At 64.6% G+C, this 57230-nt stretch carries 51 protein-coding genes (1 of these 51 running past the window's edge); 31 read left to right on the top strand and 20 right to left on the bottom strand.

Annotated features, from left to right (window positions below):
- On the bottom strand, positions 1–1348 hold the 5' portion of the coding sequence (locus DY926_RS14475) for a carbohydrate porin (protein WP_116704010.1). Its footprint begins 377 nt before the window's first position; the window shows 1348 of its 1725 coding nt (coding positions 1–1348); it begins with the start codon at positions 1346–1348; its stop codon lies off the left edge, out of view.
- 370 nt (positions 1349–1718) lie between these two features.
- On the opposite strand from DY926_RS14475, the gene DY926_RS14470 reads away from it, so the two are divergent.
- The 3 genes from DY926_RS14470 to DY926_RS14460 all read left to right on the top strand — a co-directional run bounded on the left by DY926_RS14470 (position 1719) and on the right by DY926_RS14460 (position 5526).
- On the top strand, positions 1719–2858 hold the full coding sequence (locus DY926_RS14470; protein WP_241503245.1) for a sensor histidine kinase: 1140 nt from the start codon (positions 1719–1721) through the stop codon (positions 2856–2858).
- A gap of 247 nt (positions 2859–3105) precedes the next feature.
- Positions 3106–4116, top strand: coding sequence for an isopenicillin N synthase family dioxygenase (locus tag DY926_RS14465; protein ID WP_408886072.1), 1011 nt, complete (start codon positions 3106–3108; stop codon positions 4114–4116).
- 39 nt (positions 4117–4155) lie between these two features.
- Complete coding sequence (locus DY926_RS14460) at positions 4156–5526, top strand: amidohydrolase family protein (protein ID WP_116704022.1); 1371 nt, start codon at positions 4156–4158, stop codon at positions 5524–5526.
- A 13-nt stretch (positions 5527–5539) separates the two neighbouring features.
- On the opposite strand, the gene DY926_RS14455 is transcribed toward DY926_RS14460, so the two are convergent.
- Positions 5540–6445 carry a LysR family transcriptional regulator gene (locus tag DY926_RS14455; protein ID WP_116704009.1) on the bottom strand — a complete coding sequence of 302 codons (906 nt, stop codon included), beginning with the start codon at positions 6443–6445 and terminating at the stop codon, positions 5540–5542.
- 118 nt (positions 6446–6563) lie between these two features.
- Between DY926_RS14455 and DY926_RS14450 the strand changes: the two genes are divergently transcribed.
- Together DY926_RS14450 and DY926_RS14445 are read left to right on the top strand one after the other, a co-directional pair.
- Positions 6564–8288 (top strand): NAD-dependent malic enzyme, encoded by a 1725-nt coding sequence (locus DY926_RS14450; RefSeq protein WP_116704008.1) that lies wholly within the window; start codon positions 6564–6566, stop codon positions 8286–8288.
- 88 nt (positions 8289–8376) lie between these two features.
- A complete protein-coding gene (locus tag DY926_RS14445) occupies positions 8377–10446 on the top strand; it encodes an FUSC family protein (RefSeq protein ID WP_116704007.1) in 2070 nt (689 codons plus the stop codon).
- A gap of 14 nt (positions 10447–10460) precedes the next feature.
- Here DY926_RS14445 and DY926_RS14440 read toward each other — a convergent pair whose 3' ends face one another.
- Genes DY926_RS14440 through DY926_RS14430 form a run of 3 tightly spaced genes read right to left on the bottom strand, consistent with a single transcriptional unit; the run spans position 10461 to position 14704 of the window.
- Positions 10461–12020, bottom strand: coding sequence for an efflux transporter outer membrane subunit (locus DY926_RS14440; RefSeq protein ID WP_116704006.1), 1560 nt, complete (start codon positions 12018–12020; stop codon positions 10461–10463).
- Complete coding sequence (locus tag DY926_RS14435; protein WP_116704005.1) at positions 12007–13083, bottom strand: HlyD family secretion protein; 1077 nt, start codon at positions 13081–13083, stop codon at positions 12007–12009. The genes DY926_RS14440 and DY926_RS14435 overlap by 14 nt, the downstream gene beginning before the upstream one ends.
- 19 nt (positions 13084–13102) lie before the next feature.
- Entirely contained in the window at positions 13103–14704 is a 1602-nt protein-coding gene (locus tag DY926_RS14430) for an MFS transporter (protein WP_116704004.1), read from the bottom strand.
- Between the two features lie 166 nt (positions 14705–14870).
- Between DY926_RS14430 and DY926_RS14425 the strand changes: the two genes are divergently transcribed.
- Positions 14871–15866 carry a LysR family transcriptional regulator gene (locus tag DY926_RS14425; RefSeq protein ID WP_116704003.1) on the top strand — a complete coding sequence of 332 codons (996 nt, stop codon included), beginning with the start codon at positions 14871–14873 and terminating at the stop codon, positions 15864–15866.
- Here the strand turns inward: DY926_RS14425 and DY926_RS14420 are convergent.
- Positions 15854–17110 (bottom strand): D-amino acid dehydrogenase, encoded by a 1257-nt coding sequence (locus DY926_RS14420; protein ID WP_116704002.1) that lies wholly within the window; start codon positions 17108–17110, stop codon positions 15854–15856. The genes DY926_RS14425 and DY926_RS14420 overlap by 13 nt on opposite strands.
- A 34-nt stretch (positions 17111–17144) precedes the next feature.
- Positions 17145–18287, bottom strand: a complete 1143-nt coding sequence (gene alr / locus DY926_RS14415) for an alanine racemase (protein WP_116704001.1) — start codon at positions 18285–18287, stop codon at positions 17145–17147.
- Positions 18288–18428: 141 nt separating this feature from the next.
- On the opposite strand from alr, the gene DY926_RS14410 reads away from it, so the two are divergent.
- Positions 18429–18872 (top strand): Lrp/AsnC family transcriptional regulator, encoded by a 444-nt coding sequence (locus DY926_RS14410; RefSeq protein ID WP_116704000.1) that lies wholly within the window; start codon positions 18429–18431, stop codon positions 18870–18872.
- Positions 18873–18958: 86 nt separating this feature from the next.
- On the opposite strand, the gene DY926_RS14405 is transcribed toward DY926_RS14410, so the two are convergent.
- Positions 18959–19771: an MIP/aquaporin family protein gene (locus DY926_RS14405; protein WP_116703999.1), complete on the bottom strand. Its 813-nt coding sequence runs from the start codon at positions 19769–19771 to the stop codon at positions 18959–18961.
- 448 nt (positions 19772–20219) lie between these two features.
- Here DY926_RS14405 and glpD point away from each other — a divergent pair, with 448 nt between their 5' ends.
- The 9 genes from glpD to DY926_RS17595 all read left to right on the top strand — a co-directional run bounded on the left by glpD (position 20220) and on the right by DY926_RS17595 (position 28894).
- Entirely contained in the window at positions 20220–21782 is a 1563-nt protein-coding gene (gene glpD, locus DY926_RS14400; RefSeq protein ID WP_116703998.1) for a glycerol-3-phosphate dehydrogenase, read from the top strand.
- 72 nt (positions 21783–21854) lie between these two features.
- The gene (glpK, locus tag DY926_RS14395; RefSeq protein WP_116703997.1) at positions 21855–23354 is read left to right on the top strand and encodes a glycerol kinase GlpK; all 1500 of its coding nucleotides are present in this window, start codon (positions 21855–21857) and stop codon (positions 23352–23354) included.
- Positions 23355–23387: 33 nt separating this feature from the next.
- A complete protein-coding gene (glpX, locus tag DY926_RS14390) occupies positions 23388–24377 on the top strand; it encodes a class II fructose-bisphosphatase (protein WP_116703996.1) in 990 nt (329 codons plus the stop codon).
- A gap of 52 nt (positions 24378–24429) precedes the next feature.
- Positions 24430–25542, top strand: coding sequence for a class II fructose-bisphosphate aldolase (gene fbaA, locus DY926_RS14385; RefSeq protein WP_116703995.1), 1113 nt, complete (start codon positions 24430–24432; stop codon positions 25540–25542).
- 8 nt (positions 25543–25550) lie between these two features.
- Positions 25551–26309 carry a DeoR/GlpR family DNA-binding transcription regulator gene (locus tag DY926_RS14380; protein WP_116703994.1) on the top strand — a complete coding sequence of 253 codons (759 nt, stop codon included), beginning with the start codon at positions 25551–25553 and terminating at the stop codon, positions 26307–26309.
- 267 nt (positions 26310–26576) lie between these two features.
- Positions 26577–27365, top strand: coding sequence for an SDR family NAD(P)-dependent oxidoreductase (locus DY926_RS14375; protein WP_116704021.1), 789 nt, complete (start codon positions 26577–26579; stop codon positions 27363–27365).
- Between the two features lie 5 nt (positions 27366–27370).
- On the top strand, positions 27371–28192 hold the full coding sequence (locus DY926_RS14370; RefSeq protein WP_116703993.1) for a universal stress protein: 822 nt from the start codon (positions 27371–27373) through the stop codon (positions 28190–28192).
- Positions 28193–28229: 37 nt separating this feature from the next.
- Positions 28230–28643, top strand: a complete 414-nt coding sequence (crcB, locus tag DY926_RS14365; protein ID WP_116703992.1) for a fluoride efflux transporter CrcB — start codon at positions 28230–28232, stop codon at positions 28641–28643.
- Positions 28644–28720: 77 nt separating this feature from the next.
- Complete coding sequence (locus DY926_RS17595) at positions 28721–28894, top strand: hypothetical protein (RefSeq protein ID WP_186336185.1); 174 nt, start codon at positions 28721–28723, stop codon at positions 28892–28894.
- Positions 28895–29446: 552 nt separating this feature from the next.
- On the opposite strand, the gene nhaA is transcribed toward DY926_RS17595, so the two are convergent.
- The 3 genes from nhaA to DY926_RS14345 all read right to left on the bottom strand — a co-directional run bounded on the left by nhaA (position 29447) and on the right by DY926_RS14345 (position 31791).
- Complete coding sequence (nhaA, locus tag DY926_RS14355; RefSeq protein WP_116703990.1) at positions 29447–30646, bottom strand: Na+/H+ antiporter NhaA; 1200 nt, start codon at positions 30644–30646, stop codon at positions 29447–29449.
- A 113-nt stretch (positions 30647–30759) separates the two neighbouring features.
- A complete protein-coding gene (locus DY926_RS14350) occupies positions 30760–31215 on the bottom strand; it encodes a DUF1493 family protein (RefSeq protein WP_116703989.1) in 456 nt (151 codons plus the stop codon).
- Positions 31216–31356: 141 nt separating this feature from the next.
- Positions 31357–31791 (bottom strand): RrF2 family transcriptional regulator, encoded by a 435-nt coding sequence (locus DY926_RS14345; protein WP_116703988.1) that lies wholly within the window; start codon positions 31789–31791, stop codon positions 31357–31359.
- Positions 31792–31871: 80 nt separating this feature from the next.
- Here DY926_RS14345 and hmpA point away from each other — a divergent pair, with 80 nt between their 5' ends.
- Complete coding sequence (hmpA, locus tag DY926_RS14340) at positions 31872–33083, top strand: NO-inducible flavohemoprotein (protein WP_116703987.1); 1212 nt, start codon at positions 31872–31874, stop codon at positions 33081–33083.
- 162 nt (positions 33084–33245) lie between these two features.
- Here the strand turns inward: hmpA and DY926_RS17390 are convergent, their stop codons facing one another.
- Entirely contained in the window at positions 33246–33410 is a 165-nt protein-coding gene (locus DY926_RS17390; protein WP_158552030.1) for a hypothetical protein, read from the bottom strand.
- A gap of 157 nt (positions 33411–33567) precedes the next feature.
- Here DY926_RS17390 and DY926_RS14335 point away from each other — a divergent pair, with 157 nt between their 5' ends.
- The 6 genes from DY926_RS14335 (at position 33568) to cowN (ending at position 37948) form a co-directional block, all read left to right on the top strand.
- Complete coding sequence (locus DY926_RS14335; protein WP_116703986.1) at positions 33568–33909, top strand: cupredoxin domain-containing protein; 342 nt, start codon at positions 33568–33570, stop codon at positions 33907–33909.
- 1 nt (position 33910) lies between these two features.
- Entirely contained in the window at positions 33911–34741 is an 831-nt protein-coding gene (locus tag DY926_RS14330) for an FTR1 family iron permease (protein WP_116703985.1), read from the top strand.
- Positions 34742–35103: 362 nt separating this feature from the next.
- A complete protein-coding gene (locus tag DY926_RS14325) occupies positions 35104–35961 on the top strand; it encodes an AraC family transcriptional regulator (protein ID WP_116703984.1) in 858 nt (285 codons plus the stop codon).
- Entirely contained in the window at positions 35951–36856 is a 906-nt protein-coding gene (locus DY926_RS14320) for an isopenicillin N synthase family dioxygenase (protein WP_116703983.1), read from the top strand. The genes DY926_RS14325 and DY926_RS14320 overlap by 11 nt, the downstream gene beginning before the upstream one ends.
- 50 nt (positions 36857–36906) lie before the next feature.
- Complete coding sequence (locus DY926_RS14315) at positions 36907–37584, top strand: Crp/Fnr family transcriptional regulator (RefSeq protein ID WP_241503244.1); 678 nt, start codon at positions 36907–36909, stop codon at positions 37582–37584.
- A gap of 88 nt (positions 37585–37672) precedes the next feature.
- The gene (gene cowN, locus DY926_RS14310; RefSeq protein ID WP_116703982.1) at positions 37673–37948 is read left to right on the top strand and encodes a N(2)-fixation sustaining protein CowN; all 276 of its coding nucleotides are present in this window, start codon (positions 37673–37675) and stop codon (positions 37946–37948) included.
- Positions 37949–38122: 174 nt separating this feature from the next.
- Here cowN and DY926_RS17385 read toward each other — a convergent pair whose 3' ends face one another.
- Entirely contained in the window at positions 38123–38284 is a 162-nt protein-coding gene (locus tag DY926_RS17385) for a hypothetical protein (protein WP_158552027.1), read from the bottom strand.
- A 378-nt stretch (positions 38285–38662) separates the two neighbouring features.
- Between DY926_RS17385 and DY926_RS14305 the strand changes: the two genes are divergently transcribed.
- Positions 38663–40606, top strand: coding sequence for a tetratricopeptide repeat-containing sulfotransferase family protein (locus DY926_RS14305; RefSeq protein WP_158552024.1), 1944 nt, complete (start codon positions 38663–38665; stop codon positions 40604–40606).
- A gap of 145 nt (positions 40607–40751) precedes the next feature.
- Positions 40752–41348 carry an NAD(P)H:quinone oxidoreductase gene (gene wrbA / locus DY926_RS14300; protein WP_116703980.1) on the top strand — a complete coding sequence of 199 codons (597 nt, stop codon included), beginning with the start codon at positions 40752–40754 and terminating at the stop codon, positions 41346–41348.
- A gap of 58 nt (positions 41349–41406) precedes the next feature.
- Here wrbA and DY926_RS14295 read toward each other — a convergent pair whose 3' ends face one another.
- Positions 41407–42327 carry a LysR family transcriptional regulator gene (locus DY926_RS14295; RefSeq protein WP_116703979.1) on the bottom strand — a complete coding sequence of 307 codons (921 nt, stop codon included), beginning with the start codon at positions 42325–42327 and terminating at the stop codon, positions 41407–41409.
- A gap of 192 nt (positions 42328–42519) precedes the next feature.
- On the opposite strand from DY926_RS14295, the gene DY926_RS14290 reads away from it, so the two are divergent.
- Complete coding sequence (locus tag DY926_RS14290) at positions 42520–43221, top strand: pirin family protein (RefSeq protein ID WP_116703978.1); 702 nt, start codon at positions 42520–42522, stop codon at positions 43219–43221.
- Positions 43222–43244: 23 nt separating this feature from the next.
- Here the strand turns inward: DY926_RS14290 and qhpR are convergent, their stop codons facing one another.
- Entirely contained in the window at positions 43245–44252 is a 1008-nt protein-coding gene (qhpR, locus tag DY926_RS14285) for an AraC-like transcriptional regulator QhpR (protein WP_186336184.1), read from the bottom strand.
- Positions 44253–44475: 223 nt separating this feature from the next.
- On the opposite strand from qhpR, the gene DY926_RS14280 reads away from it, so the two are divergent.
- The 4 genes from DY926_RS14280 to DY926_RS14265 all read left to right on the top strand — a co-directional run bounded on the left by DY926_RS14280 (position 44476) and on the right by DY926_RS14265 (position 49497).
- The gene (locus DY926_RS14280) at positions 44476–45858 is read left to right on the top strand and encodes an ethanolamine ammonia-lyase subunit EutB (protein WP_116703976.1); all 1383 of its coding nucleotides are present in this window, start codon (positions 44476–44478) and stop codon (positions 45856–45858) included.
- Position 45859: 1 nt separating this feature from the next.
- Positions 45860–46654 (top strand): ethanolamine ammonia-lyase subunit EutC, encoded by a 795-nt coding sequence (gene eutC, locus DY926_RS14275; RefSeq protein ID WP_116703975.1) that lies wholly within the window; start codon positions 45860–45862, stop codon positions 46652–46654.
- Positions 46651–48000, top strand: coding sequence for an ethanolamine permease (gene eat, locus DY926_RS14270; RefSeq protein WP_116703974.1), 1350 nt, complete (start codon positions 46651–46653; stop codon positions 47998–48000). The genes eutC and eat overlap by 4 nt, the downstream gene beginning before the upstream one ends.
- A 129-nt stretch (positions 48001–48129) precedes the next feature.
- A complete protein-coding gene (locus DY926_RS14265; protein WP_408886073.1) occupies positions 48130–49497 on the top strand; it encodes an outer membrane beta-barrel protein in 1368 nt (455 codons plus the stop codon).
- Between the two features lie 4 nt (positions 49498–49501).
- Here the strand turns inward: DY926_RS14265 and DY926_RS14260 are convergent, their stop codons facing one another.
- Together DY926_RS14260 and DY926_RS14255 are read right to left on the bottom strand one after the other, a co-directional pair.
- Positions 49502–50770 carry an AGE family epimerase/isomerase gene (locus tag DY926_RS14260; RefSeq protein ID WP_116703972.1) on the bottom strand — a complete coding sequence of 423 codons (1269 nt, stop codon included), beginning with the start codon at positions 50768–50770 and terminating at the stop codon, positions 49502–49504.
- Complete coding sequence (locus tag DY926_RS14255; protein ID WP_116703971.1) at positions 50763–51623, bottom strand: glucose 1-dehydrogenase; 861 nt, start codon at positions 51621–51623, stop codon at positions 50763–50765. Before DY926_RS14255 ends, DY926_RS14260 begins: the two co-directional genes overlap by 8 nt.
- A gap of 239 nt (positions 51624–51862) precedes the next feature.
- Here DY926_RS14255 and DY926_RS14250 point away from each other — a divergent pair, with 239 nt between their 5' ends.
- The gene (locus tag DY926_RS14250; RefSeq protein WP_116703970.1) at positions 51863–52588 is read left to right on the top strand and encodes an MgtC/SapB family protein; all 726 of its coding nucleotides are present in this window, start codon (positions 51863–51865) and stop codon (positions 52586–52588) included.
- Positions 52589–52615: 27 nt separating this feature from the next.
- Here DY926_RS14250 and DY926_RS17380 read toward each other — a convergent pair whose 3' ends face one another.
- The 3 genes from DY926_RS17380 to DY926_RS14240 form a co-directional block, all read right to left on the bottom strand.
- Positions 52616–52777, bottom strand: coding sequence for a hypothetical protein (locus DY926_RS17380; RefSeq protein ID WP_158552021.1), 162 nt, complete (start codon positions 52775–52777; stop codon positions 52616–52618).
- A gap of 73 nt (positions 52778–52850) precedes the next feature.
- A complete protein-coding gene (locus tag DY926_RS14245; protein WP_241503243.1) occupies positions 52851–54443 on the bottom strand; it encodes a carbohydrate porin in 1593 nt (530 codons plus the stop codon).
- Positions 54444–55059: 616 nt separating this feature from the next.
- A partial coding sequence (locus DY926_RS14240) for a TonB-dependent receptor (RefSeq protein ID WP_116703969.1) occupies positions 55060–57230 on the bottom strand: 2171 nt, incomplete at its 5' end.

Below are 57230 nucleotides of genomic sequence, written 5' to 3'. Positions count from 1 at the left end.
CCGCCATCTGGTTACGTCCGCCCCGGCGATAGACCATCTGGTCGCCTTCAAACCAGAACATGTCCATCGGCGCCGAGCGCTGCCGCCCCGCTGCGGGCACCAGGGCTGCGGGCAGGCCAATGCCGATCTGGTCGGGGTAGCGCGTGGTGTCATGCGCGTAGCCCACAACATAGTGCCCCGGCAGGCGGTTACGGGTCAGGAAGGGCTGCCATGTGAACTCGATCGGCAGCATGAGTCCGGTCGCCTTCTCGCTGCCCCATGCCCAGCCGCTGGGGTTGTCGGACAGGGCGCTGACCGAATAGGCACCGAACTGGATGGCCGTGTCACGTGTCGGGCGCATGCGGATACGGCTGCCCCATGTGGCCTTTGGGTACACGCTGAAACCGGGGTCCAGCTTCAGCGCCACGGGGGCCGAGCACGTGACCATGAACGAGCACAGCAGGGGCGATGTGGCGAACACATGCGTCAGCGCCATGCGGCCGAAGGTCACATCCATCTGGTTGCCCAGCAGTTTCTTTTCCGCATAGAAATCAACCAGATGCGCGACCACGTTGCCCGACAGGCCGTACACTTCCTGCAGGTTGACGTAATATTCGCCCACCCGGTCGTGGCTGACCGCGTGGCCCGCGCGTTCCATGACCAGCGTATGGACCGACCAGCCAGTAATCCCCGCCATTTTCTCCAGGTCGAAGTTCACCTGCGCCGTCAGTTCATGCACGTAGCTCATGCCGCGTTCCACGCCGCCATTGATCACGCCCATGGCCTCGCCCTTGTAGGTGAAGGCAAAGCTCACGCCGTGGTCGAGCAGCTTCTTACGCAGCGGCATGAGCTGCGGGACCAGGTGGCCGCTGCCTGCGGTGGGCACGTAATACGGGTCCTCAAGGTCACTGTCATGCAGGGCGTCGATCCATGCGGGCAGCAGGGCGGACGGGCCTTCATGCGTGGTGAGCGCATCGAGTTCGATCTTGTGGAACGCCTTGCTGTTACCGGGGCTGCTGACCGGGGCGATACTCTGCGTCGCCAGCCCGGCGGACGGGTAAACCGGCACCCCGCTTGGCGGGATGGGCGTGTTGGGGGGGCGGCGGATGGCCTGCGGCGTGGGGCCGAGACGTTCCGCATCCAGCTGCACGAGCAGCTGCGGCCGCTGCGGCATGCTGGCCGACGGCATGGCCGGGACCGCGCCATCCGATACGAGGGAGGGCACGGCATTCCCGCCGGGTTCCACGGTCTGGGCCGATGTCTGGCCCACGGGCAGCGCAGCCGCGCCCATGAGCAGCAGCCAGCCATAGGTATGAGGAAACGAATAGCGCATGCGCCTGATGCAGGCGTGCCGGGTCTGTCTTTTCATGTCGGTTGGTTTTCTTGCGGCCCGGTCCGGTAAGGGCGGGCGTGAAGACACGGCGGGAATGCCAGCGAGAAGGGGGCGGGACCTAGCTGCGAAGCTGGCCCGCGACACTGCCGGTAACGACAGGTGCCATGATGTGCGCTGGAATAGGAAAGACAGGATGGGTCATGATTTTGGCCGCCATTGTTTTTTTTATTATGTCTTGGCGTTTAGGTTAAAATTATTGAATTGTCAAACAATACATAATTATATTAATTTTGCGGCGCACAAATTATAATTATATTTCAAAATAGCGATCTTTCCTCCGCGCCTGTAGCCTCCCGGCACGGGGCGTGCCATCCCGTGGGGCAGGCCGCTATGGGGGAGGTTGGGCGTGTCGGCGCTGGTTCTGTTGGGTATCGGTTTTGTGGTGGGTGTGAGCGGGACCGGCCTGTTCATGCGCCGGAGCGGGGCGGGCGGTCTCCTGCCTCCATCCCCCGCGCGCGTGCAGGCCGACCCGGCCAGCGCCGAGGATGAGAACACCATGCTGGTGGATGACCTGCCCGTGGCGCTGGTGGTGCTGGGCCGCAGCGGGCGGCTGCTGCATGTCAACGCCGGCGCGCAGGCCCAGTTTGCCGAGGGGCTGGGCACCATGATCCGCCAGCCCAGCCTGCAGCGCGCCGTGGCCGAACTCCCGCCCGGCAAGGTGGGGGAGGTCAGGATCGAGACCGACGTGCCGGTGCGCCGCGTGGTGCAGGCTTTTGTCCGGGTGGGGCAGTGGCAGGGGCGGCCTGCCTGTGGCGTCGTACTGTTTGACGCCACCGACCGCGAGATGCTGGACCGCACCCGCAGCGACTTCGTGGCCCATGCCAGCCACGAACTGCGCACGCCACTGGCGGCCCTGAGCGGCTTTATCGAGACATTGCAGGGCCCGGCGGCGAATGACGCGGCGGCGCGGCAGAAATTCCTCGGCATCATGTCCCGGCAGGCCGCGCGCATGCAGCGCCTGATTGACCGGCTGCTCTACCTGTCGCGCGTGCAGATGCTCGAACACCAGCGCCCGCAGGGCCAGATACGGGTGGCCGACCTGTTCGCCCGCCTGCATGATGAACTGCAGGGCCGACCGGCGGAGGACCGGGCCGACATCATCATCCATCCCGCCCCGCCCGGCATCCTGCGTGGCGATGCCGACCAGATACTGCAGGTGCTGGTCAACCTGTGCGAGAACGCCTGCCGTTACGGCCGCCCCCTGCCGCCCGCCACCGCGCGGATCGAGATCGGGGCGGCGTGGGAAGACACGGGCGAGCTGCGCCTGTACGTGCGCGACAATGGCCCCGGCATCGAGGCCCATCACCTGCCGCGCCTGACGGAACGCTTCTACCGCGTGCCGCAGGCCAGCGTGCGCAACGGCAACGACCAGGGCACGGGGCTGGGGCTTTCCATTGTCCGCCATATCGTGGACCGCCACGGCGGCAGGCTGGAACTGTCCAGCACGCCGGGGCAGGGCACGTGCTGCACGGTATGGTTGCCGTGATGCTTTTTTACCTTGACTGAAAATATCCGTTCATGATGTTCTTGGCGGGCGAGTAGAAGCGGTCTGGACCTGATCCTGGGCATTGCTCCACACCAATCTGTTTCCTGATTAGTGGGCCGCTGCCGTGCAAGACATTCCCTGAAAAAACAGTTGCCGTTTCCGGGCCATCGCAATGCGATCAGGCCCCGGTTTTTCATGTTCTGCCCGTCATGCCCCGCACAGAGATATTCTGACCGGAGGATACCGCATGTCCCGCCCATCCATGACCGCCCACGCACCCTATGCGCTGGAAGAACTCAACCGTGAAGCCACGATCGGCGGCACGGGCACCTGTGTTTCCCGCGCCGTGCCCCAGATCGACCTGTCCGATTACGAAAACCGCAAGGCCGAGATTGCTGATGCCCTGTGGGACGCGGCAACGCGGGTCGGCTTTTTCCAGGTGCTGAACCACGGCATACCCGAAGCCGATGTGGACGCCGCCTTCGCCACCGCGTGGGAGTTCTTTGGCCTGCCCATGCCGGAAAAGGAACGCTTCCGCCGCAGGCCGGGGTCCAATGCCGGGTGGGAATACCGCGCGCAGGTCCGCCCCTCCACCGGCACGCCCGATAACAAGGAATCCTACCAGATCACCATGTCGGACATGGAAAATATCTGGCCCGATGAAAGCGAACTGCCCGGCTTCCAGGCGCGCATGCGCCGCTTTGAGCACCAGAACTGGGAGCTGGGCATGAAGATCCTGTCCTGCTTCGCCATCAAGCTGGGGTTTGACGCGGATTTCTTTACCCGTAACCATGAACCCGCATCGCCCCATTACCAGAGCACGCTGCGGCTGATCCATTACATGAGCATGGAAGACGCCACGGATGCGGATTTCGAGTTCTGGCGCGCTGGCGCCCATTCCGACTTTGACTGCCTGACCCTCCTGCACCAGCGCCCCGGGCAGGGCGGGCTGCAGGTCTGCCCCGGCAAGGACGCGGAAAACCCGGCATGGACCGACGTGCCGCCCGTGCGCGGGGCCGTGACCTGCAATATCGGTGACATGCTGATGCGCTGGAGCGATGACCGCCTCAAGTCCACGCTGCACCGGGTGCGCATGCCCCGGCGGGATGAATATCTCGGCCCGCGCCTGTCGCTGCCGTTTTTCTGTCAGGCCAACCGTGACGCCATCATTCAGGGCCCGCAGAAGAAATACGCGCCCATCACCGCGCAGGATTACCTCGATGAGCGGATCAAGGCCAACTACGCACCCAAGGCATAAGGGGCGGACCATGCATGATGGATCGGGATGCTGCCTGTAATGAACCAGACCAATATTGTCATCCGTAACGCATCGGGCATCCTGACGGGCCAGCGCGACACGCTGGCCCGCCGCAGGGGGGATGTGCACATAAGGGACGGCGTCATCGCCGGTATTGGCGAGATCGCGCCCCAACCCGGCGAGGTCACGGTGGATGCAAAAGGCGGGGTGATCACGCCCGGGCTGGTCTGCACCCATCACCACCTGTTCCAGAGCATGCTCAAGGGCGTTCCCACCGCCATTGATGCACCGCTGGAAACATGGCTGCGGCTTGTGCCCTCCACCTACTGGAGCCGTATTGACGAGACGGCGCTGGCCACCGCCGCCAGCGTGGGCATGGCGGAACTGCTGCTGTCAGGCTGCACCACGGTGGCCGACCACCATTACCTGTTTGCTGACAGTTACCGCTATGACCCCGCGCATGTGCTGTTCGATACGGCGGGGCGGATGGGCCTGCGCTTCGTGCTGGCGCGCGGCGGTACCACCCAGAGCCGCAGGCTGGACACGGATGACATCATCCCCAGCCCGAACGAGGATCTGGACACGATGCTGCGCCGGGTGGGCGACCTTGCCGCGCGGTATAACGACCCCGCGCCGGACGCCATGCGCCGCGTGGTACTTGCCCCCAATACCCCCACATGGGGCATGACGCCCGATGAACTGCGGGTATCGGCCCAGGCCGCGCGCGACATGGGGATCGGGCTACATTCCCACCTGTCCGAGACGGTGAATTACGTCACCTTCTGCATGGAACGCTACGGCATGCGCCCCGTGCAGTTCGTGGCCGAACATGGCTGGACCGGGCCGGATGTATGGTACGCCCATCTCGTGCATCTGGATGCGGAGGAAATCGCCCTGCTGGCCAGTACCGGAACCGGCATGGCGCACTGCCCGCAAAGCAACTGCCGCCTTGGTTCGGGCATAGCGCCCGCGCCCGCCATGATGCGCGCGGGGGGCCGTGTCTCACTGGCGGTGGATGGTGCGGCCTCCAACGAGGCATGTGACATGGGGGCCGAAATGCACGCGGCGTGGATGATCCACCGCGCCATCAACGGCCCCGCCAGCGTCACGAGCGAGGATGTGATCCACTGGGCTACCGCAGGCGGGGCGAAGGTGCTGGGGCTGGATGCCGTCGGCACCGTGCGTGAGGGCATGGCGGCCGACCTGGTGGTGCACGGGGTGGACCAGCCCCGCCATGCCGGGCTGCATGACCCGCTTCTGGCGCCGGTGGTGTCGGGGGCGGCGGATGTGCGGCATGTCTTCGCCGCGGGCCGTCATGTGGTGGTGGATGGCCAGATACCGGGTGTGGACATGCCCGCCCTCATGGCCCGGGCGGCGCAGGTGGTGCGCGGGCTTGATCTCGCGGCCTGAATGACCGCCGCGATCATGCGCCAAAATAGTTCTGGCGCAGTTCGCGGCGGACAAAATCAAGGAAGAACCGCGTGCGGGAGGGCAGGTGCGCGCGTGATGGATAGACCGCGTACAGCGTCACGTCCTCCCACCTGTAGGCGCTGAGACATTCGATCAGCCTGCCGCATTTCAGGTCATCGGCAATGTCCCACAACACTTTCAGCGCAATGCCCTGGCCACTTACCGCCCAGTCATGCACCACCTCGCTGCTGGATGTGGCGAGGCGGGGCGTGACATGGACCTCCTTGCGGCTCTTGCCATCGGAATAGACCCATTCATTGAAGATGCGCTGCCGCCGGATCAGGCAGATGCAGTCATGCTTGAGCAGGTCATGCGGCGTTGCGGGCAGCCCCTTGCGCGCACTGTAATCGGGCGAGGCGCAGACAACGCGGCGGCTGTTGATCAGGCTGGTGGTCATGACCTCCTGATCGGATGGCATGCCGGGGCGGATGGCGATGTCCAGCCCGTCATCAATAACATCCAGCCCGGCATCGGACAGGGTCAGGTGCACGGTCACCTCGGGATACTGCTCCACGAAGTTCGCCACGACACCGGCCAGCAGCTTGCGCCCGATTTCCGATGGCACGCCCACGCGCAGCAGCCCGTGCGGAATACCCGCGCGCGCTGTCAGCTCGGCTTCCGCTTCCTCCACTTCCTGCATGATGCGCACGGCGTTTTCATGCAGGCGCAGGCCCTCCGCCGTCAGGGCGAAATGGCGCGACGTACGCGTGACCAGACGGGTGCCAAGGCGCCCCTCCATCGCGCTGAGCCGCCGGCTCATCGCGGCGGGTGACATGCCCATGGCACGCGCGCAGCCCGCGATGCTGCCCGCTGCCGCAAGGATGCAGAAAAACTTCAGGTCACTGATTTCATCGGGCATGCGCTCATTCCAAGATTGCGTGTGGCGTACGGTTGGCGTGCAATCGCATACCCTACACGAAGATGTGCGAATCCGTATCCTGCGGGTTCTTCAACTGTTATTTCAATATCGGGTTCTTATGTCGGATACAGATCAGTCCATTGGTACGACCTCCCTCCAGATTGCCGTGGCGGGCCGGGAATTGCTGGACTGTCCTGTGCTGAACAAGGGAAACGCCTTTGATGCGCGCGAACGCGACCTGTTCGGGCTGCATGGCCTGCTGCCCGCCCGTGTCGCCACGCTGGAGGAACAGGTTGACCTCGCCCGCGCAAGGCTGGCCGCCCTGCCGGACAATTTTGCGCGCCATATTGCGCTGCGCGAAATCCAGGACAGGAATGAAACGCTTTTCTACGCGATCATCGATCAGGCGCTGGAAGCATGGCTGCCCATCATCTACACCCCCGCGATCGGCCGGGCCTGCCGTGAGTTCAGCCATATCTGGACCCGCCCGCGCGGCCTGTTCCTGAGCTATGCGGACAGGGGGCGCATTGCGGAAATCCTGTCCCATCCCCGGTGGGACAACGTGCGCGTGATCGTGGCCAGTGATGGCGGCAGCATCCTTGGCATCGGGGACCAGGGGGCGAACGGCATGGGCATCCCCATTGGCAAGCTCTCGCTCTATACCGCATGCGGCGGGCTGGACCCGGCGCGTGCGCTGCCCATCCTGCTGGATGTGGGCACGGACAATACCGCCCTGCTGGAAGACCCGGAATATATCGGCTGGCGGCATGCGCGCGTGCGTGGCGCGGATTATGATGCGTTCATTGCCGAATTCGTCGCCGCCGTGGATGCGCGCTGGCCCAATGTCGCCCTGCACTGGGAGGACCTGTCCGGCACCGACGCGCTGCGCATACTGGGCCGCTACCGTACGCGCATGTGCACCTATAACGATGACATACAGGGCACCGCCGCCGTCACGACGGGCGCGCTGCTGGCGGCGATCAGGGCGGGGGCGGCACCGCTGGCCGCACAGCGGATCGTCATTTTTGGCGCGGGCGGGGCGGGTTGCGGCATTGCCGACCTGCTGGCGCAGATGATGGTGGCCGAGGGCATGACGGCGGAGGACGCGCGCCGCCGGTTCTTCATGATTGATATTGACGGCCTTGTGCGTGAGGGCATGGCGGGCATGACGGATGGCCAGCGCCCCTTCGCCCAGCCTGCCGATGTGGCGTCGGGCTGGAAGGTGGCCGACCCGGCACATGTAACACTGGCCGAGGTGATGGCGAATGTCCGCCCCACCACGCTGATCGGCACATCGGGGCAGGGCGGGGCCTTTACCCATGACATCGTGGCCCCCATGGCGGCACAGTCGGCCCGCCCGGTCATATTCGCCCTGTCCAATCCCACCGCCAATATCGAGGCCATGCCGCAGGACCTGCTGGAATGGACCCAAGGCCGCGCCCTGATCGGCACCGGCGGGCCGTTCGCCCCGGTCAGCTACGCGGGTACCAGCCGCCCGGTGGACCAGATCAACAATTCCTACGTCTTTCCCGGTGTGGGGCTGGCGGTGGTGGTCGGCGGCATCACGCGCATGACCGATGGCATGCTGCTGGCCGCCGCCCATGCGCTGGCGGGCCTCTCGCCCGCGGCGGGACATGATGATGCCCATCCCGCGCCGCTGCTGCCGCCCGTGTCCGACCTGCGCCTTGTGGCCATGGCCGTGGCGCGCGCCGTCATTGCGCAGGGGCAGGCGGAAGGCGTGGCCCCGCAGGCCGCACCCGACGCGGTGGAAGCCGCACTGAAAGCCGCGGTGTGGACCGCGCGTTACCGCCCGTACGAGAAGGCGGAAACAACCCGGAAATAACCGGGCCACAATATAACCCGGACGGGGCGGAAAGCCGCGCCGGGGGGGATGGAAAACGTGTCCGCCAACCCGTGACGGGCAGGAATATATGGATATATCGCGCTACGGGCGCGTGGTCATGACGCGCTGGCCCGTGGATGCGCGGATGCTGCGCTGGCTGTTCTGCCCCACCCCGCAGGCGGTGGGTTTCGCAGCCCGCAACACCGTGGCATCGCTGGTTGCGCTGGCCATTGCATTATGGATGGAACTGGACAGCCCGCAATGGGCGGTGGCCACCGTGTGGTCCGTTGCGCAGCTCCGCCGTGGGGAAAGCATGTCCAAGGCGCGGTGGCGCATTGTGGGCACGCTGGTTGGCGCGGTCGCGGCGGTCGTGTTCATCGCCGCCTTTCCGCAGCAGTCGTGGCTGTTCTTTCCAGCCGTGGCCATGTGGATCGGGCTGTGCAGCTTCCTTGCCACGTTCAGCCTCAACTTCCGTTCCTATGCGTTCGTGCTGTCGGGCTATACGTGTTCGATCATTGCGGTCGCGGCGGCCTCGCAGCCGGATAATGTCTTTTTCATCGCGATCTCGCGCGCGACCTATATCGTGCTGGGCGTGGTGTGTGAGGCAGGTATGGCCATGGTGTTCACGCTCAACCTGTCCGCGCGCGCACGCGGCATGCTAGTGGCGCGGATGGAGGACGTGCTGCACCAGCTTGGCGGTCTGTTGCGCGAGATCGTGCTGCATGAACGTGATGCGCTGGTTCATGCCGGTGAGTTCTCGCACATGATCGTCTCGGTCCATCAGGGGCTGGAATTCCTGGCCATTGAAATGGGGCGGCAGGCGCGGGCGGGGGATCATGCCCGCGCGGTGCTGGCGGAGGTCTCCATCCTTGTCACCCGCCTTGTCGGGCTGTCCGGCGGGGCGGAGCGGGCGCTGCTGGCGGGCGATGGCGCGTTTGCCGATACGCGGGGCCAGCTTCTGCACCTGTGCGCGCGGCTTTCCGCCATCCGGCTGAAGGGTGACGCACTGGCGGAGCTGCGCGCGCAGGTTGCACACCTGCATGTGCTGTTCGGCCAGCGCGCGGCCCGCGGCACGCAGGAGATGGCGCGCATCACCCACGGCGTCCTTGCCGCCACCATGGCGGACATGCTGAGCGCGCTGGAGCATTGCGATGCCATTTTCCAGCCGCCGCCGCATGACCGTTTCCATTTCCATCTGGGTGGGCACCGTGACCTGCGGCTGGCACTTTACAACGGCCTGCGCGGGGCGGCCGCGATCATGCTGGCGGCTTTGGTGTACGAGGTGACGGCATGGCCGGGCGGGATGGGGTTCATCGCCATCACAACCCTTGTGTGCGGGCTGTTCGCCACGCGGGAGAACCCGGTCGTGGGCACGATCCGCTTCCTGTCCGGTGCGGTGTGGTCCGCCGTGGCGGCGGGCTGCCTTGACCTGCTGATCGTGCCCTACCTGAGTGATTATGAGGAATTCGCCTTCGCCCTTGGCCTGTTCCTGTTCGTGGGCGGGCTGGCCAAGTGCAGCCGGGGCACGGCGGGGGCTGCGGCGGCCTACGGGCTGCTCATGCCCAACCTGCTCATGCCCGGCAACCAGAGCCGGGTGGATGAGGTCGCCTTCTTCAACAACGCCCTGCATACCGTGCTGGCCGTGGGGCTGAGCGTGCTGGTGTTCCGGCTTGTCCTGCCGTTTCGCGCGCGTGATGAGCGCCAGCGTTTCGGGGCTTACATCCGTGGTGAGCTGCGGCGGCTGTGCCTTGTCCCGCTTTCGCCCACGCCGCAATGGTGGATCGGGACCAGCCTTGACCGGATCGGGCGCATGGTGCGCCATGCCGCGCAGGAACATGACGCGGCGGCGGGGCGGGGCATCCGGCTCATGCTGCTGTTCTCCGCCGTGGGGCTGGACATCTTGCTGCTGCGTGAACTCAAGCGGCAGCGGCGCGATGCGGTGGCCGATGTCATCACCACGCTATTGCGGCTGCTGGTGCGCTACCGGCCCGTAAGTCCGCGCGGTGTGGCCGTGGTGCGGGTCGCGCGCGGGCGGGTGGCGCGGATGGAGCGGGCCGACCCCGGCAATGGCAGGCTGCTTGATGTGCTGGCCTGTCTGGACGGGATCAGCCGCACCGTGACCGCCTGCCTCGCGGCGATGGAGGCGGGCGTGGAATGACCCGCCCCGTGTGGTCAGTGCTTTTTCTTACGCGCGGGCGGCAGGGGGTAGCGGCTTTCCCACCCGCCGCCAAGTGCGCGGTACAGGTGGGTTACGGCGGTGGAGACCGCCACGTTGGCCACGATCAGGCGGGACTGGGTATCAAGCAGCCGGTCCTGCATTTCCAGCACGTTGAGGAAGGCGGCCGAGCCTTCGGTGTACTGGCGCTGGGCGGTGGTGACGGCAAGCTGGTTCTGCGCCACGGCGGCGGCCAGCCGGTCGCGCTGGTTCTGGGCCGATGAGAGATCGGCCATTGCATCGTCAATTTCCTGCCATGCCTTGAGCACCGTGCGTTGCAGGGCGATGGCGGCTTCCTTCTGCTGTGCCTTGCGCAGGCGGAGCTGGCCGGTCAGGCGACCACCCTCGAATATGGGGAAGGTGGCGGTCGGGCCAAAGCCGTACTGGCGCGAGGCCCAGCTTCCCAGCCCGCTGAACTGAAGGGCCTGCACGTCCAGACTGCCCGACAGCGTCACGCGCGGGAAGAAATCGGCAATGGCCACGCCAATGCTGGCGGTGGCGGCGTGCAGCCGTTCTTCCGCCATGCGGATGTCCGGCCTGCGCTCGGCCAGGGCGGAGGGCAGGCCCGCAGGAATCTCGTCAGGCACCGGCGGCACGTCCGTGCCCTGACCCAGCGCCTGTTTCAGCGCCCCCGGCTCACGCGCGACCAGAAAGCTCAGCGCGTTTATCAGGTGCGTTTCCTGATCCTGCAACACCGGCAGGCGGGAGCGGAATTCCTCGTACTGGCCGGAGGCATCGGCCACGTCCATGCGGGTCGCGGCCCCTTCCTCCAGCCTGCGCGTGGTCAGGCGCAGGGTGTGGGCGGCCAGTTCGATATTGCGCTGCACGATGACGATGCGCGCCTGCACCCCGCGCAGGTCAAGGTAATCCTGCGCGGCTTCGGCCATGAGCGAGACAAGCAGCCCGCGCCGCATGTCCTCGGTGGCGCGCATGGCGGCGGTGGCGGCTTCCACCTGCCGGCGCACATGGCCCCACAGGTCCACTTCCCACGAGGCGTTCATGCCATATTGCGGCAGGTTGAATGACGGGTTGCCCACCGAGCCGGGCAGGGCGGTCGGCCCGAAGCCCTGCGTGCCGCTGGCGACGGTGCCCGCCTCACGCGATTCCATGGTGCCCAGCAGGCCCAGTATGCCGTTGGTGCTGGCGCGTTCACGGGCGTAGGAGGCATTGGCCTCGGCATGGGGGAACTGCGCGGAACTGGCAATGCGCCGTTCGGCCATGCTCTGCGCGAACCGCCACGAAGCCGCCTTCAGGTCCAGGTTGTCACGCGCGACCTCGGCTTCCAGCGCGGTCAGCGTGGGATCGTTGAAAATGGTCCACCATTCGGCGCTGATGGTGGTGTCCACCACATGGGCGCTGGCGGGCGGCAGGCTGTCATGCCACGCGGCGGGGGCGGGCTGGGGCTTGCGGTGATAGGTCGGGCCGACCGTGCAGCCGGTGGTGGCCAGCCCCGCCACCATGCCCAGACAGAGCAGCGCGCGCAGGCCGCCGCGCGCCGGGGGGTTACTGCCAGGCATACCGGGCCTCCGTCGCGTGGGGGCCATCGGGCGGGGTCAGGGTGTCTATCCGTGCCTCGACCGACATGCCGACACGGACAAGGGCGGCCAGTTTCTGCCCGGGGTCGAACACCAGCTTGACCGGGATGCGCTGCACCACCTTGGTAAAGTTGCCGGTGGCGTTGTCGGGCTGGATCGGGGCGAAGGCGACGCCGGTGGCCGGGGCAAGGCTGTCCACATGGGCGTGCAGCGGGTGGCCGGGAAAGGTATCGACCCATATGGTCGCGCGCTGGCCGGTGCGCACATGGGTAAGCTGCGTTTCCTGAAAATTGGCCAGCACATAGGCCGCCTGCGTGGGCACCACCGCCAGCAGCGCGGTGCCCGCATGCACATATGCCCCCACACGCACGCCACGTTCGCCCACCACGCCCTCAACCGGGGCGGGAATGGTGCAGTAGGACAGGTTCAGGGCCGCCTGATGTTCCTGCCCGCGCGCCTGTTCCAGCGCGCCACGGGCATGCAGCAGGCGGGCGCGCAGCACGTCCATCTGGTCGGTTTCGGCATCGACGGCGGCGTTGTCACGGTCAAGGCGGGCCTGCGCTTCCGCCAGGCGGGCGGCGCTGTCCTGATTCTGCTCCAGCGTGCCCGAGCCATCGGCCGACAGGTTGCGGTAGCGCCGGGCGTTCTGCCGGGCAAAGACAAGCTGCGCCTGGTCTGCCGCCACGGTGGCGCGGGCCTGTGCGATCAGCGCGACCTGTCGGACAAGCTCGGCCTCAAGGTTCGTGACATCACCCTGTGCCGCCACCGCCGCGCCGTGGGCGGTCTCAAGGGCGGCGCGGTAGTCGTCATCCTCGATATGGGCCAGTTCCTCGCCGGGGTGGACGGCTTCGTTATCCTGCGCGATCACGCGGTCGATACGGCCGGGCACCTTGGGGGCGACGGTGGTGAAATCGGCGGTGACGTAGGCGTCGTTGGTATATTCATCGGTGCCGTTGCCCGATATGAGGCGGTCGGCGGTCCATGCGGCGGCGACCAGCAGCACAACGGTACCGCCAGCCAGTATGAGGGGCTTCTTGTGGGGCATGGTTTTGGACCCGATCGGTTCAGTGCGCGGCGGGCGCCGGGACCGGCGCGCGCGGGGGATAGATGCGTCCGGGCAGGATGGCTGTCAGGACAAGGAAAAAGGCGCAGATCCACACCACCACAAGGTAGATGTCCGCCAGCGCCAGAACGGTGGACTGTTCATGCACGTAGGTATGGAAAATCTGCAGCGCATTGCGCGCGATGTGCCCGCTGTCGGGCGATGTCGCGCCAATCTGCGCGCCAATGGGATCACCCATGCCATCCAGCGCCGTGCCGTGGGTGCCGTGCATGTCCAGCAGCATGGCGGAATGGTACTGCTCGCGCCTGCGCAGCATGATCTCGAACAGGGCGGTGGCAATGGCGTTGGCCATGCCCTTGAGCATGTTCACCATGCCCGAGATCAGCGGGCCATCGGCCGGGCCCAGCGCCAGTGCTGCCAGCATCAGGGTCGGGATGACCACCATCGGCTGGCCGAAGACCTGCAGGATCTGGATGATGAGGAAGTTGTCGCGCACCCAGTCCGGCGTCAGCCACGTACCCAGCCATGCCGCCCCCCCAAGGCAGGCAAGCCCGATGGCCAGCACGTACCGGCAGTCCACCGCGCGGATGTTGCACAGGGCCGCCGTAAGCGGCAGCAGCACAAGCTGCGGCAGCGCGACCACCAGCGCGATGGGGGCCGCCTGCACGGGCCTGTAGCCCCGTATCTCGGCCAGGTAGGTGAACGGGATCTCGGTCATGAGCGCACAGATCATGAGCGAGGCGATCAGCGTCAGCAGGGACATCGCGATATTGCGGTTGCCCCAGAACTGGATGCGGAAGAACGGGCTGTGATGGAACCATTCATGCACAAGGAAGGCGATGAACAGCGCCAGCCCCCAGCACGTCAGGTGCGTGATGAGCGGCGAGCGGAACCAGTCCAGCCGGTCGCCCTGGTACAGCACCGTAACCACGCACATGATGGCGGGCGCACCCAGCACGAAGCCGCGCCAGTTGAAGTTGCGGAATCGCCCCCAGTGCGAGGGATCACGCGGCAGGCCCCACGCGATCATGCCGGCGGCGATGGCGCATAGCGGCAGCGTCTCCCAGTACAGCCACTGCCAGCCGACACCCTCGAACCACATGGCCTCGAGCGGGCCGCCAAGGTTGGGGCCGAAGGTAGCGCTCATGGCATACCCGCCAATGCCGAACACCCGGATGGGGGCAGGCAGGTATTTGAGCATGACGGTCATGAGGATGGGCGGTAGGCACCCCGCCGCCAGCCCCTGCGCCCCGCGCAGGATGCACAGCGTGGTCATGTCGGGCATGTAGGGTGCGGGAATGGCCAGCAGCCCCAGCAGAGCCGTCATGAACAGGGAAAAACGGTAGATGGAGAACGTGACATAGAACCACGGCGTGAACGCCATGGCCGCGATGTTGAACATTTCATAGATGGAGGTGAACCACGTCCCCTCATCGTGACCGATATGCATCGCGCCACGGATATCGGGCAGGCCGATTTCCGTTATATGTTCATTAAACCCGGCAACATGCACGGCCAGCAGCACCCCCAGGCACCCCACGACCGTACGCACGCCAAACGGGGGAATGTAGGAAGGGGCGGCGGGTGAGGGGGCAGCGTTCACATCAATCGGTCCGACAGGAATGGCCGGGACATGATCGCGGTGCGGGGCTGGTGCGAATACCCATGATCGCGCGGGTTGACACCTCCATTTTACGGATTGGTCAAATCCATTTTTTTAGGATAATCCAAACGGTTCTGTTTCGGATAGGCGGCAGGGAACACGGCGTATGAGAAAACGGTACGATCTCGACCTGCTGCGCAGCCTTCAGGTGCTGATTGAGGAGGAGGGCGTCTCCCACGCCGCGCGCCGGCTGAAGATGAGCGAGGCCGCCATGAGCCGGAGCCTGGCCAAGCTGCGCGTGATCTTCGGGGACCAGATACTCGTGCCATCGGGGCGGCGCATGGTCGCGACCACCTTTGCACTGGGCATACGGGACCGCGTGCGCGCCCTTGTCGATGGGGCGGACGCCCTGCTTGAGGAGCAGGAAACCCCCGACCTTGCCGGTCTTTCCCCCCATTTCATGCTGCGCGCCAATGACCTGATCGTCGGCGCGTTCGGGGCGGCCATCCTTGCAGCCCTGCGGCAGGACTGCCCCGGCTGCACCATCACCTTCGCCCCCGAAACGGACGATGAACCCAGCAACGACCTGCGCGACGGGCGGGTTGACCTCTATCTGGGCGCATCGGACGACATGCGACCCGACATACGCAAGCAGAGCCTGTTCCCCACCAGTTTCCGCGCCCTGGTGCGTGCGGATCACCCCATTCTGGCCGAGGGGATCACGCCGGCCTCCATCGTGCGGTACGAACATATAAGCGTATCGCGCCGGGGGCGGCTGCACGGGCCGATTGATGTGGTGCTGCGCGAGCGCTTTGGCCTGCGGCGGCGGGTAGTGATGGTCGTGCCCACCTATTACGCCATGGTCGAGACCTTGCGCATGACGGACATGATCCTGCCGCTGCCGGGCATCGCCATTGATTACCTGCCCATCCGTTCGATGCATCTGGCGGAGTTCGAATTCCCCTTCGAACTGCCGCCGGTGCGTTCATTCCAGGCGTGGCACCCCCGCCGTGACAGCGACCCCGTGCACCGCTGGCTGCGCAGCACGGTCTATCGTGTCGTGCGCCAGCGTGGTGATGACCTGCCCGAAGGGTTTTCCCCCATCACGATCACGGCCGCGGTGGGGGAGGGTGACAACGTGATCCGGCCTTACTGGCCGTAGCGCACCAGCCCCAGATCCTCATGCGCGATGTCGGGCATGCGGCCGGACATGATGTCGGCCAGTACCCGGCCCGAACCGCAGGCCATGGTCCAGCCCAGTGTGCCATGGCCGGTGTTGAGGAACAGGTTGTCATACCGCGTGCGGCCGATGATGGGCGTGCCATCGGGGGTCATGGGGCGCAGGCCGGTCCAGAACAGGGCCTGCCCGATGTCACCCCCACCGGGGAACAGGTCGCGCACCGAATGTTCCAGCGTTTCGCGCCGTGGCGCGCGCAGCCTGGTCGAGAAGCCCGCAAGCTCCGCCGTGCCGCCCACCCGGATACGGTTGCCCAGCCGGGTGATGCCGATCTTGAACGTCTCGTCCATGATGGTGGAGCGCGGGGCCTGGTGTTCGTTCACGATATCGGCGGTCAGGGAATAGCCCTTGACCGGGTAGATCGGCAGGTCCAGCCCCAGATGGCGCAGCAGGGCGGGGGAATAGCTGCCCAGTGACACGACATAGGAATCCGCCACCATGCGGCCCCGGCTGGTCTCGATGCCGGTAATGCGGCCGCCTTCCTCCGTCATGGTGCGGATGGCGGTGTCGTAATGGAAGGTCACGCCCGCTTCCGCCGCCAGCGCCGCAAGGCGCTGGGTGAACATGAAGGCATCCCCCGTCTCGTCACCGGGCAGGCGCAGGCCGCCAACGAATTTCCCCGCACTCGTGGCCAGCCCCGGCTCGGCCTTCACGCAGCCCTCGCGGTCCAGAATCTCATAGGGCACATTGAACTGTTCCAGCACCCGGATGTCGCCCGCTATGGCGTCCATCTGCTTTTGCGTGCGGAAGATCTGCAACGTGCCCATCTGGCGGTCATCATAGGCAATGCCGGTGCTGGCGCGCAGTTCGCGCATCATGTCGCGGCTGTATTCCGCCACGCGCACCATCCGCCCCTTGTTACGGGCATAGGCGGGGGTGGTGCAGTTTTCGAGCATCTGCACCAGCCATTTCCACAGGTGCGGGTCGGGCATGGGCCAGAACACGAAGGGGCGGTATTTCATCATGAGCCATTTGACGGCCTTGAACGGCACGCCCGGCCCGGCCCAGGGGGAGGAATACCCCGGCGAGACCTGCCCGGCATTGGCGAAGCTGGTTTCAAGCCCGGCGGCGGGCTGGCGGTCAACGACCGTGACCTCATGACCCGCCTGCGCGAGATACCATGCCGATGTCACACCGACGACACCACTACCCAGAACAATGATTTTCATGACACAATTGCCTTATGTGGCGGGTGAAAGCGTATTACGCGGCCTGCGGCAGGTACGCGCGATGGAAACGGGACCCAAGGGCGGTCAGCACCTCGTAACCGATGGTGCCGGCACAGCGCGCCACATCATCCACCCCGTGGTGCGGGCCGATCATGTCCACATGCGTGGTGGCATCGAGCACGGCCTGCGGCACGTCGGTTACGTCGATGGTGGTGGAATCCATGGAAATGCGGCCAAGGATCGGCAGGCGCCGGTCATCCAGCCACGCGCTGCCGCCATCGGCCCCGTGGCGCAGGAACCCGTCCGCGTAGCCAATGCCCAGTGTTGCGATCCGGCGCGGCCCGCTGGCCCGCCATGTCAGGCCATAGCCCACGCCGTCTCCCGCCCCGATGGTGCGCACCTGCACGATCCGCGCGCGCAGGCGCACCGTGGGGTGCAGCGGGTTGGGGCGGGTGGCGTCCGGCGTCAGCCCGTACAGCGCAGCACCGGGCCGCACGAGGTCGAGATGGTAATCCGGCCCGAGGAAAATGCCCGATGAGGCCGAAAGCGCCAGCGGGGCCGCAGGCAGGCGGGTGGCCATGGACAGAAGCCGCGCGCGCTGCATGGCGTTGGCGGGGTGGTCGGGCGTGTCCGCGCAGGCGAGGTGACTCATGACAAGGCGCGTGGCGATTCCCGCCAGCAGCGTGGAATCCGCCGCCAGCACCCCCACATCCGCATCCGACAGGCCAAAGCGCGACATGCCGGTGTCAAGCTGTATGGCGGCGGGCAGGGGGCTGCCCACCCGCCGGGCATGGGCGCGCCAGCCCGCAATCTGTTCCATGCTGTTCAGCACCGGCCACAGGCCGTGGCGGGTAAAATCCTGTTCCGTGCCCGGCATGGGGCCATGCAGGACCATGATCAGCGCGGTGGGGGAGACATGGGCGCGCAGGCGCACGCCCTCTTCCAGATGGGCGACGAAAAAGACCTTCGCCCCGGCCTTTTCCAGCACGGGGGCGACCTGCTGTGCGCCCAGCCCGTAGGCATCGGCCTTGACCACGGCGGCGCAGGTGGCGCCGCCGGTGCGGGCGTTGAGCATGCCGTAATTGGCCGCGATCGCCCCCAGGCTGATTTCCAGCAACGCGCCAGCGCCCGGCGCGGCCCAACCGGATGTGGGCAGGGGAGAAGGCAGGTCTTGCATGCGGGGCTTACTCCACGAAACGGGACAGGGCAGTTCTGATCGTATGGATCAGGCAACGGAATGTCCTGTCGTTTAACGCAATTTTATGCGATTATTGTGGCGTAAACACAATCATGTGCCAAAACAGGTGGAAAATTCACCATGCCATTCGACCGGATGACAGACGCCATACTGCGCAACCTGCGCCATGACGGGCGGATGAGTAACGCGGAACTGGCGCAGCGCGTCGGGCTGTCGCCTTCGGCATGCCTGCGCCGGGTGCGCCTGCTGGAAAAGGAGGGGGTGATCCGCGGGTACCGCGCGCTGGTCGATGAGCGCTCGGTCCACGGCATGAGCACGGTGATCGTCCACATCACTCTCGAACGCCAGACGGAGGAATGTCTGCGCCGGTTCGAGGCCCGCGTGCGCGAATGTGCCGATGTGCGCGAATGTTACCTGATGACGGGGGACGCCGATTACCTTGTCCGTGTGGAAGCGCGTGACCCGGCGGATTACGAGCGCATCCACAAGGAGGAACTCTCCCGCATGCCCGGCGTGGCGCGGATACAGAGCAATTTCGCCATCCGCACCGTCGTGCAGCGTTAGGGCGCTGCCCCGGCACCTTGCCTACGGGTGCCTGTGCTGGCGGATGGCCTGCCTGTTTTCACGATACGGACAGGCAGGCCACGGCATTACGGCGCGGGCGGCGAGAGCGTGGCTGCGTTGCGGGGAATGAACGGCCGGATCAGGAACTGGTAGCACCCCGCGCCAATCACACCGCCACATAGCGGGCCGACAACCGGCACCCACCAGAAGCTGCCGGGGGAGGGAAAGGCCGAGTTGCCCCAGCCCATCAGGTAACAGAACAGGCGCGGCCCGAAATCACGCGCGGGGTTGATGGCCCATGCCTCCAGATAACCCGCGCAGGCCCCGATGCTGGCCACGAGCAGCCCGATGATGAGCGCGCTGGAATTGGCCTGCGGGGCCACGGTGTTGTACTCGCACGTAATGGCGAAAATGCCGAACAGTAGCAGCGCGGTCAGGATGGTTTCATCCACCAGCGCGTGCAGCGGCGTTATGTGTTCGCCCGGATGGGTGAAGAATACCCCCGCCGCCCCGCCATCGGCGCGGGAGAGGCCCTGCGCCAGGTTGAAATGGTCAATGACCGGCTGGTACAGCGCATAGACCAGCGCCGCCCCGATCACGCCCCCCGCCACCTGTGCTGCGCAGTAGCCGGGCACCTTGCGCCATGAAAAGCCGCGATAGAGCGCCAGCGCCATCGTGACCGCCGGATTGGCGTGCGTGCCGGACACGCTGCCGGTTATGTAGATGGCGATGGTGACCCCCAGCCCCCATACGATACAGACGCCCCAGTAGGAGAATTTGTACGGGCTGGGATCGTACAGCGTGTACATGGCGGCCACGGAATCACCGATCAGCACGATGATCATGACGGCGATGCATTCCGAAATCAGCTCGCCCAGGAATTGACGGTTTTTCAGCATTTCGACCCACTTTGATTCTTTTATTATCGTTTGATGGGAAAGCCCTGTCGGCCCGTGCCGGCTGCAGGCCCTGACATGTTCTTAAACGAACATCATGGTGTGGGGAAGGGACATGACGTGCCCCGGCGGCGCAAGCGCCCGCCTAGTCCCGGCCCCGGTGCATATTTTGTAAGATTGCGTAGTATGTCTTGGCAAAATGCATCCGGCGCAACCTGCCGCGCCGGTCTGCGTTGGTAGGGGCGTGCAGGTTGCACCGGCTGCGCGTTTTCGCACCTGCACAAAAACAGGCCCGGAGGGGCAATCTTCTTATCGTGGCGGATTTATGGCGGTTATTTCCAATATTCAGGCTTCTGGCATTTCGTGTAACGGTCATGGCCAATGTGCGGTTCCCCTATTGAAATGCGCATAATGTTCGTTTACGAACATCCGCATCAGGAGGAACATCTACATGGCGTCCATGGACGAAACATTCCGCCCCGACCCCACGGGCGGCGGCCCGGTCGATCTGCTGGTCGTGGGCGGGGGGATCAACGGCACAGGCATCGCGCGCGATGCGGCGGGGCGCGGCGCATCCGTGCTGCTGGTGGAGCAGGACGACCTTGCCAGCCATACCTCGTCCGCCAGCACCAAGCTGATCCATGGCGGCCTGCGCTATCTGGAATATTATGAATTCCGCCTTGTGCGCGAAGCCCTGATCGAGCGCGAGAAGCTGCTGCGCATCGCACCCCACATCATCTGGCCCATGCGCTTCGTGCTGCCCTATACCCCGCAGGCGCGGCCTGCGTGGATGCTGCGGCTGGGCCTGTTCCTGTACGATCATCTCGCCCCCAACATGACGTTGCCCAAGTGCAAATCGCTTGATTTCCGCACCAGTTCCGCAGGCAGGCCGCTCAACGGCAAACTGGCGCGCGGTTTCGCCTATTCCGATGGCTGGGTGCAGGACAGCCGGCTTGTGGTGCTCAACGCGATGGACGCCCTTGCCCGTGGCGCGGATATCCGCACCCGCACCCGTCTGGTCAGCGCGCGCCGGGTGGATGGCATGTGGGAAGCCGCGATCGAGGATGTCCGCACCGGTGGGCGCACCACCGTGCGCGCACGTGTGCTGGTCAATGCCGGTGGCCCGTGGGTGAGCGAGGTGCTGCGTGAGCGCGCGCATGTGAACTCCACCAAGCAGGTGCGGTTGGTCAAGGGCAGCCACATCGTGGTGCCGCGCCTGTTTGACGGGCCGCAGGCCTACATCCTGCAGAACCCGGACAAGCGCATCGTCTTCGCCATTCCCTACGAGCAGAAATTCACCCTGATCGGCACCACGGACGTGCCGTGGACGCAGGCCCCCGGCCATGTCGAGATCTCGCCCGAGGAAATCACCTACCTGTGTGAAAGCGTAAGCCGCTACTTCACGAAGCCGGTCACGCCCGATGATGTGGTGTGGAGCTACGCCGGGGTGCGCCCGCTGTATGATGACGCGGCGGCGAACGCCTCCGCCGTTACGCGTGATTACGTGCTGGATGTCGATACGCAGGGCGATCAGGCCCCGATGCTGTCCATATTCGGCGGCAAGATCACCACCTACCGCCGCCTTGCGGAACACGCGATCGAAAAGCTCCAGCCCTTCCTGCCGGTGCTGCGTGCGCCGGGCTGGACGGCGGACCGGGTGCTGCCCGGCGGCAATCTGGGCGTGGACGGGTTTGAGGGCGCAGTCAGCCGCCTTGCCGCGCAGGCCCCTTTCCTTGATGCGCAGTTGTGCTGGCGCCTGGTGCGCAATTACGGCTCATGCGCCAGCGAGATCGTGGGGGATGCCCGCAGCATGGCCGACATGGGCGAGCAGTTCGGCGCGGGGCTGAGCGCGCGTGAAGTTGATTATCTGGTTGCACGGGAATGGGCGCAGACCACGCAGGATATCCTGTGGCGGCGCTCACGCCTGGGCCTGCATGTGACGGATGAGGACGCAGCGCGGCTGGATGCCTACCTGCGTGACCGCCACCCGGTCGCGACGCCAGCGGTTTCGTGACATACCGGCCATGGGTGTTACAGGCGGCCATGGCCCCAATCCAGCATCCGCCCGTCCGGGCAGGAGACAATAATGAACAAGAAAAACAGAATTCTTGCTATCGACCAGGGAACGACCTCGACCCGCAGCATCGTGTTCGACCGCGACATCACGGCCCTGGCGGTCGCGCGCGTGGAATTCGCGCAGCATTACCCCGATCAGGGCTGGGTGGAGCATGACGCGGAGGAAATCTGGTCCAACGTCCTCTCCACCGCGCGTGAAGCCCTTGAAAAGGTAGGCGGCCCGGCCACCATCGCGGGTATCGGCATTACCAACCAGCGCGAGACCATAGTGGTCTGGGACCGTGAAACCGGCGCGCCGGTGCATCGCGCCATCGTGTGGCAGGACCGCCGCACCGCCGCCGTGTGCGCACGCATGCGCGAACAGGGGCACGAGGCACTTGTGCGCGAACGCACCGGCCTGCTGCTTGACCCGTATTTCTCGGCCACCAAGATCGCGTGGATACTCGATAACGTGGACGGCGCGCGCGCGCGTGCCGAACAGGGCAAGCTGGCCTGCGGCACCATTGACAGTTTCCTGCTGTGGCGGCTGACCGGCGGGCGCGTGCATGCGACCGACATGACCAACGCCGCGCGCACCCTTCTGTTCAACATCCATGACTGCGCGTGGGATGATGACATGCTGGCGCTGTTCAACGTGCCGCGCGCCATCCTGCCTGACGTGCGTACCAACAGCGAAATTTTTGGCGAGACCGACCCCGCTCTGTTTGGCGAGGCGCTGAAGGTGGCAGGCATGGCGGGCGACCAGAACGCCGCCATGGTGGGGCAGGCCTGCTTCCGCCCCGGTACGGCCAAGGCCACCTATGGCACCGGCTGCTTCGCGCTGCTCAATACCGGCACCCGGCCCGTGCGCTCCGAAAACCGGATGCTGACCACCATCGCCTACCGCATTGGCGATGAGACGACCTATGCGCTGGAAGGCTCGATTTTCGTGGCGGGGGCGGCCATCCGCTGGCTGCGCGACGGGCTGAACCTGATCACCCATGCCTCCCAGACCGATGACATGGCCACCCGCGTGCCCCACAGCCACGGCGTGTACATGGTGCCCGGCTTTGTCGGGCTGGGCGCGCCGCACTGGGACCCCGACGCCCGTGGCCTGATCTGTGGCCTGACACTGGATGCGACGGCCGCCCACATTGCGCGCGCGGCACTGGAATCCGTGGCCTACCAGACGCTGGACCTGATGGACGCCATGCGTGAGGACGGCGGCGGGGAACTGAGCGCACTGCGTGTTGATGGGGGAATGTCGGTCAATGACTGGTTCTGCCAGTTCCTTGCCGATATGCTCCTGACGCCGGTGGAGCGGCCGCAGCAGGTCGAGACAACGGCCCTTGGCGCCGCCTTTCTGGCGGGACTGGCAACCGGGGTATGGAGCAGCATACCCGAACTGGAGGGTACCTGGACCCGCGGGCATCTGTTCCGCCCCGCGATGGACAAGGCACAGCGCGACAGTATGGTGGCGGGGTGGCACATGGCGGTGCGGCGTACGCTCAGCGCCTCGGTGGCGGCGTAACCTTCGCATTCAAGAACAGGAAAAGAGTGTTTCATGACCTCCTCACGGTATAACCCCTATCAGGTTACGGACCGCAATCTCGCCCTTGAACTGGTTCGTGTGACCGAGGCGGCGGCGGTCGCGGCTTCGGCATGGACGGGGCGCGGCCTCAAGAACGAAGCCGATGGCGCTGCGGTGGAGGCCATGCGACGCGCCTTTGACACGGTGGCGATCGACGGCACGGTGGTGATTGGCGAAGGTGAGATGGACGAGGCCCCGATGCTGTTCATCGGGGAAAAGGTGGGTGCCGGCGGCCCCGGCATGGACATTGCCGTGGACCCGCTGGAGGGCACGAACCTGTGCGCCAAGAACCTGCCCAACGCCCTGACCGTGGTGGCGCTGGCGGAAAGCGGCAACTTCCTGCACGCCCCCGACATCTACATGGAAAAGATCGTGGTCGGCCCCTTCCTGCCCGAGGGCGTGGTGGACCTGGACAACAGCATCGAAGCCAACCTCAAGTCACTGGCGAAGGCGAAGAAGTGCGATGTGTCCGACCTCATGCTCTGCACGCTCGACCGGGAGCGCCATGCGGAACTGATCGCCCGCACGCGTGAGGCCGGTGCCCGCGTGACCCTGCTGAGCGATGGGGACGTGGCCGCCGCCATCGCCGCCTGCCTTGATGATAGCGAGATTGACATCTACGCCGGTTCCGGCGGCGCGCCGGAGGGTGTGCTCGCCGCTGCCGCCGTGCGCTGCGTGACCGGGCAGATGCAGGGCCGCCTCCTGTTCGAGGATGACGAGCAGGTTGCGCGGGCACGCAAGATGAACCCCGGCGCCGACCCGTCGCGCAAGCTGGCGCTGGAAGACATGGCCCGTGGCGATGTCCTGTTCTCCGCCACCGGGGTTACGGGCGGCGCGCTGCTGCGTGGTGTCCATCGCTCCTTTGGCGGGCGTACGGTCACGCATTCGCTGGTCATGCGCTCCAAGTCCGGCACCATCCGGTTTGTCGAGGGACATCACGACTACCACATCAAGACCTGGTGATCATTTCATCCGTTGCAATAACAACAATAATAAACAGCAATAGGGAAACGACATGACCGAAACCGCGCATCCCCCCTCCGCCCGTCTGGCCCTGAAACCCGGTGTGGTGACCGGGGCGGATTACCGCCGCCTGGTCGAGGCCTGCCGAGATGGCGGCTACGCGCTGCCTGCCGTCAACGTGGTCGGCACCGACAGCATCAACGCCGTGCTGGAAGCCGCCGCCCGCAACCGGGCGGATGTCATCATCCAGCTTTCCAACGGTGGCGCGCGGTTTTACGCGGGCGAGGGGATGAAGGACGCCGATCAGGCCCGCGTGCTGGGCGCGGTGGCGGCGGCGCGTCATGTCCACACGGTGGCGGCGGCATACGGCGTATGCGTGATCCTGCATACCGACCATGCCGACCGCAAGCTGCTGCCGTGGGTGTCCGCGCTGGTCGATGCCAGCGCGCAGGCCGTGCAGGAAACGGGGCGGCCGCTGTTCTCATCGCACATGATCGACCTTTCGGCCGAGCCGCTGGATGACAACATTGCCGAATGTGCCAGCTTCCTGCGCCGCATGGCCCCGCTTGGCATCGGCCTCGAGATCGAGCTGGGCGTGACGGGCGGCGAGGAAGACGGCGTTGGCCATGACGTGGATGATGGCGCGGAGAACGCCCATCTCTACACCCAGCCCGAGGACGTGCTCAAAGCCTATCAGGCGCTTTCCCCGCTGGGTTTTGTCACCATCGCCGCGTCCTTTGGCAATGTGCATGGGGTTTACGCGCCGGGTAACGTGAAGCTGCGGCCCGAGATTCTGCGCAACTCGCAGGCGGTGGTGGCGCGGGCCGTCGGGCGCGGGGACAGGCCGCTGGCGCTGGTGTTCCACGGGGGTTCCGGCTCCGAACAGGAAAAGATTACCGAGGCCGTGTCGTATGGCGTGTTCAAGATGAATATTGATACCGACATCCAGTTTGCCTTTGCCAGCAGCGTTGGCCGCTATGTCCATGACCATGCGGAGGCGTTCAGCCACCAGATTTCCCCATCCACCGGCAAACCGACCAAGAAGCTGTATGACCCGCGCAAATGGCTGCGCGTGGGTGAAAATGGCATCGTGGCCCGGCTGGAGCAGGCTTTTGCCGATCTGGGGGCCACCGGGCGCAGCGTGGCGGCCGTGGGCGTGGAGTAAGGGGCGTCGTGTCAGCGGAAGAACGCCACCGGGAAATCACGGCCTTGGTACGCACGCAGGGCTATGTCTCGAACGAGGAACTGGCCCAGCGGCTGAACGTGGCCGTCCAGACCATCCGCCGTGATGTGAACCATCTGGCGCGGCGCGGTCTGGTCGCGCGCCACCATGGGGGGGCGGGGCTTGTCTCCTCGGTCGAGAATATCGCCTATTCGGAGCGGCAGGTTCTCAACCGCCGCGCCAAGGAGGCCATCGGCCAGCTTGCCGCCCGGCATGTGCCGGACAACTCATCGCTGTTCGTCAGCATCGGCACCACAACCGAAGCCTTTGCCAAGGCGCTGCGGCGGCACAAGGCGCTGCGGGTCATCACCAACAACCTGCACGTGGCCAGCCCGCTTTCCGCGCAGACGGATTTTCAGGTGATTGTCACGGGCGGGCAGGTGCGGTTTTACGATGGCGGCATTACCGGCTCGACCGCCAGCACCTTCATTGAACAGTACCGCACCGATTTCGCGGTGATCGGCGTAAGCGGGATCGAGGAGGACGGCACGCTGCTTGACTTCGATGCCGATGAGATCAGCGTGACACAGGCCATGATGCGCAACGCGCGCCGTGTCTATCTGGTGGCCGACCAGACCAAGTTTGGCCGCCGCCCCATGGGCCGCGTGGGCCATATTTCGCACATCCACGGTTTTTTTACCGACCACCAGCCCCCCGAGCGGATATGCGCCATGCTGCGTGAGCACGGCGTGGAACTGCATGTTGTCTGAAGGCTGACCGCCACCCGCGCACCCGCCATGGCGGGTGGGGCCATATGGCGGGAACAGGCGCGGTTTTTCACCCACGCACACATCATCCCGCCAGCCGTCACATAGCCCGCACAGGCGGCATGGATACGCGCATGTAAGGCCCTGCCGCATGCCATCCGTTGCAACCGCCATGGTGCCGGGCTGTTGGGGTGGGGCAGGCTGGCGTGTTGTTCAGCAGGACATTTTGTGTACGATGCGCGCTGCCTTAATCCATTGCGGGAGAATACCATGCGGATTGATCTTACCGGTCGCACAGCCATTGTAACGGGATCGACAGGTGGTATCGGCCTTGCCATTGCCAAGGGGCTTGCCGCCTGCGGGGCGCTGGTTGTGGTCAACGGGCGGCGGCAGGCGGCGGTGGATCAGGCCGTGCAGGCGCTGTCCGGCGTGGGCGCGGGCAGTGCGGTCGGCTTTACGGGCGACCTGGGCACGGCGGAAGGATGCGCGGCACTGGTGGCGGCCCATCCGTCATGTGACATCCTGATCAATAACCTGGGCATTTACGGGCAGAAGGACTTTTTTGAAACGCCGGATGAGGAATGGGCCCGGTTTTTCGAGATCAACGTCATGTCCGGCGTGCGCCTGTCGCGCGCGTACATGCCGGGCATGAAGGAACGCGACTGGGGGCGTGTCGTGTTCATCTCCTCTGAATCCGCGTTCAACATTCCGGTGGAAATGATCCATTACGGCTTCAGCAAGACGGCACAGGTCTCGATCGCGCGCGGGCTGGCGGAACGGATGGCCGGGACCGGCGTGACCGTGAATTCCGTGCTGCCCGGCCCGACCCTGTCCGAAGGGCTGGAAGACATGCTCCGGCCCGAGCAGGAAAAAACCGGCAAATCCATGGAGGAAGTGGCTGCGGGCTTCGTCATGACGCACCGGCCCAGCTCGATCATCCGCCGCGCGGCATCGGTGGAGGAAGTGGCCAACATGGTGGTCTATCTGTCATCCCCGCAGGCATCCGCCACCACAGGGGCATCGGTGCGCGTTGATGGCGGTGTGCTGAGCACGATCTGACGGCCATGAAAAGCGCCCTTGTCATTCCCGACCTGCCACGTGATGCGCCCGACCTGCTATCCGCCGCGCTGGATGTGGTCCGGCGGGCGGGGGGCACGACACTCAACGTGCTGGCCGCGCGCGAACCGCCCGAAGATACGATCCTGCCAACCGAGGAAATGCTCACCGACCGCACGCGTGCGCAGATACGCGCCACGCAGCAGCAATGGGCCGACAGCCTGCACGCCAGCTTCCGTGACTGGCTGGCGCGCAGCCGGGCCGATGGGCTGGTGGGTGATGTGGAAGTCAACTGGCTGGATATGGAAATATCGGTCGCCCACATCATACAGGCCCATGCCAGCGCGGCGGACCTGATCGTGCTGGGCACCGCCCGGCCCCATGACAGTGACCAGAAGCGCCGGGCGGTGCAGGCCGCGATCTTTGAATCCGGGCGTCCGGTGCTGTTCGTGCCCCCCGGCTGGACACGTCCGGTCGGGCATAACGTCGTGCTGGCGTGGAAGGATAGCGCGCCGTGCCGCCGTACCGTCCTGTCCGCCCGCCCGCTTCTTGCCGCGGCGGGGGATGTGGCGGTGATCCGGGCGGATGCGGACAGGCCATCCGTGCTGGCGGACCTGCTGGCGGGGGTAAAGGCGCGGTACCTGCCCCCCATAACGGATGGCGCACCGGAAAACGTGAGCAGGGTCATCCTGAGCCAGTGCCGTGCGGGCGGGTGTGACCTGCTGGTCATGGGGGGATACGCGCATGGCGCGCTGTACAACCGCCTGGTGGGCAGTGTGACGCAGGACATTCTGGAATGTGGGGAAATACCCGTCTTTCTGCAGCATTGAGGGTACGGGCCTGCGGTATGGATAACGGGTAAGGAGGATGGTTTTGGATCTGGAAAGATTGCGCGTGACCCTGTGGATCGCGCTGGGGGGCGCGCTGGGCACGGTGGGTCGTTACTGGGTCGGGATATGGATGGCGCGGTGGAGCCAGAACCTGCCCTGGGGCACGATTGCGATCAACATGACGGGATCATTCGCCATTGCGTTTTTTGGCACGCTGACCACGGCGGCGGGGCGGTTCCCCGTTTCGGATATGGGCCGTCTGTTTTTCATGGTGGGCATATGCGGGGGCTACACCACGTTTTCCTCGTTCACGTTGCAGACACTTGACCTGCTGCGCGGTGGTGCGCCGGGGCGGGCCATGCTCAATGTCGGGCTTTCGGTCGTGCTGGGCATGCTTTCGGTTGCCGCCGGGTACATGGTGGCCGCGCGGCTCAATCAGGGCGCGGTATAGGAACCGCCCATTCCGCCTCCCGTTACTGGCGGACATGCGTGTAACAACCCTTCTGCCCCTGCCGGAGACCAAGCCGGATGCCCTGGACTGCCGATGACGCCCCCAGACACACGCACAAGGCGACAACGGTGCGCCTGTGTGAGCTGTGGGCAAAGGTTGCCAATGACTGCCTGGAACGCACCGGGGATGAAGGCCGCGCCATCCGTGAGGCCAATGCCGTTGTCGCCCGCAATGCGGCGGAAACGTCCTGACCCGCGTTTCGCATGGTTTCCTGAAACCGGGGTGGAAGCCCGATCCTATGCCGGGCTTCCGGCCCCGATATCCATTATCCGAAGAAGATGAGTGCTGTTGAAAGCGCGAAGGCGGCAGCCAGAAGCGCGGGACCGATAATGTCCCATCTCTGCAACCGTCCTGCCTGTGATGTGCCAGCATTGTCGGGCTGGCGCCGGAAGTACATCCACATTATTGGCCTCCCTCAGGGCATGTTTCGTGCGGCGTACATTGGGTCAGGCATGGTGGCCTGCGGGCGTCCAGCTTCAGATGAAGATGAACGACAGCCACAGGACAAGGGTCAGCAGGACAATGCCTGCCCCGACCCAGCTCATCATGTCCGGTTTTGCGCGGTACTGTGTTCCCATAGCCATGGCAACCTCCACTTCGGGGGAATATTCCGCCGATAGCGCGGATGTAGGCATGGCAGCCCGGGTTGAAAAGGGGCCTGCCATGGGGCCGGGGGCGGGAATACGGATCACAAATCCGGTATCGGGCAAATGCGGGCAGGGGCGGGTGCAAAGCCCCGTGTTTCAGGCGCGCGACGTTGGCGGTTGCGGTGAAAAACGCAGCCAGAGCCAGCCCGCCAGCGCGGATATGACGGAACCGGCAAAGATGCCCAGCCGGGCCGAAACCAGTGCTGCGCCACCAAAGGACAGGTTCGCGATGAACAGGCTGATCGTGAACCCGATCCCGCACAGGAGCGACAGGCCAAACAGCATCCGCACCGGCGTTTCGGCCGGAAGGGTGGTGACCTTCAGCCGGACCGACAGCAGCGTCGCCCCGAACACGCCCACGGGCTTGCCAACCAGCAGCCCCGCCATGATGCCCAGCGGCACGGCCCCCAGCATCATGCGTGGATGGAGCCCCGCCAGGGAAACGCCTACGTTCATGAACCCGAACAGCGGCAGCACTACCCATGTGACAAAGGGCGCAAGCAGGGCCGCCGCGCGGTCGAGCGGGGTTGCCCGCACGCCATCCTGCGCGCGCGTGGTGGCAGGCAGGCACAGCCCGGTCACGACCCCGGCAAGGGTGGGGTGCAGGCCGGACGCCAGCAGCGCGGCCCACAGCATGACGCACCCCATGGCATAGGGCCACAATGCCCTGACCCCGGCCCGGTTCGCCCCGACCAGTGCCACCACAAGGGTCATGGCCCCGACCAGCGCGGGCCAGTACAGTGCATCCCCGTAAAACAGGGCGATGACGGCAATGCCCAGCACATCATCAAAAATGGCGAGCGCCATAAGCCAGGCCCGCGCGCCGGGCGAGACGTGACGCCCGAGCGCAAGGATGACCGGTAGCGTGAACGCCGCATCGGTCGCAACGGGAATGGCCCAGCCGCGCGTGGCCTCCGGGTGGCCATATGTGACCAGAAGATATGTGAGCGCGGGCACGATCATGCCGCCCAGCGCCCCGATAAGCGGCAGCGCGATGCGCCGTGGCGAGGAGAGATGGCCGGAGACGATTTCTTTTTTTATTTCAAGGATGACCACCAGAAAAAACAGCGTCATGAGCCCGTCGGAAACCCATGCGCCGACCGTCTCCGGCCCGTGTGCGCCCAGCAGTGAAAATTGCAGGGGTGTTGTAATCAGGGCGGCATAACCCGCCGCCCATGGCGAGTTCGCCAGCACGAACCCCAGCAGCGATGCCAGCAGGAGAACGGACGCCCCACCCGCGGGGGAGCCCAGAAAACGCCGGACCCGCATGGCGGGCGGAGCAGGGGTGTCAGTCATTCACCCTTGTTGGATGAGGCAGGTTATCCATGCAAGCCGTGACATTACTGCCCATTGCGCGTTTGCGGCGCCACAGCCGCGTGACGCATATCATCATGGGCCGTGCCGTCGGGTCACGCCCTGTTGCGCAGGCGCGCGAACCATCCCGGTTTTTTGGGGGGAGGGGGATAGACTTGCGTGCCGGCAAGGGATTCGAGGCGCGCGCAGTTCCATACGCCATCATCAATCGCCTGCTGCAGCATGGCCAGTGTCATCACGACATCTTTCCGCTTCGGGGCAGGCTTGCCCAGAAGGCATTGCCAGATCAGGAACCGGAACAGCATGAATAACAGCATGGGTATGATAAGAAAAATAAATAAAGACGGTGTTTCGTCGCGGAAATATCGATAGTAATCAAAGTCCCCCACATCTATGGGGAAAGTGTCGATATAGTTCTCCAGGAGACACTGGGCATCATACCCATCCAGACCAAGATCTTCCACAATCCGGGTTGAAAGGTGCAGCTCGGATTCGGAAATACTTTCACTGGATATCAGGAAATTCCTGAAATCGTCCGAGAGGGTAAGCATTGAAAACCTCCAGCCCCTGAATATGCCGGACGATGATGACAGGAATCACTTCGTAAGCAATATCTCACAGGCCCATGAAAACAGCCGCGCGATCAGGCCGGAAATTGCATGATTGCCCCCGCGGGCGTAGCGCGCCGGTGTTCAGGCCAGGCGCTGGCGCTCGTGGGATGTAACGACATCCGCCAGCGTGTAGCCATCCAGCACCGTCATGAAGGAACCCAGCGCCTCGCCCAGCGCGCCGCGCAGGCGGCAGGCATCGGCCAGCAGGCAGGGGGCCGTATCCTTCGCGCCGCCCGATTGCAGGCAGCCGACCAGCGCCATGTCTTCCTCCGTATGGCGCACGACATCGCCAATGCGGATTGCGGATGCAGGGCGGGCAAGGCGCATGCCGCCACCGCGCCCGCGGATGGTTTCAATAAAACCGCCCAGGGCAAGCCGATGGATGATCTTCATCAGGTGGTTTTCCGAAATGCCATATGCCGTCGCGATTTCACGGATCGAGGACAGGCGATCCGTATGGACGGCCAGGTACATCAATGTCCTGAGCGCATAGTCGGTATGAAGGGTCAATCGCATCACATAAAGATATACGCCATTGACATCTTTTTCCAGAGGGTATTGAAAGATGTGCGTAACTTACATCTTAGGAGTGAAACATGGCTGCTCCCCTGGACGACGCGACCCGTTCCATCATCAAGGCCTGCGTCCCCGCGCTGGAAGCGCACGGCGTTGCGATCACGACGGAAATGTACCGCCGCCTGCTGGCCAACCCGGACATTCGCGACCTGTTCAACATGTCCCACCAGAAGGATGGCGAGCAGCCGCGCGCGCTTGCGCTGGCGGTGCTGGCCTATGCCCGGAATATTGATAACCCCGGCGTGCTGGGGGCCATGATCGAACGCATTGCTGAAAAGCATGTGGGCCTGAACATCCTGCCCGCGCATTACCCCTATGTGGCGGAGGCGCTGCTGGGCGCGATCGCCCATGTGCTGGGTGATGCTGCAACGCCGGAAATCCTTGATGCATGGGGCAAGGCGTACTGGTTCCTGGCGGATGTGCTGATCGGGCGTGAAAAGGAAATCTACCAGTCCCATGAAGTCGCGCCGGGTGGCTGGGTTGGCTGGCGGCCGTTCCGCGTTGGCCGCCGCGTGCGTGAGAGCGAGACGGTTACCTCCTTTGAACTCGTGCCGACCGATGGAAAGCCGGTCATGCGCCATGTGCCGGGGCAGTATCTCAGCTTCCGGCTTGATGTGCCCGGCCATGGTTCGCAGCGACGCAACTACAGCATCTCGTCCGCGCCGGACGGGGCTTCCTACCGCATCAGCGTGCGGCGCATCCCCGGTGGCGTCGTGTCCGAATGGCTGCATGACAGCGTGCACGAGGGCACGGAACTGCAGGTTTCCGCCCCGGCGGGTGACTTCGTGCTGGGCGGGCCTGCCGCATCCCCGATCATGCTGCTCAGCGCCGGTGTGGGCCTGACGCCGCTCATGTCCATGCTCGATACGCTCATGGCGGGCGAGAGCGCGCCCGCCATCCATTACGTGCACGCCACGCGCACCCCGCAGACCGAGGCGTTCGGCCAGCACATCCGCAAGCTGGCGACGACCGGTCGGGTCCGGCATGATGTGTTCTACAGCCGTGAAACCGCGCTGGAGACAGCGGAAGATGCAGGCACCACGCAGCATGCGGGCCGTCTCACCCCCGCATGGCTGAAGGCGCAGGCCCGGCCGGATACCGTGTACTATATCTGTGGGCCGGATGGCTTCATGCGGGAGATGGTTGCGGTGCTGAAGGCCGCCGGGGTGCCTGATGCGGCGATCCGGTTTGAGTTCTTCGGTTCCGCGGCGGATGCGGAACTGGCGGCCTGAATATAAACTTCTGATAACAAACAGAAGTTTTTGGGTGCCATCCTTTTGAAAAAAACCGCCCTGACTGGCGGAGTGTGCCCTCAGCGGCTGTTCAGGCAGCTTTCGGGGCATGCGTTTTTGCGGCCCCCGGCAGGTTCATGGCCTGCCGGGGGCCGTATGGTTTTACCACCGGCGTCCCGGCCCGTCGCGATAGGGTCCGGGCGGGCCATGGGGGCGGCCATACCCGTCATGCCAGCCACGATGGTAGTGGTGGTAACGGGGGCCGTAACAGCCCGCGAGTGTCAGCAGCAGCGCGCAGGCGACAAGTCTTTTCAGGCCCTGGTTCATTGTGTCCTCCCTGGCTGTAGGGGGCCAACGCCGCAGGAAATGAAAGGTTGGCCACCGCCACGCACGCCAGCCCCGGGGGCGGCGGATGGGCATGTCGCATGGTTTGACATTGCGAACCAATCTCATTATTGGGGAAGTATTACCCAATGGATGACCCATGCGAATTTCATTCCCCCAAATAATTCTTGCATCCGTTCTGGTGGCCGTGGCCGGGACCGCACGCGCGGTGGAGCCGATCCATCTGGAAGTGAAGGACCATCACTTCACCCCCGACCACTTTACGGTGCCGGCGGGGCAGCGGTTCATCATCGAACTGACGAACCATGATGATACGGTCGATGAATTTGAAAGCTACGACCTGAAATTCGAAAAGATCGTGGTGCAGGGCGGCACGATTTCGGTCCATGCGGGGCCGCTGCACCCCGGCACCTACAAATTCTTTGACGACTACCACCCCGACAGCGCCACAGGCACCGTAACCGTGACGGAGGCCCCCTGACATGCTGGGCAGTCTTCTGATCGTTTTCCGTGAGGTGATGGAAGCCGGGCTGATTGTCGGGATCGTGCTGGCGGCCACGCAGGGCATCCCCTTTCGCGGGCGGTGGATCGCGGGGGGCATTGGCGCGGGCGTGCTGGGGGCGGGTATTCTGGCACTCTTTGCCGGGGCGCTGTCACAGGCGCTGTCCGGTAACGGGCAGGATGTGTTTTCGGCGGTGATCCTGTGCCTCGCGGTGGTGATGCTGGGCTGGCATATCGTATGGATGGCCCGCCATGGCCGTGAAATGGCGCGCGACATGAAGGCCGTCGGGGCCGAGGTGGCCAGCGGCAGCCGCTCCCTGCTGGCCATGGCCATTGTCGTGGCCGTGGCCGTCCTGCGCGAAGGGATGGAGGTGGTGCTGTTCCTGTACGGCATCGCCATTTCCAGCGGCACGGGGCCGGTGCCCATGCTGGTTGGTGGCGTGCTTGGGGTCGTGGCCGGGGCCGGGCTGTCATGGGCGCTGTACCGGGGGCTTGTGGTCATTCCGCTCAACCGCCTGTTTGCCGTAACCGGGCTGCTGGTCACGTTCCTTGCGGCGGGCATGGCCAGCCAGGCGGCGGCCCTGCTGGCCAGTGACGACCTGCTGCCCGCGCTGGGCTATGACATATGGGATACGTCGTGGCTGCTGTCGGATGGCAGCATGGTCGGCCGTGCGGCCAAGGCGCTGTTCGGTTATTCCGACCGGCCCACGGGCGTGCAGATACTGGCATGGGTCTGCACCTGTATCGTGCTGACGGTAACGGGGCATCTGGTGCGTCATCGCCCCGCCGCGAAAGTGGCCCATTCCGCCTGACATACGCGCCTGTGCGCGTTCTGCCCTGAACGGGCGCGGCTTGGGGTTAGCCTGCGGGCGCCCCACCGACCGGGTGCGGGACCGGAGCATGGATTCCGGCCCGACTAGCCCCTGAACGACCGATAGCCTGCAAATTCTGACCGGGACGCCATGCCCGTCGGGTGCGCCCCGGCGGGCATGGCCGTTTTGCTGCCCCGACGTTCCCCTGCCGCCATCATCCGGTTACGCATCCTCTCCCGTTTTCAGCTCTATCCGGAACATAATCATAATTATGGATATGTTTTTGTGCCGTCCGGTCATTTCATGCCCGTGCGGGGGGAATTATCTGTAGGGGGGCAAGAAGGTAATGCGGGGATGCTGGAATGCTGTCGTTTCTGAACAGGGGTGCGAACTTCTCCTTTGGGGAGATCGCCTATCCACGCGGGGGGGCGTTCCGGGTGGCCGGGCAGCCCTACGCATGGATCCTGCTGGTGGAGGCAGGCTCCATGCACACGCTGGTCGATGGGCAGGAATACGGGCTTGAGGCCGGGGAGTGCGGCCTGTTCGTGAACTGGGAGGGGCGGACCTCCTTCTACGCGCCGGGCAGCCATGTCTGCTGGTGCGAAACGCCGCTGCTGGCGGGCGACCCGGCAGGCGGCGAGATGATTGCGGAGTGCATGCCCGCGTCATCGCGCATCCGCACCCTGTTCCGCGAGGGGCTGGGCTGCGGCCTTGAGCGTTCGCCCGAGGCCGACCTGCTGCGCAACGCGCTGGGCGAGGCGCTGTTTGCTGCATGGCGGTTTGAAACCGGGCGGGAAGACACATCCCACCTGCCCGAAGGGCTGGCGAAGGTCCGCGCCTATGTCGAGGCGCATTATTTCGAGCCACTCGACCTCCAGCGCCTTGCAGGCGTGTGGGGGGTTACGCCGCCCCATCTGGTGGCGTCCTTCCGCCGGTATTTCGGCACCACCCCCATGCGCCATGTGTGGGACATACGCACGCAGGCGGCCATCCGCATGATCCTGCGCACCGACATGCCGCTGGCCACCATTGCCGAACTGTGCGGCTTCGGTTCGCCCTTTCACCTTTCACGCCTGGTGCGGCGCATGACCGGGCTGTGCCCGCGCGACCTGCGCCAGCGCGGCACGCACCAGCCGGGCTCGGTGGAAACGGGCGACGGCATCCGCACGCAGAACGAAATCCTTTCCGATAACATGACGGACCAGTCCTATGTCTCATGATATTCCGGTTATTGACATCACGCGCCTGAGGGAAGGAACCCCGGCGGAGCGCAGGGAAGTCGCCGCCGCCCTTGGCCGCGCCTGCCGCGAGACGGGCTTTTTCTACATTACCGGCCATGGGGTGGACCCATCGCTGCTGCGCGCGGTGTTTGACGCATCGCATGCGCTGTTCGCCCTGCCCGACGCGGAAAAGGAACGCATCGCGCGCAGCCGGGTGGGGCACAACCGCGGCTATGTCGGTTACGGCGTGGAGCGGCTGGACACCGCCGCCCTGCCGGACCGCAAGGAAGCTTTCAACATGGGCCGCGAGGCAGCGGGCGAGCCCGCCAACGCATGGCCCGACATACCGGGCTGGCGGGATCTGATGGTGGGCTATTTCGCGGCGTGCCAGAGCGTTGGCGCCTCGCTGCACCGGGCTTTCGCGCTGGACCTTGGCGTGGATGAGGATTTCTTTGTTGATAAATTCACCCACCCCATGGCCACGCTGCGGCTGCTGCACTACTGCGCGGCGGAGCCCCGGCCCCGCGCGCCGGGGGCTGGCGCGCATACGGATTATGGCAACGTGACCATCCTGGCGGTGGATGGCGTGGCCGGGCTGCAGGTGCGCCCGCGTGGTGGTGACTGGATCGACGCGCCGATGATACCGGATGCGTTTGTCTGCAACATCGGTGACTGCCTGATGCGGTGGAGCAACGATGTGTATGTCTCGACCCCGCACCGTGTGCTGCAACCGGCCAGTGACCGTTATTCCGTGGCCTTCTTCCTTGACCCGGATGCCGATGCGGTGGTGGAGCCGATCATGGCCCGCCCCGGTGACACACCACATTACCCGCCCATTACCGGCGCGGATTACCTGCGCGAACGGCTGGAGGCGACATACGGCCACACGCCGTGATGTAGGGGCGGGGCACCAGCCATGGCATGATATTTGCGCCACTGCCGTAAATGATGCCACCGCATGTTCATGGCCCCGCCACCATTATGGACCTGCTGGAAGGGCAGGCGGAAACACCCCTGCGGGCCGCCTTCCGGCTGGTGGCGTACGACCGTGGGCAGCTCCTTGCCGGGCCGGATGATACCGACTGTATATTCATTGTCCGGACCGGGCGGCTGCGGGCCTTCCTGCTGGCCTTTGACCGTGAGCTGAGCCTTGCCTACCTGAACCGTGGCGACATGTTCAGCACCCATACGCGGCTGCAGATGGAGGCAACCACCTTCACGCAGCTTTTCATGGCCCGCCGCTCCGCCATCGAGCGGATCGCGGCCGCGCATCCCGCACTCCAGCACGCGCTGATCCATGGCCTTGCCCGGGTGCTGGGCCAGACCATCACGTTGATCGAGGACCTTGCCTTCCACCATGCCCGGGGGCGTATCGCGCGCTATATCCTGCGCTGCGCGGCACAGGGCGGTGCGGGGCTGCAACGCGGGCAGGTCGTGCCGCTGACGCTGGGCATGGAGGAAATGGCCGCGCTGCTGGGCACGACACGGCAGACGGTCTCGACCGAATTCAACGCCATGATCCGCGAAGGCGCATTTTCACGCGAGCGCCGTGGCTACCTGCGCATGGGCAATGTCGCCCTGCTGCGGAACTGGGCCAGCGGCGCGGATACGGGCACGGGCTGATCCGCCCGTTATGTCGGCCATCTGACAGACAGCACGCGCGCGGCACTTCACACTCCCCATCCGGTTTGGAAAATACAGGGGGATAGGGATGTCCGCACAGATCGACAGGTATGTCAGCTTCAGGAATGTTGAGTGGGAACGCAGGACGGCGGAGGTGTTTGACCTGCTTCAGGTGCATTTTGACACCAATACCAGCCCGTTCTGGAAATACTTCCTCCGGCAGCGCGACATCGCCCATTATCAGGGGCTGGACGACCTGCGGGTGCTGCACAACTTCCTGCCGACGCTGAAGGATATTCTCGAAGATCTTGATGACGGCGTGACGCTGGGCAAGCTGGAGGAGCTTGAGGTGCTGTGCATGTAGCACACCATCGGATTGGCCCGCTGCACGCTGGCGGCTACAGGCCACGCCCGGCGGGTTCCGGCATGGCGGGGTGATTGGCACGGGTGACATGGCGGTTCCGTCCATGGGGCGTGAAAAACCATGTCATCCGTTACTGGCCCGGATGGGGCCATGGGGAATGGTGGCGCGGTCAGGTTACTTCCTGCGCCATTCCAGGTCTTCAACGGGGGGCTCGAACTTGTTCATGATGTAATCTTTTTCATCGATTTCATCTTCCCGTTCCCCGTTGAGCACGACAATACGGTTGTCCTTGCCATCATGGCCGCGTACGCGCCACAGGCCTGTCCATTTAGACATGGCTTACCTCATTATGTTCATAAAAAGTGCAAGATAATACTATGGGATACAAGTACTAACTCACGACAAATAGTGTTCCTGTACTGCTTCATGTCAACGCCGGGCGTTACATGACTGCCGTGTGCGCACGGCATCTATATTGGAACGATTTATGCAAGGGCACCCATTTCCCGCATGTAATGTCATGAATACGCCCTGAAATACGTCCGTAAACGGACAAAAGGGGGCTGGCGGGGATATTCCGGCCGCATGTTGCCATGCCGGATTGCAGGCGTTGGCCATGTGGGGAACCTGTCCTATAAAACGGAGCGGACCATGGCGGTCTGGCCGGGCCGACAGGGTCCACGAGACGCGTTTACCGGGGGGAACGGGGCACCAATGCAGGAAACTCAATTATCCAACAACCCGCCACCCGAGCCTGCGGGCCAGCAGGACGCGCATATGCATGCGCTCATGAAGTATTATGAGGATGTCCTGACCAAAAGCCCGGACCACCTTGAGACAATGTTCATTCTGGGCACGCTGTACGCCCGGCATGGCAGCCCGGAGCGGGCCATACCCATGCTGCGCAGGGTGCTGGCCCACAACCCTGAAAATGCCGAAGGCTTCCATACCCTCGGCCGCGCCCTGCGGGAGACGGGGCATATGCGCGAAGCCACAGCCGCCTTCCGCCAGGCGGCCACGCTGCGCCCGTATTATCGCGCTGCCCTGGTCGATCTGGGCGATGCGCTGGCAAAATCCGGTGACCAGACCGGGGCGGTCGGGTGCTACCAGCGCATCCTTGCCCTTGATGGCCATAACAGGGAAATCACCCGCTACCGTGACATACTGGCGGCCAACCCGAGGGATGTCGCGACCCTGATCGACCTTGGCCGCACATTCCGCGCCATAGGCCGCCATGGCGAGGCCGCGGGCCGGTTCGAACTGGCCCTGCGCTACGCGCCCGACAATATCGAAGCCGCCATGGGCCTTGGCGCGGCGTTGACGGAGCTGGGCCGGGTGAATGACGCGGTGGCGTGCTATCAGACCCTGCTGGCGCGGCATCCCGACTGTTACACGGGGCATATGAAGCTGGGCAGGCTGCTCCACCAGCACCGGCATGTGAACGAAGCCATAAGCCATTTTGAAAAAGCCTGCGCCCTGAAACCGGACGAGGCCCCGGCGCAGGCCGCGCTGGCGGCGGCGTTGCAGGAAATCGGGCGGATCGGGGAGGCGGCGGCGTGTTTCCGCCGGGCCATAAGCCTCGCGCCGGAATGTACGCGCTACTACCAGTGCCTGACCCGCATCACGCGGCTGGCCGCCGATGACCCGGTCCTGCCCGCGCTGCGCAGGCTGGATGCGGACACGACCCTGCCCCTGTCGGACCAGGAGCGGGCGGACATCCATTTCGCACTTGGCAAGGCCCTGTCCGATATGGGCGAGCACCAACAGTCCTTTGCCCATCTGTTGAAGGGCAACGCCCTGCACCGCCGCCACATCACGTATGATGAGGGCAGGATGGACGTGGGCATGCGCCGGACGCGCGACCTGTTTACCGCAGGGGAGATCGAGCGGCTGTCGCGTGATGGTGATCCGTCGCCCCAGCCCGTTTTCATTGTCGGCATGCCCCGGTCAGGCTCCACGCTGGTGGAACAGATACTGGCAAGCCACCCGGGGGTTTACGCGGCGGGGGAGGTCAGCACCCTGCTCGATACGTTCAGGGATGCCGCCGCGCGCTTTCCCGCATGGCGGACGGTCTCCCCGCTGGGGAAGCTCACGCATGAGGAACGGCGTTTCATTGCCAGTGACTACCTCCGGCGGCTCAACGCGCTGGTAACGGACTGGCCGGGGCAGGGCGCACCCCTGCGTATTACCAACAAGACGCTGGGGAACTACCTCTATATCGGCATGATCCGCCAGCTATGGCCCAACGCCCGGATCATCCACACCATGCGCGACCCGGTGGATACGTGCCTTTCATGCTTCGCCACCCCCTTCAATGCGCAGGAATTCACGTTCGATCTGGGTGAACTCGGCCGCCGCTACCGCCAGTATCATGACCTGATGGCCCACTGGCGGCATGTCCTGCCCCAGGGCGCGATGCTGGATGTGCGCTATGAGGATGTCGTGGATGACCTTGAGGTCAGCGCGCGCCGCATCATCGCCTATTGCGGCCTGCCGTGGGATGATGCGTGCCTTGATTTCTACAGATCCACGCGCCCGGTCAGGACATCCAGCGTCGAACAGGTCCGCAACCCGATCTACCGCACCGCAATAGGCCGGTGGCGGCCCGATGCCGCCACGCTGCGCCCGCTGCTGGAGGGGCTGGGCGACCTGGCCTGACCGGCAGGCGGCAATGGCTGCGGGCCTGTTTGTGGAAATTCAATGTTTCCGGATTTTCCATATCCACTTTCCCTGTGCCGGTTATGGTCAGGGGGTCTCGCTTACCCGAGCGTAACCACCACCAACCCGGAAAGGGAGCATGACAATGCCCAAGGTTCTTGTTCTTTACTATTCATCCTACGGCCATATCGAAACGATGGCCCATGCCGTGGCCGAGGGCGTGCGCGCGGCGGGGCTTGAGGCCGATGTGAAGCGGGTGCCCGAACTGGTGCCCGAGGAGGTGGCGCGCACGCACCACTTCAAGACCGAACAGGCCGCCCCCATCGCCACCACGCGCGAACTGCCGGAATATGATGCGATCATTGTCGGCGCGCCCACCCGCTTTGGCCGGCTGCCCGCGCAGATGGCCAATTTCTGGGACCAGACGGGCGGCCTGTGGCTGAAGGGCGCGCTGGTGGGCAAGGTGGGGGCGGTGTTCACCTCCACCGCGTCGCAGCATGGCGGGCAGGAGACGACGCTCTACTCGCTCATGTCGAACCTGCTGCACCATGGCATGGTCATAAGCGGCCTGCCTTACAGCTTCCAGGGCCAGCTCACGCTCGATGAGGTCACGGGCGGTTCCCCCTACGGCGCGACCACCATCGCGGCGGGGGACGGCTCCCGCCAGCCCAGCGCCAATGAACTCGATGGCGCGAAGTTCCTTGGCCAGCACGTGGCCGGGCTGGCGAAGAAACTCGCCTGATCCCGCACCCCATGCCCCCGGATTCCATTTTCGGGGGCATGGGCCTGCTGGCGTGCGTTCAGCTTTCCCCGCTGGCCCATGGCGGGTGCGCGAACGCCCCGACCAGATAGTCCATGAACGCATTGACCCGCATGGGGCGCAGCGGGTTGCCGCCCGTAACCAGATAGAGTGCGATGGGCGGGGCCTCCCACTGGGGCAGCAGGCGTTCCAGCCTGCCGGAATGTAGCCCGTCCCACACCATGAATTCGGGAAACAGCCCGAATCCCAGCCCCGCATGCAGCGCGGGCAGGAAGGCTTCCGCGTTGTCGGCCCGGAAGCGGGATGTCTGTGACAGCACGAATTCTCTGCCGGTTTTCTCCTGACGCAGCCGGATCATGCCGGGGGCGGATGTGTTGGTATAGACAAAGCTCTTTTCGCCCACCAGTTCACGCGGGTGGGTGGGGTGGCCGACGCGTGCGCAGTATTCGGGGGTGGCGACAAGCACGAGCCGCACGCCGCACAGCCTGCGCGCCCGCAGCGCGGAATCCGCCAGTGCCGCGATGCGCAGCGCCACGTCATAGCCCTGCGCCACGATATCGACCACCGCATCGCTGAAGTCGATCGCGATGTCGATTTCAGGGTAGCGGGTCAGGAAATCGGGCAGCAGCGGGGCGAGGTGTCGCATGCCGAACGTGATGGGCGCGGTAACGCGGATCAGGCCGGAGGGGCGCTGCGTGCCGCCACGGGCCTGTGCCTCGGCCGCCTCTGCTTCGGCCAGGATGCGGCTGGCATGTCCCAGCAGCAGCCGCCCCGTTTCGGTCAGGGACATGTGGCGCGAATTGCGGTTGAACAGCGCCACCCCCAGCGCCTGTTCCAGCCGGCTGACCGCCTTTGAAACCGTAGGGCGGGAAAGCTGGGTGTCCTCCGCCGCGCGGGCAAAGGAGCCAAGTTCCGCAACCCGCGCGAAAATCGCCCATGCTTCAAGGTCTGGCAGTCTCATGAATGGCACCTTGGGAAATGATCGACCTGATCGTTTCCATAGCCTGTCCACACGGCTGCTGTCGTCCCCCCATGGAGCGGTTTATGTAAAATGAATGGAAACAATGCCTTTCCATGATTGCCATATACGACCACATAACACCGGCGGTAATCTTGCATCAGTCAACACAATGCCCGAACAGGAGCAGGTATCATGATTGAAATCCGTCCCTATGACCGGCTGGGCCATGCGGATCACGGCTGGCTGGATGCGCGGCACCATTTCTCGTTCGCGGGGTATCATGATCCCGAACGCATGGGCTGGGGCGCGCTGCGCGTATGGAATGACGATGTGATCGCACCCGGCACCGGCTTTGGCGCGCACCCGCACCGGAACATGGAAATCATCACCTATGTCCGTGAAGGCGCGATCACCCATCAGGACAGCCTCGGCAACACCGGCCGGACCGGGGCGGGGGATGTTCAGGTCATGTCGGCCGGGACCGGCGTGCGCCACAGCGAATACAACCGCGATGACGTGCCCACCCGGCTGTTCCAGATCTGGATCATGCCCGACCGCGCGGGCCATGCCCCCTCATGGGGGACGCGGGCCTTTCCCCGGGCGGAACGGGCCGGGCAGTTCGTGGTGCTGGCATCGGGCCGGGCAGGGGATGGCGACGCCCTGCCGATCCATGCCGACGCCCGCGTGCTGGGTGCGACGCTCAGGCAGGGGGAAAGCACGACCTATCACCTCGGCATGGACAGGCTGGGCTATCTGGTCGTGGCGAAGGGCGCGGTGGTGATCGAGGGGCAGACCGTCAGGCAGGGTGATGGCGCGGCCATTTCCGCAACCGCCGTGCTGTCGGTTCACGCCACGGAGGATGCGGAGGTGGTGCTGGTTGACACCATCGCCTGAACCACCGGGCAGGGGGGCAGTCGCTACGCCATGTTCTGCTTGCGGTAGGCGCGTGGTGACTGCCCGCTCCATTTACGGAAGGCGCGGCTGAACGCACTGGTTTCCGTATAGGCCAGCGCCCGGGCGATCTCGCTTATGTCGTGGCTGGTGGTGGTGAGGTAACGCAGCGCCTCGGCATGGCGGGTTTCCTCCAGTATGGTGGAATAGGTCAGGTTTTCCTGCGCCAGCCGCCGTTGCAGCGTCCATGGCGGCAGGCCCATGCGGCGGGCGATGTCCACGAACTCGATATGCCCGACCGCCAGCGCGCTGCGGATGTGCCCGGCAATCTGTGCTGATAACGGGCTGCCGGCGGGTACCTCGCACTGCGCCCCCGCCAGTGAAATGAGCGATGAACGCACCACCTTCAGCAGCGACGGGTTGGCGTTGGGCATGGGAATGTCCGTACCCTTTTCACGGAACACGAGCGCGTTGGTCATCTGGCCAAAGCGTACGGGGGCCTGAAAGGCATCGGTATGCTCATGCGCCTGTTCGGGGCGGGCATGGGCGAAATGTATTTCCTCCGGCGCCCAGTCCGGCCCCATGGCGTGGCGCAGCACGTTGCAGAACATGCCCATGGTCAGTTCCGCATCGTGCCGGCGCTGGGTGATGCGGGGGTCTTCAATTACGTATTCAAGGTGCAGCAGCCCGTCGCGGCGGATCAGCCCGGTGCGGGTATGCGCCTGATGGTAGCCGAAATGTGAAGCCAGATTCGCCACCGCATCCCCCAGCGTGGGGGAGAGGAGGGCGACATACCCGATCAGGCCCAGCATGTCGGGGCGGAACTGCTGGCCAAAGCGCAGGCCGATGTTGCCGTCCTGCGTGTCGCGCGCGGCCTCGCTGAACAGGCGGCAGTAGGCGCTGAGATCCAGTTTTTCCGTGGGCAGGGCGAACTGGCGCGGTGAAAGCCCGGCCCGCCCGGCAATGCGGTCTATATCGCCCCCGTGGCGGGTAATGAATTCTTCAACGCCATGCGCGGCGGCAGCCAGGACCATGGCGGCGCCGTCCGGTCTTGATGCATGAACCATGGGTTCTCCGCTCAGCAATCTGTTGGTGCCTATTATCCGATAAGGCCGATTGTGCGAAATTGTTAAAACTTTGTCCCGCCCGGTCAAGTCAGCATCGCTTCGCCATGGTTATTATTGCGATATCGAATGTATTTCTGACTTCGGCCGGGCCATCATGACACGCCCCGGCCCATAATCCGGGTACCGTTCAATGGGATTTCACGCCAGTTTCTGTGGTGAAACATACAGCTTTCCAGACCTTGCCACATTGCTGGCCGTGGCCTCGCCCGCGCGTTCGGGCGATGTGCTGGCCGGGCTGGGGGCGACATCGGACGTGCAGCGTATCGCCGCGCGGCACGCACTGGCCGATGTGCCGCTGGCCACCTTCCTCAACACCGCGCTGGTGCCGTATGAGGAAGATGAGGTCACGCGCCTGATCATTGACAGCCATGACCGCGCGGCCTTCGCCCCGGTTTCGCACATGACGGTGGGGGACTTCCGGGACTGGCTGCTCTCGCACGCGGCGGACGGGCCGACGCTGGCGGCGGTCGCGCCGGGCATCACGCCCGAAATGGCGGCGGCGGTGAGCAAGATCATGCGCAACCAGGACCTTATGGCGGTTGCGGCGCGCATCCGCGTCATTACCCGGTTCCGCAACACCATCGGCCTTTCGGGCTGCCTTGCCTCGCGCCTGCAGCCCAACCACCCCACCGATGACCTGAAGGGCATTGCCGCCTCCACCCTCGATGGCCTGCTTTACGGCATGGGTGACGCCGTAATCGGGATCAACCCGGCCACCGACAATGTCGAGACCGGCATGGCGCTGCTGGACATGCTCGACCACGCACGCCGCCGGTTTGACATTCCCACCCAGACCTGCGTGCTGACGCATGTGACCAATACGATCGAGATGATGAACCGCGGCGGCGCGGTGGACCTTGTGTTCCAGTCCATTGCCGGAACGCAGAAGGCGAACGAGGGCTTCGGCATCAACCTGTCGATCCTGAAGGAGGCGCACGACGCCGCCCGGGGCCTGCATCGCGGCACGATCGGCAATAACGTGATGTATTTTGAAACGGGGCAGGGGGCGGCGCTGTCCGCTGGCGCGCATCACGGCCTGGACCAGCAGACGGTCGAGACCCGCGCCTATGCCGTGGCGCGCGCGTTCGATCCGCTGCTGGTCAATACGGTGGTGGGCTTTATCGGCCCGGAATACCTGTATGATGGCAAGCAGATCACCCGCGCGGCGCTGGAAGACCATTTCTGCGCCAAGCTGCTGGGTGTGCCCATGGGGTGTGACGCCTGTTACACCAACCATGCCGAGGCCGATCAGGATGACATGGACAACCTCATGGTGCTGCTGGGCGTGGCCGGGATTTCGTTCCTGATCGGCGTGCCCGGCGCGGATGACATCATGCTCAATTACCAGAGCCTGTCATTCCATGACATCATGACCCTGCGCCACATGCTCCGCCTTGACCCCGCGCCGGAATTCGCCGCGTGGCTGGAACGGATGGGGCTGTACGACGCGAAAACGGGCCGTATGCGCGAACTCTCCCCCGGGCAGACCCGCCTTGGCCAGTTGATCGCCTGACATGGACACGAAAAAACCCACCCCCCTTCCGCCCGGTGACGCATGGGACGGACTGCGCCACCTGACCCGCGCACGCATTGGCATCGGGCGCAGCGGCAATGCCCAGCGCACGCGCGACGTACTGGCCTTTCAGGGCGCGCATGCCCTTGCGCGTGATGCGGTCCATACCGCGCTGGATGTCGCCGCCCTGCGCGCGCAGCTTGCACCGGGCGAGGAAGCGCAGCTTGTAACCAGCAGCGCGCCCGACCGCCCCACCTACCTGCGCCGCCCCGACCTGGGCCGCAGGCTGGATGACGCCAGCCGCGCCCACCTGCATGCCGGGGCATGGGATGTGGTGTTCGTGGCGGGCGATGGCCTGTCCGCCGTGGCGGTGCAGAATGGCGCGGTGCCGCTGTACCACGCCATGCGCGGGCTGCTGGCCGGGTGGTCGGTGGCGCCGCTGGTCATTGCCACGCAGGCCCGCGTGGCGCTGGGTGATGACATTGCGGTAGCCATGGGCGCGCGCATGGTCGTCATGATGATTGGCGAGCGCCCCGGCCTGAGCGTGGCCGACAGCATGGGGGTTTACCTGACCTATGCCCCCTATGTCGGCTGCCCGGATTCAGCGCGTAACTGCCTGTCCAACATTCACCCCCACGGGCTGTCGATACCGCAGGCGGCGGACCGGCTGGCATGGCTGATGCGCGAGGCGCGCCGCCTGTCACTGACCGGTGTCGGCCTGAAGGATGCAGCCCCGCAGCACGGACATATCCGCCACGAAGGCGTCCCCCCATTGGAGAAGGATCATGGTAAATGAGCAGTAGCCCGACCCATCTGAGCAAGTCGCTCGGTGCGTTCCACCTGTGGGGCATTGCCGTCGGACTGGTCATATCCGGTGAATATTTCGGCTGGAGCTATGGCTGGGCCACGGCGGGCACCCTTGGCTTTCTGGTGGCGACCGTATTCGTGGCCATCATCTATACCGCGTTCATCTTCAGCTTTACGGAACTGACCTGCGCCATCCCGCATGCGGGCGGGCCGTTCACCTACAGCGCGCGGGCGCTGGGGCCGCTGGGCGGGCTGATCGCGGGGCTGGCGACGCTGGTTGAATTCATATTCGCGCCGCCCGCCATCGCGCTGGCCATCGGGGCGTACCTGAACGTGCAGTTTCCCACCCTTTCGCCACAGGTGGCGGCGTTCGGGGCGTATCTGATCTTCATGGCGCTGAACATCGCGGGCGTGCGGATCGCGGCGACGTTCGAGCTGTTCATCACCATTGCCGCCATCATCGAACTCCTTGTCTTCATGGGGGTGGTGGCGCCTGCGTTCTCATGGGGCAACTTCCTGCATGACGGCTGGGGCGGTGCGCCGCATTTCGGCTGGGAAGCGATGGGGGGCATCTTTGCCGCCATTCCGTTCGCCATCTGGTTCTTCCTCGCCATCGAGGGAGTGGCCATGGCGGCGGAGGAAGCGCGTGATCCCCGGCGCGCCATTCCGGTGGCCTATATTGCCGGCGTGCTGACGCTGGTGACGCTGGCCTTCGGTGTCATGCTGTTCGCCGGTGGCGTGGGTGACTGGCACGCGCTGGCCAACCTGAACGACCCGCTGCCGCAGGCCATGAAGCGCGTGGTGGGTGCGCATAGCGACTGGCTGCACATGCTGGTCTGGCTGGGTCTGTTCGGGCTGGTCGCCTCGCTGCACGGCATCATCATGGGCTATGCGCGGCAGATGTTCGCACTGGCGCGGGCGGGGTTCCTGCCATCGGTGCTGGGGCGTGTGCACCCGCGCTTCCATACGCCCTATGCCGCGACGCTGGCCGGTGGCGTGATCGGGATTGCGGCGATCTTTTCCGATAACGTCATTTCCATCAACGGCCAGTCACTGACCGCGACACTGGTCACGATGTCGGTCTTCGGGGCGCTGACCATGTATGTGTTCAGCATGATCAGCCTGTTCCGCCTGCGCCGCACGGAACCGGACCTGGTGCGCAGCTACCGCGCGCCGCTGTATCCGGTGCTGCCCGCCATTGCGCTGGGTGGTGCACTGGTGGCGCTGAGTGCCGTGATTTATTACAATGTCGAGATATTCTGCATCTACCTGGCCGTCATGGCCGTGCTGACGGGTGTCTTCATGGCGCGGGCGCGCCGGGTGCGCGCGGCCTGACCCGATCCGGGCCGCCTGCCGGGCGGTCCACCATCCCCCCAATGTGTTCTTTCCGATCAGGAACTGTCCCGAATGGCTGAAACAAACCATGCGCCCGTACGCGCGCGTTCATTTTCCGGCCTGCTTGGCATGTGCATGCTGGCCCTTCCTGCCGCCGGGGGGGCGCTGGCCCAGACGCCGGACATCCCCACCGAGGAGGAACGCCCGCTGGAAGCCACCGAACCGGCCGAGGACGTAACCCCCGCCCCGGTCACGGGCAACATCTTCCACCCCCGGCCGGGCCATGCCCGCACTTACTGGGACGGGCTGGAAGGCCACGTGCAGATCGAGGCCGGCGTGTCCGGCAACCCGTGGACGCGCTCTGGCCGCAACTTTGCCCAGTTCTATACCGACCGGGCCAATACGGTCACGATGAACCAGATCATGGGCTCCCTGTCCCATGCGGTGACGGATGTGGGCAAGGGCTACGGGATCGGCTTCGTGCTGGAGGCCATGTATGGCTCGGACGCCCGTTTCGACCCCACCATCGGCATGGGTTCGGGTTCACTGACGGGGCTGTACCAGTGGGCGCCCACGCAGGCGCACCTGGATGTGCACCTGCCGTGGATCTACCGCCGGGGCATTGATGTGCAGATTGGCCAGATGTACGGCCTGATGGGGTCGGAGGGCACGCCGTCGCTGGCGCGGCCGTTCTATACCTTCAACTACGCATCCGATTACATCGTACCGTTCGAGACGGTGGGCATTGTCGCGACCATGCACGTGACCAGCCACATGGACTGGATACTGGGTGTTGACGCGGGCAATTCCACCACGTTCGGGGCGTCGGGCAACAACAACAAGCCCAAGGGGTATTTCGGCCTTGCGTGGAATAACCTGATGAACGGCAAGCTGAACCTGCACGCCATCGGCCATTTCGGCCCGCAGGGCAATAACGGGCGCTCGGTTAGCGGCGGCGGCTGGACCAGCGCGGGCATGGGCCGCAGCGCCAATCACCTGATGCAGTACAACGGTGACATCATGGCGACCTATCACGTCAATGACCGGGTGACGCTGACCATGGACGGCACCTACCTGCATGATGACGGTCTGCGCGATGATGCGTATGGCATCAGCAGTTACGTGGCGTGGGACATCCGCCCGTGGCTGACGTTCAATGCACGTGGCGAAATCTTCCGTGACAATACCGGCGGCGTCATTACCGAATATGCGGGCTACACGTCATTCACCAAATCACTGTCCAACCAGCCATTCCCCTATTACGCCGCGCCGCCCACCACCTATGGCGCGCTGACGCTGGGGGTGACCTATCGGCCGGAATTCATCAACCGCCACCTGTCGCTGGGCAAGTTCACCGTGCGGCCGGAAGTGCGGCTGGACAAATCCCTCAACGGCACCCGGCCCTTCAACCAGTCGGGCACCATGTCCAACCCGATCGTCAACAACGGCACCAACAACATGCTGTGGTTCAGTTGTGATGCGATCTGGTCGTTCTGAGCGGCTACCCTTCCAGCAGGGAGACAGCCGTGGCGAAGCTGGGGGCAAGCGGCAGCAGGGGCGTGATCGTGGCCTGCCAGGCGTGGTACAGGTCGGCCTTGCCTTCATACACCACGGCTGATGGCCGGTTGTGCCGGTCCAGCTCCTGTATCCACCCGCCGCGCCTGCGGTCGATCATGTAGGTGTCGATATAGTCCCACAGGGTGCGGTACCAGTGTTCGTAATGCTGGTGACCGGTGCGTTTGAGCAATGCGGCGGCGGCGGTCATGGCTTCCGCCTGGCACCAGTGGGGGCGGTTGTGGACGACCGGGGTACCGTCCCAGTCGATCGTGTACAGCAGCCCCGGCGCGCCATCACGCGCCCAGCCGGTTTCCATGCCGCGCCGGAACAGGGCAGCCGCATCTTCCACCAGCCACGCGGGCGCCTGGCCGTGCGCGCGCAGCAGTGCCGCCTCCAGCTTCAGGAGCAGGTGCGACCATTCCACAAAATGCCCCGGCGTCATGCCATAGGGGCGCAGGGCATCGGTCGGGCTGTCGCGGTGGTAATCCTTCAGCAGTACCCAGTCGCGGCTGTAATGTTCGGGCACATGGTAGTCCGCGCCGCGCGCCAGTTCATGGATGAAACGCCCGGCAATGCGCAGCGCCCTGTGCCGCCATATCGGGTCGCCCGTCACATCGGCCGCGGCCATGCAGGTCTCGACCGAATGCATGTTGGCGTTGGCGCCACGGTAGTCTTCCTCATCCGACCAGTCGGGCGCGAAACTTTCACGAAAGACGCCTTCCGCCTCGCTCCAGAAATGCGCCTGCCACACCGCAAGCGCGCGGGCCAGAAGCTCGTCCGCCCCCGGCACCCCGGCCACCGTGGCCGAGGACGCGGCCAGCGCCACGAAACTGTGCAGATAGGCCTGCTTGCGCGGGTTTTCGGGCAGCGCGCCATCGGGGGCGGGGGTCAGGAACCACCCGCCGTTTTCATGGTCCGCCAGCGGGCCGAGCAGGGCGGCCACCCCATGCGCCGCCAGTGGCGCGCAGCCCGGCAGGCCCCGGCCCGCCGCTACGGAATAGACATGGGTCATGCGCGCGCTGATCGTGCTGTCGGCGGTGGCGTGGGGCGGGAGCCTGCCGTCATCATCCAGCGCGGCGAAACCATCCTCGACGCGCGCGGGCTTGGAAAAGTCCAGCAGGCGCTGGCCCTGCATGTCAAGCCAGCGGCGGTGCGGCGCCAGACGCAGCCATGAGGAAACCGGCAGCATCAGCGCGGGCAGGGGTTCAGCCATTGATGATCATGCCGCCATTTACATGCACGGTCTGCCCGGTCACGTAGGATGAATCTTCCGCCGCCAGATAGACATAGGCCGGACCCAGTTCACTGGGCTGGCCGATACGGCCCATGGGCGTTTTCTTGCCCAGGTCGGCCACCGCCTGCGGGTCAACCGGCCCCCAGCTTGCGGGCTGCAGTGGTGTCCAGACCGGGCCGGGCGCGACCGCGTTGACACGTATGCCCTTTGGCGCAAGCTGGAGTGCAAGGGCGCGGGTGAACCCCATCTCGGCCGCCTTGGTCGTGGTATAGGCCACAAGGGACTGGTTGCCCGCGAAGGCGTTGATCGAGGATGTATTGATGATGACGCCCTTTTCACCCAGATGGGGCAGGGCCGCGCGCGCCATGTAAAAATAGCCGTTTATGTTTACATCCATGTGGCGCTGCCACATCTCGTCAGTAATATCCGTCAGGTCTTCGCTGACGTACTGCACGCCCGCGTTGTTGACGAGGATGTCGAGGCCGCCGAACGTTTCCACACACTGGCCTACCGCGTCATCGCACACCGCGCTGTTCGAGACATCGCCGCGTATGGCCAGCGCCCGCACGCCCTCGGCTTTGGCCAGGCGGACGGTTTCATGCGCGTCCTCATCTTCTTCCAGGTAAAGGATGGCCACATCCGCCCCCTCACGCGCGAAATGCAGCGCGGCGGCGCGGCCGATGCCACTGTCACCGCCCGTGACCAGCGCCCTGCGGCCCTTCAGCTTGCCGCTGCCCCGGTAATCGGCGCGGATATGTTCGGCTGGCGGGTTCATCAGTCGTTCAACGCCGGGCTGGTGCGGCTGGCTCTGGGGTGGAATGGAACTGGTCATGTCTGGCTCTCCGGCATTGTGGGTGGGAAAGGCGGCCCGGACGGGGCGCGTCCGCACTCAACGTGATGGGTGCGCGGTCTGTTGCATCCAATCTGCGCCACGTGGCCTGCGCGTCCGGGCCAAGCCTGCGCGGGGGCGGGTTAAGATAGGGTAAAGGCGGGGCAGAAACCGGGGCGGGCGCAGCCCCGCGGGAACCGACGGGGATTCCAGCCTTTTCTGGTGGGGAGGTACGGTGACATATGATTGCAGGAACATGGTGCCAGCTTGTTGACCTGCTGGCCGCTTTCACGCTGTCCGCCATGATCGGGCTTGAGCGCGAGTTCCGTCAGAAAAGTGCTGGCATGCGCACGCATGCGCTGGTCGGGCTGGCGGCGGCGCTGATCATGCTCGTATCAAAATACGGTTTCAGTGACGTGCTGTCCGCCGGGCGGGTCATCCTTGACCCCTCACGCGTGGCGGCACAGGTGGTGTCGGGCATCGGGTTTATTGGCGGTGGCGTCATTTTCATGCGCCGGGACGCCGTGCGGGGGCTGACCACGGCGGCTTCCGTCTGGCTGACCGCCGCCGTGGGCATGGCGTGCGGGGCGGGGCTGGTCGAACTCGCGCTGGCCGCGACAGCGGCGCATTTCATCATCATGTTCGCCTTTCCGTATTTCACCCGGCTGCTGCCACAGATCCATCCCGCGCAGACGCGGCTGGATGTTTCCTATACCGATGGCAGGGGCATCCTGCGCCATATCCTTGTGGCCTGCACCCGGCTGCGCTTTGCGGTGGACCATGTGCATATCGCGCAGGATGGCGACTGTGCGGCCCCCCTGCTGCGTGACGGGGCATCCACCACCCCGGTCGTGACGCTGAGCATGCAGGTCAGGGGCAGGCGCCCGGTTTCCCACCTGATTGCGGCCCTTGCCACGATTGAGGGCGTGCAGAATGTCGGCACCGCGGGTGACGGGGGGCTGGACTAGCGCCATGTCCCCCGTCACCGCGCGGGGTCAGTGGTCGATATGCGGCCCCTGGCCCCAGTGCTGGTTCGGGTTGCGGTCATGATGGTCGCCTTCATTCCAGTGGGAAGGGCGGTCATGATAGGCGTGGTGGCACCCCGCGACGGACAGGGCCGCGGCGAGGGTGATGATGAAGCGTAGGGTCGGGCGCATCGTGGCCTCCTGCGTGTGGGGCCTGAACGTGGCGGTGGGGTGGAGGTTGCGCCACGTCCCGACCGGGCAGGTGCTACAGGTTGGCGATGGCCTTCAGCCCGACCAGCATGGCATTGGGGATGACCGATGTCTCATTGGGGCGCATGACGTATTCGAACTCGGGTGTCATGACCAGGCCGGGCATGACGGGAATGCCGTAATAGGCTTCCAGCACGGCGGAATGGGTCTGTGGCCCCGTGACATAGGCCCCGGGGGAAAGCCCGGCCGCCTGCCGCAGGCTCTGGCCATAGGTCAGGCGCGGACTCATCTGGTAGTACGAATACATGACGCCGAAGCGGTCAAAGGGCCGGTGGGGGAACAGGCCCAGAAGGGACGCGCCAAAATAGAATTCATCGGCAAAGTTCGAGATGCTGGGTGTATTGTGGATGAACCCCGCCAGCAGGTAGCCCCCCGCCATCTGGTGTTCGCCATGCCTGCGGTACACCATCTGGTCGGCTTCGATATAGAAGGTGTCGCGCGGCTTTTCCTTGTACACCCGCACGGTGGCGCGATCGGCCACCGGCACATCCCCGATCAGGTCGGGATAGGGCGACGTATCGTGCCCGAAGCCGAATTTGTAGTGCCCCGGCAGCTTGCGCGGGCCAAAAAACGGCTCCCATGTCAATTCAACGGGGGTCTGTATGCCGGTTGTGGTTTCGCTGCCCCATGCCCAGCCAGTATTGTCCTGCACCTTGGGGCCGATCTTGTAGATGCCGGTGCGCAGCGTAAGGTCGCGCGTGGGCCGGAAGCGCACGGTGCCGCCCCATGATGTCTTGGGATAGACACTCCACCCCGCCGGTTCACGAATGGCCATGGGGGCGGAACACTGCGTCATGAACGTACACAGCAGCACCGACGTGCCATAGGTATGGGTCAGCGCGATACGGCCGATATTGATGTTGATGCGGCTGTGGAAAAAGGATTTTTCAAGGTACAGGTCCGCCAGCCGCGCCGCCGCCGGGCCGTGGATGCTCCACACTTCCGTCAGCAGGATGTTGCGCTCGCCCACATGGTCCCAGCCGACCTGCCGCCCCTCACGGTTCATGATGATGCCGTGCAGGTACCAGCCATTCAGCCCGGCAAGTTTGCCAAGGTCGAACAGCATGCTCACCCGCAGGTCATGGACATAGTCAATCCCCTTGGACAGGCCGCCACCCACATTGGCCATGCTTTCGCCCTTGTAGGTCAGTTCAAAGGAAAAGCCCCGGTTGCTCAGCCATTCGCGCCACGGGCGGATCTGCGGCACGAGGTTGCCAAAGGACTGCTCGGCCACGAAATAGCCCGCGCTCAGGTCGCTCTGGCGCAGGGCGTCGTCATTATGGTTCAGGAGCGCGGAAAGGCTTTCGGTATTGAACAGGGCCTCCAGCCGTGATTCGGCAATCGGGCGCTTGTGCGGCCGCAGCGCCCCTTCCGCCGGGGCCAGCTTCACGTTGGCGGTGGTGGTGCTGGCCGCCGCCGCCCCGTCACGCCCGGCGGCATGGCAGGCGGACATGCCCATCCACAACAGGACACACCCGCGCAGCCCGGTATTAAGATGCTGGAGGGGGAACGACCGGCAGCTTTTTCCGTTTGGGGGAGATGTGCGCGCGATAGCGGCGCGACCGGCGGCCGGGCGCACGGCCGTCATGCCCATGGGTCGCCTGCCGCCGCTGGTGTGCGGGCGGCGGCATATGTGCCGGCAGGGCGCGGCATATGGCCGTTTTCTGGCTGCAATGCGGCATGCGTGCGGACGCCGCACGGGGTACGGGAATACATCTTGGCAGGTGACTTTTTCAACACAAGGATCGGGCGGGCGCGCGGCCCGGCTGTTCAGTTAATGGCCTGTTTTTGAAAAACAGGAAGCCGGGCATCAATCATCATTCCGCAGGGTCTTGTGTTCATGTCATGTTCTTTTTTATAGGGTATTTTTCCTATCGTATGGGATATTAAATTTATTTTCAATGGCGCCTTAAGGGCGCGGCAGGGGGTGTGGCCATGTACCCCGGCAATATCCCCACGCGCTGGTGGGCACAGTATTTGCACACGGCATGAATACCGCATGTGACTGGCGGCACATTAAGGTGGTTTTTCAGTGTTCAGTGGTGGGGCAGGGGCAATGGGCCGCTGCACCCCTGTTCAACCCCTGAACGGGAAAGGCCGCCCTCCTGAACGGAAAGGCGGCACCCGGAACATCGCGTTTCTGGTGGTGGGTTATCGGGGTGTGGCGGCCTGTGGGTGCGTATTCCCCCAGGCCCCCGAGGGTGTCAGAAACCGGCCGACATGGAAAATGCAATGGCGAAGCCGGGCATGAGTGTGTAGGTCGGCGCGCTGCCCGCAATGGTGGTGCCGCGCAGCCCCGTTACCGCATGGGCGTTGCTGGACATGGCATAGACGCCGCTACGATACAGTGACCCGGCAAGGTTCTGCATGTTGAGCTGGATCTGCGGTGAGTGCAGGAACCACTGGTTGGAGAAACGGTACCCCAATGTCACGGTATTGGTAATATAGGGGTTCAGCTTTTCATCATTGACCAGTGTCGCATACTGCGCGCCCACGTATTTCAGGTCCACATTGGCGAAGATGTGCCCGTTATCCCAGTCAATGCCGAGGGAGCCCATTTCATGCGGGGCGGAAATGGGGCGCTTGCCCTTGGTCGGCAGGTAATCATTCAGGTAACGGATGTTGGAGTCCATGCGGGCATCAAGGTATTCAAAGCTGATATAGGGGCGGAAATGCCCGAATATCGGCCGCGTGCTGAGCTGTACGTCCACCCCGCGAGATGTCTGGTTACCGGCGTTCATGGTCGTGAGCATGGGGGCCGTGCCGTAATAGCTCAGCATGGAAAGCTGCCGGTTTGTGAAGTTGTAGTTGAAGAACGAGATTTCACCCACGAACATCTTGTTGTTGTAACGGTAGCCGATTTCTTCCTCGATCGAATATTCCGGCTTCACGTTGTCGGTCGGCGCCGTCGTCATTGCGCCCGATGCCGAGTACAGTTCGAACATGGTATTGTTGTTGGGCATCTTGAAGCTGGTCGTGCCCAGTACGTAAATCTGGTGGTGGCTGTTGAATTTGTAGCGCGCGCTGAACTGCGGCAGCGGCTCGGTTATGTTCTGCCCCCGGTGCTGGAGTTCGTTGGGCACGTAGCTGTCCACCTTGCGGCTGACCATGGCCAGGCGCAGCCCGGCCTTGAGCTCCAGCTTGTCATGCAGCAGGCTGAGCCTGTCGCCCAGGTACAGCATGTTCACCTGTGTAAAGGTGTTGTGGTCGTTCAGGTACCAGCGCTGGCCCGATGCGGTCTTGTAAATGGAAGGCCCGTAATCACCATAAATGTTGGCCGGGCCGCCATCCGTCTGGTTGATGTAGGATACGGGCGTGGACTGGTTGGTGCGCGACCATTCATACCACCACCCCAGCGTGACGGTGTTCTTGCCCGCCGTCCATGCCAGCTTGGCGTTATTGCCGGTGCGGTGGTAGCTGAAGTAAAGCGGCGTATAGACCGATGTCGCGCCGTTCAGGTTCACGTCAACCGGCTGGTTGCCCGAAAACGTATCGCCCTGCGTCACGTCGCTGGCCCCGCCAATGCTGCCCGAACCCCACCACAGGTAGGGGGTATCGTCAAAGCGCAGCCCCTCGGCCAGTTTTAGCGAAAGGGGGGCGGATGCAATGAGGTTCTGGAACGCATCAAGCCCGTATTTGTAGTAATTCAGGTTGTTCGACTTTGAATACGTGGAGGAATAGTCGAAATGCTTCCCGTATTCACGGAACTGCTCAGCCGTGGGGTTCTGGTCAAGCTGGAGCGAGTTGGTGTTGTAGCTGGCGGTGACGGTCCAGTTGCTGTCGGGCGTGAATTCCTTGATCAGCTTGAAATCAACATGCTTGCGGCGGAAGTTGCCCGGCCCGCGCCAGTTGTTTGACGCCGTGTTGGAAAACGACACGAACGCCCGCACGCCGGTATGGCCGATGTCACCACTTTCCAGCCGCACGAATTCGCGGTGCATGTCATAGGAACCGTACGAGAAGTCAACAAACCCCCCGCGATGGTGTGACGGGTCGATCAGGGTAGCGTGCGCGCTACCTGCCGCCGCCGAAATGCTGGGCGTGTCCAGGTCCACCGATCCGGGCACGAGGGACACGGATTGCAGGTTGTCACCATCCGATGTCTGGTTGGGGTAGAAGCCGCCGTCACCCACGTCATTGACCGGCGCGCCGTTATAGATCCAGCCGATATGGTCCCCCGGCAGGCCGCGCAGTGTCAGGTTTGCCCCCGCGATGCCGTATGGCTCCGTCAGGGTGACAAAGGCGCTCGGCTCCATGGACAGGACCTGCACCGGGTTGGCGGTGGGGGACTGCTTGGCAATGTAGTCGCGCGTTACGGTCTGGATGGTCCCAGCCCGGTTTTCCACCCGCATGAGCCCGCCACCCGGCGCGCGGC

It is taken from the genome of Komagataeibacter melaceti, assembly GCF_003403295.1.
GTDB lineage: Bacteria > Pseudomonadota > Alphaproteobacteria > Acetobacterales > Acetobacteraceae > Komagataeibacter > Komagataeibacter melaceti.
Note: the sequence above shows the minus strand (reverse complement) of the source record. Positions and strands in the feature narration are given on the sequence as shown.

Bases quoted from the DNA above. Each gene is read 5' to 3' on its own strand.
- DY926_RS14305 (WP_158552024.1), top strand. From the start codon at position 38,663: ATGCAGGAAACTCAATTATCCAACAACCCGCCACCCGAGCCTGCGGGC.
- qhpR (WP_186336184.1), bottom strand. From the start codon at position 44,252: ATGGTCCTGGCTGCCGCCGCGCATGGCGTTGAAGAATTCATTACCCGC.
- alr (WP_116704001.1), bottom strand. From the start codon at position 18,287: ATGCAAGACCTGCCTTCTCCCCTGCCCACATCCGGTTGGGCCGCGCCG.
- DY926_RS14350 (WP_116703989.1), bottom strand. From the start codon at position 31,215: ATGCTTACCCTCTCGGACGATTTCAGGAATTTCCTGATATCCAGTGAA.
- wrbA (WP_116703980.1), top strand. From the start codon at position 40,752: ATGCCCAAGGTTCTTGTTCTTTACTATTCATCCTACGGCCATATCGAA.
- DY926_RS14250 (WP_116703970.1), top strand. From the start codon at position 51,863: ATGATTGCAGGAACATGGTGCCAGCTTGTTGACCTGCTGGCCGCTTTC.
- glpD (WP_116703998.1), top strand. From the start codon at position 20,220: ATGGCGTCCATGGACGAAACATTCCGCCCCGACCCCACGGGCGGCGGC.
- DY926_RS17595 (WP_186336185.1), top strand. From the start codon at position 28,721: ATGCCCTGGACTGCCGATGACGCCCCCAGACACACGCACAAGGCGACA.
- DY926_RS14335 (WP_116703986.1), top strand. From the start codon at position 33,568: ATGCGAATTTCATTCCCCCAAATAATTCTTGCATCCGTTCTGGTGGCC.
- DY926_RS17380 (WP_158552021.1), bottom strand. From the start codon at position 52,777: ATGCGCCCGACCCTACGCTTCATCATCACCCTCGCCGCGGCCCTGTCC.
- DY926_RS14265 (WP_408886073.1), top strand. From the start codon at position 48,130: ATGTGCATGCTGGCCCTTCCTGCCGCCGGGGGGGCGCTGGCCCAGACG.
- eat (WP_116703974.1), top strand. From the start codon at position 46,651: ATGAGCAGTAGCCCGACCCATCTGAGCAAGTCGCTCGGTGCGTTCCAC.
- DY926_RS14445 (WP_116704007.1), top strand. From the start codon at position 8,377: ATGGATATATCGCGCTACGGGCGCGTGGTCATGACGCGCTGGCCCGTG.
- DY926_RS14255 (WP_116703971.1), bottom strand. From the start codon at position 51,623: ATGACCAGTTCCATTCCACCCCAGAGCCAGCCGCACCAGCCCGGCGTT.
- cowN (WP_116703982.1), top strand. From the start codon at position 37,673: ATGTCCGCACAGATCGACAGGTATGTCAGCTTCAGGAATGTTGAGTGG.
- DY926_RS14325 (WP_116703984.1), top strand. From the start codon at position 35,104: ATGCTGTCGTTTCTGAACAGGGGTGCGAACTTCTCCTTTGGGGAGATC.
- DY926_RS14425 (WP_116704003.1), top strand. From the start codon at position 14,871: ATGAGAAAACGGTACGATCTCGACCTGCTGCGCAGCCTTCAGGTGCTG.
- DY926_RS14420 (WP_116704002.1), bottom strand. From the start codon at position 17,110: ATGAAAATCATTGTTCTGGGTAGTGGTGTCGTCGGTGTGACATCGGCA.
- eutC (WP_116703975.1), top strand. From the start codon at position 45,860: ATGGACACGAAAAAACCCACCCCCCTTCCGCCCGGTGACGCATGGGAC.
- DY926_RS17390 (WP_158552030.1), bottom strand. From the start codon at position 33,410: ATGAACCAGGGCCTGAAAAGACTTGTCGCCTGCGCGCTGCTGCTGACA.
- DY926_RS14370 (WP_116703993.1), top strand. From the start codon at position 27,371: ATGAAAAGCGCCCTTGTCATTCCCGACCTGCCACGTGATGCGCCCGAC.
- DY926_RS14435 (WP_116704005.1), bottom strand. From the start codon at position 13,083: ATGCCCCACAAGAAGCCCCTCATACTGGCTGGCGGTACCGTTGTGCTG.
- DY926_RS14440 (WP_116704006.1), bottom strand. From the start codon at position 12,020: ATGCCTGGCAGTAACCCCCCGGCGCGCGGCGGCCTGCGCGCGCTGCTC.
- glpX (WP_116703996.1), top strand. From the start codon at position 23,388: ATGACCTCCTCACGGTATAACCCCTATCAGGTTACGGACCGCAATCTC.
- DY926_RS14315 (WP_241503244.1), top strand. From the start codon at position 36,907: ATGATGCCACCGCATGTTCATGGCCCCGCCACCATTATGGACCTGCTG.
- DY926_RS17385 (WP_158552027.1), bottom strand. From the start codon at position 38,284: ATGTCTAAATGGACAGGCCTGTGGCGCGTACGCGGCCATGATGGCAAG.
- DY926_RS14455 (WP_116704009.1), bottom strand. From the start codon at position 6,445: ATGCCCGATGAAATCAGTGACCTGAAGTTTTTCTGCATCCTTGCGGCA.
- DY926_RS14320 (WP_116703983.1), top strand. From the start codon at position 35,951: ATGTCTCATGATATTCCGGTTATTGACATCACGCGCCTGAGGGAAGGA.
- DY926_RS14330 (WP_116703985.1), top strand. From the start codon at position 33,911: ATGCTGGGCAGTCTTCTGATCGTTTTCCGTGAGGTGATGGAAGCCGGG.
- hmpA (WP_116703987.1), top strand. From the start codon at position 31,872: ATGGCTGCTCCCCTGGACGACGCGACCCGTTCCATCATCAAGGCCTGC.
- DY926_RS14260 (WP_116703972.1), bottom strand. From the start codon at position 50,770: ATGGCTGAACCCCTGCCCGCGCTGATGCTGCCGGTTTCCTCATGGCTG.
- DY926_RS14295 (WP_116703979.1), bottom strand. From the start codon at position 42,327: ATGAGACTGCCAGACCTTGAAGCATGGGCGATTTTCGCGCGGGTTGCG.
- DY926_RS14450 (WP_116704008.1), top strand. From the start codon at position 6,564: ATGTCGGATACAGATCAGTCCATTGGTACGACCTCCCTCCAGATTGCC.
- DY926_RS14245 (WP_241503243.1), bottom strand. From the start codon at position 54,443: ATGACGGCCGTGCGCCCGGCCGCCGGTCGCGCCGCTATCGCGCGCACA.
- nhaA (WP_116703990.1), bottom strand. From the start codon at position 30,646: ATGACTGACACCCCTGCTCCGCCCGCCATGCGGGTCCGGCGTTTTCTG.
- DY926_RS14280 (WP_116703976.1), top strand. From the start codon at position 44,476: ATGGGATTTCACGCCAGTTTCTGTGGTGAAACATACAGCTTTCCAGAC.
- glpK (WP_116703997.1), top strand. From the start codon at position 21,855: ATGAACAAGAAAAACAGAATTCTTGCTATCGACCAGGGAACGACCTCG.
- DY926_RS14460 (WP_116704022.1), top strand. From the start codon at position 4,156: ATGAACCAGACCAATATTGTCATCCGTAACGCATCGGGCATCCTGACG.
- DY926_RS14410 (WP_116704000.1), top strand. From the start codon at position 18,429: ATGCCATTCGACCGGATGACAGACGCCATACTGCGCAACCTGCGCCAT.
- DY926_RS14290 (WP_116703978.1), top strand. From the start codon at position 42,520: ATGATTGAAATCCGTCCCTATGACCGGCTGGGCCATGCGGATCACGGC.
- DY926_RS14375 (WP_116704021.1), top strand. From the start codon at position 26,577: ATGCGGATTGATCTTACCGGTCGCACAGCCATTGTAACGGGATCGACA.
- DY926_RS14465 (WP_408886072.1), top strand. From the start codon at position 3,106: ATGTCCCGCCCATCCATGACCGCCCACGCACCCTATGCGCTGGAAGAA.
- DY926_RS14345 (WP_116703988.1), bottom strand. From the start codon at position 31,791: ATGCGATTGACCCTTCATACCGACTATGCGCTCAGGACATTGATGTAC.
- DY926_RS14405 (WP_116703999.1), bottom strand. From the start codon at position 19,771: ATGCTGAAAAACCGTCAATTCCTGGGCGAGCTGATTTCGGAATGCATC.
- fbaA (WP_116703995.1), top strand. From the start codon at position 24,430: ATGACCGAAACCGCGCATCCCCCCTCCGCCCGTCTGGCCCTGAAACCC.
- crcB (WP_116703992.1), top strand. From the start codon at position 28,230: ATGGTTTTGGATCTGGAAAGATTGCGCGTGACCCTGTGGATCGCGCTG.